Origin of the sequence: Pseudomonas sp. NPDC087697, from assembly GCF_044743155.1 — a bacterium.
Lineage (GTDB): Bacteria > Pseudomonadota > Gammaproteobacteria > Pseudomonadales > Pseudomonadaceae > Aquipseudomonas.
On the sequence record NZ_JBIUVW010000009.1, the window covers coordinates 1 to 44,144 of the forward strand.

Genomic DNA, 44,144 nt, shown 5'->3' on the forward strand with positions numbered 1-44,144 from the left:
AGACGTAACAACCCGATATCCCATGATGCTTCCTTAAATCGACGCTCCTACATCATGGTCCAAAAATATTCGACCACAACACGGCAGCTCCTACGGTAAAAGCAAATACCGCGTAGGAGCTGCCGGAGGCTGCGATCTTTTCAATCGGGCATCAATAGCCCCGCGCGAAATCCACTTCTCCGCGCAACGTTTCGCCCGCCTGATACGCCCGCAGATTCTCGAGAAACAACTGCACCATCATCGACGGTGAGGTGGGTGCCGAGCTGTGGCCGGTCAGCAGCAAGCCCCAGGCGGTCCAGAACGGATGACGCTGCGGCAACGGTTCCTGACGGCAGACGTCAATCACCGCACCCGCCAGATGCCCTTCCTTCAAGGCCTCCACCAGGTCCGCATCGACCACGGCCACGCCGCGTCCGACGTTGATGAACAAGCCAGTCGACTTGAACTGCTTGAACAGCGCGGCGTTGTACAGATCGTGAGTGTTTGGCGTATTCGGCAGCAGGTTGACCACGTAATCGACCTCACCAACCAAGCGGCCCAAGTCTTCCAGCCCCGCGACTTCAATAAACGGCGCCTGCTCACGCGGCTCGCTGGCGATGCCGTACAACTTGACGCCGAAAGGCACCAGGAACTGCGCCACGCTCTGGCCGATGTCGCCGGCACCGACGATCAGCACCTTGCGCCCCGCCAGGCTCTGGCCCAGGCGGTTGTCCCACTTGCGCTCGACCTGGCTGACCAGCCGCGCCAGCACTTCGCGTTCATGGCCCAGCATGTAGGTCAGCACGTATTCAGCCATGACCTGACCGAAAATCCCCACCGCACGGGTCAGCCGGTAGTGGCGTGGCAAGCCGTCGGCGAGCAACGGCGTAATACCGGCCCAGGTCGATTGCAACCATTGAGGCTCGTGACCTTGACGCAGCAGCGTCGCCAACAGGTCCGGTTGACCGAGCCAGATCGGGCAGTCGGCGGCCAGGCTGGCCAGTTCAGCAGAGTCGCCGCTGGTCAGCACTTGCAGCTCAGGCGCGGCCTGACGCAACAGTTGGGCATACACAGCGTGGTCGTGTTCAGCAATCAGAACGCGCATGGTTCAAACCTTCAAAAACAGTGCACAAGACCGCAGAAGGAGTGTTTCTCCCTCGCTCGCGGCCCTCGCCAAAATAATCAATTCCATTATTTCAAGGGACTCTGGACAGAGCCCCTACAGATATCCGTCAAATCGGATCATTACGTCGTAGCAGCTCTTCCGGCAAGTGCTCGATGTACTCGTCTTCAGCTGGCGGCATTTGCAGGTGATAGCCTTGCTTGTCGAGGTTTTCCAGGACCAGCGTAATGTCTTCGCGCGAGAGCTTGCGCTCAGGGGTCAACACCAGGTCGAAGGCGTGATGCGGTTTGCCGAAGGCCAGTAGCAGGTTTTCCGGAACGCGCTCCAGTGCATCGCTTTTGAGCACGTAGAGGTACATCTCGTTTTTCTTCAGGCTTCGGTAGATAGAGCAAATACGTTTCAAGGCTGTTCTCCGGCAGTGGCCAGGCTGTCGAGCAGCGCCTGGCCCATCAACTCGCGGCGCCAGCCACGCAGCGAATCAGGCAATTGGTAAGGGCCCTCGGGGAAACCGCTCTTGAGCAAGGCTTCCAGGGTTTTCTTGCGCAGCATCAGTTCCGGGGCCATGTTCAAACGTTCAGCTTCGGCCTGACCCAGCGCCCGCAGACGCTTGACCAATGCCGCAGCTTCTATCGGCAACGGCTCCGGCACTGCTGGCGGCCATTGGTCCGGCGAGACACTGCCCGCCTGTTTGATCAAACCCAGCAAAAACTCACCGTCCTGACGCACGGTGCGCGGGTGCATGTCTTCAATTTTCGCCAATGCGCCGAGATTGTCCGGCTGGGTTCGTGCCAGCGGCCACAACGAATGCTCACGCACGATGCGGTTGCGCGGCAGATCGCGGGCGCGGGCTTCGCGCTCGCGCCAGGCGCAGAGTTCACGCAGTACGGCGAGTTGCGCGCGGGACAGTTTCCAGGCCAGCTTGGCCTCGCGATAAACCTCGTAAGGGTCGACTTCGCGGCGCAGGTTGGCCACCAGTTCGGCGCCATCTTCCAGGACCCAGGCGTACTTGTCGTCTGACAGCTTCGGCCGCAGACGGACGAAAACCTCCGCCAGATGCAACGCATCTTCGGCGGCGTAGCTGATCTGGGTGTCCGAAAGCGGACGCTGCAGCCAGTCGGAACGGGTCTCGCCCTTGGGCAGCTCGATGCCGAGCACCTCCGACACCAGACGCGAGTAGCCCATGGAGAAACCCAGGTTCAGGTAGGCCGCAGCCAGTTGCGTATCGAACAACGGCGTTGGCAGGCTGCCGGTCAAACGCAACAGGACTTCGAGGTCTTCGCTGCAGGCGTGCACCACTTTGACCACTGCCGGGTTTTCCAGCAATTGGGCCAGGGGCTGCCAGTTGTCGATCGTCAAAGGATCAATCAGGTAAGCACGCACGCCATCGCCAATCTGCAACAGGCCGGCGATCGGGTAAAAGGTGTCGACACGCATGAATTCGGTGTCGAGGGCGACGAACGGCAACTGCTGCCATTGGGCGCAAAACTGACCCAGGCTATCGTTGTCGCGAATCCAGTGAATATCGATGGCCACACGGCTCTCCCTTGAAGAATGGCGCGCAGTATATATCGCCCCCGGCGATTTCCGCGCACTGACTGAGCAAGAGCTTGAGCGAAAACACCCGCAGCACACCAATAATAGTGGCTAGTCGGCTTTATGCAGCACGTAGACTCGCGGCAGGTCACTGCCGGGCAGCGTGTCCAGATATTTGAGAATCTTGAAACCCGCTTGCCGGAACTCTGCCTCAAGCTCGGCCCGGGTGGCCAGCTGACGCGGCTCTGGATCCTCGCCAAACCGCGCACGCAGCGTGAAATAACCGTCGAGCTGTACTGACACAATCAGCGTGTCACGACTGACGCGATGGAACTCACGCAGTATCGCCAAGCGGTGCTCACTGTGTTCGATGTGCTGAAACAACCGCATGCAAAAAATGCAGTCCACAGCGTTTTCCGGCAAACCAATGGTGAATGCCGAGCTCTGAAAGGTTTTGACGCGCTTGAGCAGCTCAGCCGGATGGTGAGTCTGGGCGTGGTTGAGCATTTCCTGGGACGGATCGCTGGCGAGTATCACCCGGTTGGCGTGCTCGGCCAGTACCGGCCAGTTGCCGCCTGCCCCGCAGGCCACATCGAGAATCAGACCCGGCTCGCCGGCCACCTTGAGTGCGCGCCGCACCAGTCGCTTGCCACGCCACTGCAAAAACCGCTGCACCAGCCCACGGGGATGCGGCTGGAGGCAGACTCGAGCGTGCTCCTGATCGTAGCGTCGAGCAAATTCGTGCTCGACTGAGGAGGGTGGTTGCGCAGACATAACTGGCGACTCTTGATAAAGGGAACGACTTACTGGCGACAGGTTATCAAGCGCCGCGTGAAAAAAAGGTTTAATGACGATGCAGGCTCTAGCCTGCTGCTTTCGCTATCACGCCTGGTGAAAATACCAGCGCCAGTCCTGCTCCCCGACCTCCCCCATGAACTGCCGGTACTCGGCGCGTTTCACGCTCAGATAAACCCCAAGGAATTCCCCGCCGAACGCATCACGTGCCCAGGCTGAACCTTCCAGCGCGCGCAAGGTGGTCAGCCAGTCGGTCGGCAGCAACTCGGTGGCCTGGGCGTAACCATTGCCTTCGACCGGTGCGCCGGGGTCGCGCTGTTCGCGAATGCCGCGATGGATACCGGCCAGAATCGCTGCGGCCGCCAGATAAGGGTTGGCGTCAGCGCCACAGATGCGGTGTTCGATGTGCCGGGAAAACGCCGGTCCACCCGGCACTCGCAGGCTAACGGTGCGGTTGTCCACGCCCCAGGTCGCGGCCAGCGGCGCGTAGCTGTTGGTCTGGAAACGCCGATAGGAGTTGGCATTGGGGCAGAACATCAGCAATGAATCGAGCAAGGTGCTGAGCATGCCGCCAACCGCGTGTTTGAGCAGTGGCGTGCCGTCCGGCGCTTCGCTGGCAAACAGGTTGTTGCCGTCCCTGTCCGCCAGGCTGACGTGCATGTGCATGCCGGTGCCCGCCAGGTCATCAAAGGGTTTGGCCATAAAACACGCGACCATCCCGTGCTTGTGCGCCACGCCTTTGACCAACCGTTTGTAGCGCACCGCTTCGTCCATCGCTTGCAACGCATCGCTGCGGTGTTCGAGGGTGATTTCTACCTGACCCGGGGCATACTCGGAAATCGCCGTGCGTGCCGGAATGCCCTGGAGTTTGCAGGCCGCGTAGAGGTCGGCGAGGAACGGTTCGATCTGTTCCAGTTCACGCAAACCGTAGACCTGGGTCGTCCGTGGTCGTCCACCGTCGACATCTCGTGCCGGTTGTGGACGACCGTTACTGTCGCGCTGCTGGTCGAGCAGGTAAAACTCCAGCTCCGCCGCCATCACCGGGTAATAACCGTCAGCCTTGAGCCCGTCGATGACCTTGGCCAGCAAATGCCGCGGATCGGCCACGGTCGCCGGCATGCCCTCCTCCGGGTGCATGCTGACTTGCACCGCCGCCATCGGAATCTGCCGCCACGGCATGCGCTGCAAACTGCCACTGACCGGATAGGCGCGGCAATCAATGTCACCGACCTCCCAGACCAGCCCGGAGTTTTCCACGTCCTCGCCATTGATGGTCAGCCCGAGAATGGTGCTCGGCAGTGGCCGACCGCTTTCATAGACCGCCAGCAACTCATCGCGATGGAGCAACTTGCCTCGTGGCACACCGTTATTGTCGAGGATGAACAACTCGAACATCTCGATATCCGGGTTGAGCTCAAGAAAGGTCAGGGCTTCTTGCTTCGAGGCAAAAGGGGTTGTACTCATGGGAACTCTCGTATTTCCGCGTCAGGCAAACGCGCAGGCGCTGCCGATTGAATCCATCGCCGACGGCGTGGATTTGTATGAAACTCAACGGGAAATGCGGGCATCCGGTGGGCGTGCGTGGCGACAATGCCACAGCGCCCAAAAGGCTAACTCAGATGGAAGTGCAGACAGGTTCAGAGCGGTGGCGGGCATAAATCGACGCCGATGCTGACGGCATGACGCATGAGCGCCAGGCGAAGCCTCGGGGTGAGTGTCGACTGAGTAACCGTCCATAGAAAAAACCGCAGAACACAGAGGCTGAGCAGCGTCACATGCGGCGATAAGTCGTTAAATCCAGACTTGAAGAACCTTGGGTGCAGATTGGCTAAACATACATCGCGCAACGGTTTCACTCTTGCACCATCGCACCTGACTACAAATACTGACGCCGACCGCCTTTCATCCACTGATAACACTCAAGGACGACCCCATGAAAGCACGTTTACTGCTCTGCTCCTTGCTCACGCTCAGTGCCCAAGCCTATGCCCAGAATACGCCGTCGCACCTGGACCAGGTGATTGAGCGGGGTCACCTGAAAGTCTGTACCACCGGCGATTACAAGCCTTACACCTACCTGCGCGCAGAGGGAGGGTACGAAGGGATCGATATCGCCATGGCCCAATCCCTGGCGAAAAGTTTGAATGTTGACGTGCAATGGGTCCCCACCAGTTGGAAGAATCTGATGACGGACTTTCTGGCCAACCGCTGCGACATCGGCATGGGCGGTATTTCGGTTTCACTGGAGCGGCAGAAGAAGGCCTTTTTCAGCGACACGCTGGGCGTCGACGGAAAAATCCCACTGGTGCGTTGCGAAGATAAACAACGCTATCAAACCGTCGAACAGATCAACCAGTCCTCGGTGCGGCTGATCGAGCCGGCCGGAGGTACCAACGAAATATTTGCCCGCACTCACCTGCCCAACGCCAAGCTGACCCTGTTCCCGGACAACGTAACGATTTTCGAGCAACTGCTGGAAAACAAGGCCGACGTGATGATCACCGACGCCTCTGAAGCGCGGTATCAGCAAAAGCTCAAACCCGGTTTGTGTGCGGTCAATCCTGAGCAGTACTTGCAGTACAGCGAGAAAGCCTACTTGCTCCCTCGCGATGATATGGCCTGGAAAGGTTATGTAGATCAGTGGCTGCACCTGAGCAAAGTCACGGGTGCCTATGATGCGGTGCTCGCGCAGTGGTTGGCCGTCCCCGGTCACTGAGCACTGGCCAGCGCCCTGAATGCTTCACTTGCCGCACTTCGATAAGCGCCCTTGCGACTGAGCAGCGCCACCGTACGTTGTGGCAACGCCGGATGCAGCGCCAACGGTCGCAACCCTGGCAGCTCACGGGCGATGGCCTCGGGGAGAATCGTCGCCAACGATCCACGACGAACAATTTCGACAATCGCACTGATGGAGTTGGCTTCGATGGCGATGCGCGGCGCTATGCCCTGCTGTCGGCAGTACAGGTCGATATGTTGACGGGTCGCAAAATCGCCACTGAGCAGCACCAGCGACTGCTCGCCCAACGCCTGGGCATCGACTGATTGCTGCCGGACAAACCCTGGATGCGCCTCGCTGACCACCAGGCTCAAGGTTTCGGCAAACAATGGCTGGCTGTCGATGTCCGCCAGATGACTGCCGGTGAACGCGATGCCAATGTCCAGTCGGTCTTCGGCGAGTGCGGCCTCGATATGGTCCTGGGTCATTTCCTCGACACTCAGGTTAATGCCCGGATAAAGACTGTTGAAACGCGCCAGCAACGAGCCGATCAGATAAGCGGTGAAGGTTGGCGTCATAGCCAACCGTAACGAACCGCGTGTCAGATCCTGCACATCGTGCATCGCCCGTTTGGCCGCCTCCAGGTCCTGCAAGGCCAGCCGCGCATAACGCACATACGCCTCACCGGCATCGGTCAATCGCACCGTGCGCCCGGAGCGATCGAACAGCGGCGCACCGAGCGAATCCTCCAGTTGCTTGATCTGCTGCGACAGCGTTGGTTGCGAGACATGCAGTGCCTCGGCTGCCCGAGTGAAGTTGCAGTGTTCGGCGACCGCGAGCAGGTAGCGAATATGGCGTAACAGCATGGCACTCCAACTATAGGCATGACTTATTGAAACGATAATAAGCCGGTCTTGGACGCTATAGCTGAAAACTTTCATCCTTGCCCCATCAACGACGCAAGGAGAACACGCCATGCAAGACATCATCGACGGCTTCCTGAAGTTTCAACGCGATGCATTCCCGGAACGCAGCGAACTGTTCAAGCAACTCGCCACCACCCAAAGCCCTGGCACATTGTTTGTCACCTGTTCCGACAGCCGCGTAGTCCCAGAACTGCTGACCCAGCAAGAACCCGGCGACATGTTCGTCATCCGCAACGCCGGCAATATCGTGCCGTCCTACGGCCCGGAGCCGGGCGGTGTGTCGGCCACAGTTGAATATGCCGTCGCCGTGCTGGGGGTCAGCGACATTGTGATCTGCGGACACTCCGATTGCGGCGCAATGACCGCCATCTCGACCTGCAAATGCCTTGATCACCTGCCCGCCGTCGCCAACTGGTTGCGTCATGCAGAGTCGGCCAAGGTGGTCAACGCGGCCCGCATTCATGCGTCGGCTGAAGCTCGCCTGGACTCGCTGGTTCGGGAAAACGTAGTCGCCCAACTGGCTAACCTCAAAACCCACCCTTCAGTTGCACTGGCCCTGGAACAGGGTCGCCTGAACCTGCACGGCTGGGTCTACGACATCGAAAGCGGTTCGATCGCCGCGCTGGACGAGACTACCCAGCGCTTCGTCTCGCTCGCCGAACACCCGACGACCTGTGCGCTGACCCGCAAACAGCCACACGCCGCCTGACCCACATTTCTTACGTAACGAAAGAGGAAATCACCATGCTGCAATCTCAATTCGCTCAAGCCCCACGCCTGGCCCTCGCCGACACCATCATCGATGCCAAGGCACGTAAAAACCTCTCGTGGCAGGACCTCACCGATGGCACCGGCCTGAGCCTGGCGTTTGTCACCGCCGCCCTGCTTGGCCAGCACCCGCTGCCGGCTAACGCGGCCGAGGTGGTCTGCGCCAAACTCGGTCTGGACCAGGACGCCAGTCGTCTACTGCAAAGCGTGCCCCTGCGCGGCAGCATCCAGGGCGGCATTCCGACCGACCCGACCGTCTACCGCTTCTATGAAATGCTGCAAGTGTACGGTTCGACCTTGAAGGCGTTGGTCCATGAGCAGTTCGGCGACGGCATCATCAGCGCCATCAACTTCAAACTGGACATCAAGAAAGTCGAAGATCCGGACGGCGGCTCCCGTGCGGTGATCACCCTGGATGGTAAATACCTGCCAACCAAACCGTTCTGATAGCCACAGAGATCGCGGCTCCCACGGGGGGCTGCGATTTTTCATGCAACCCTGGGGACCGGCGGGACAGACGTCGTATCCATTACAGTTTCTGTCCCACACTTGTCCGTGAATAATCCTACGGGCCATTCTCCTAGGACGATCGTTCCGTTAGCATCACTCGCACACGTTTGCGCACAACTTGCGCAACGAGCGGAGTGAGACAGTACGGATGCTGAACAGTAACTTGCTTAGAAAGCTCGACATGCAGGACCTCATGGTGTTCATCGCCGTGTATGAGCAAAGCAGCGTCACCGGTGTGTCTGAAGCGCTGTTCGTCAGCCAGTCCACGGTGAGTTACTGCCTGAAGAAGCTGCGCACCAGTTTCGAGGACGAGTTGTTTATCAATACTCGCACCGGTATGCGCCCAACCTACAAAGCCAGCACCATGTACGCACACGTGCTGAAGATTCTCGAAAGCATCAACCTGTGCCATGCCGGCGTTCAGGCGTTCGACCCAACGCGGCAAGCCGTGACCTTCAACATCTGTGCACCGGAATACTTCGAACAACTGATCCTGCCGCGGCTATTGAAGAACTTCGATTTCGCCGACCTGCCGGTGATCGTCAATGTGCACAAACTCGAAACCGACATCCCCGCCGAAGAGCTGCGCGATGGCAGCCTCGACCTGGTGATTTGCTTCGGTCCGAACTTTCATCGCAGCCACAGTGACTTCAGATCCCAGGTGTTGCTTGAGGACGATCTGGTGTGCGTTTTCGATAAACGGGCGACGCCGCTGGAACCGCGCATCAGCCTGAAAGCCTACGTCGAACGCCGACACGTGTTCCCCACGCCATGGACCTCCACCACCAACATGGTCGACGGCTGGCTCACCCAACAGGCACAGAAACGCCAGATCGTCGCGCGCGCCAACAGCTATAGCGCTGCGCTCAAGTTGATCACCGGTACTGACTTCATCCTGACCGTGCCCCGACGTATCCAGCACCTGCTGGCCAAAGACTCGGTCTTCAGCCATTGCGAAGCACCCAACGGCGTACCGGGATTCACCCTCGACATGCAGTGGAGTCAAACCAGCGAGCTGGACAGCGCCAACACCTGGCTACGCGAGCAAGTGGTCAAGGCCTGTGCGGAACAGGGTTTTCTCTGAGGGTCAGCGCACAGTGTGTCAGTGGCTGATGGCAGTCTTGGCGTAGGAATCGCGATCAATATCCAGAATCTCGACGCACAGTTGCACATCGACACTGGCGGGCCATTCACATAGATCCTGCAACACCGCCAGCAGGCTTTCGGACAATTGTTTCTTGATCGCTGGCGAGCGCCCGCTCAGCAAGGCCAGCTTTACATGCACAAAACCACGCTCGCCCAACCCGGTACCGACCCGGAATGCGCCGACCTGCACTGCACGGCTCTTGATATCAAACTCCGCAGAAAACTGCCCGGACGCCACCAATGTGTTGTTGAAGCGCAACAACGCCACGTCGGCATTGAGGTCCGGCAGGTTGGCGGTGTATTCCATGTGCAGGTGAGGCATTGAGTGCTCCTGAAGGATTGAACGAAGGGTCGTAGATATACCATAGAGCAGCCCTGCCCTTCCCCGCGAGAACATCGGGTGTGTCAATGTTCCTGCGCCAGGAGCGACTCGCGCAGTGCCAGCGTTTCCCAAGCCGCCACCAGAATCATCACTGCGGTCGTCAGCCCGCCCAGCAGCAACGCTGAAAACTGCTGATTCAGTGCGGCCGGCAACAGCGTGAGCAGCAACGCCAGACCCACGAGATGAGACAACGGCGGCAAAATCCGATCAGCCATTACCCACTTGAACAGCGCGCACCCCAGCAAGAACAGCCAGGGCCCGGCGACGATCACGATGATCCCGGCATCGCTCGCATGCTCCGGGTGCACCAGCACCAGCTCATCGGCCACCGCACTGACGATGATCCCGGCAACGATCAAGACATGCAGGTAGGTGTAGGCAATCCGCGCCTGCCGCCCGGGGTCGCTGGAGTGTGCGATCCGATGATGAGCACGCTCGGCACCGCTGTCGAAATACACCCACCACATGGCCACGCTGCCCAGCACGGCAATCAGAAACCCCGTCAGCGCCGGCCAATTCAAAACCAGATCGGCGAAGGTCGCCCCGGTCACCAGCAGCGATTCGCCCAGGGCAATGATCACGAACAAACCACAGCGTTCGGCCATGTGATTGCCCTCGACGTTCCAGTCGGCCAGCGTTGAACGGCCGAGCCCCGGCACCCAGAAGTACAACGACGGCGAGATCAGCTCGATCAGTAACGCCAGCGCCCAGCAGGCCAGGCGTTGATCGCCTTCAAGCAACGCACCGCTGACCCAGAACACCCCGGACAGCACCATCCACGCCAGAATCCGCTGGAAGTTGCGGGTCATGTTCAGGGGCTCGCCGCGCACCGCCCAGATCGCGAACAGCGTGCGGCCGACCTGCATGAAGACAAAGGCTGCGGCGAACATCAATCCACGGTCGGTAAAGGCCTTGGGAATCGACGACGACAGCAACAGGCCGGCAACCATCAAACCGAACAGACCGAGGCGGATCGGCAACTTTTCAGGGTCGAGCCAGTTGGTCACCCAGGAGGTGAAGATCCACACCCACCACACCGCCACCATCATCAACGCGACCTGCACCGCGCCGGCGATTGTCAGGTGCGCAAGCAAGGAGTGGGAAAGCTGGGTGACGGCGAACACGAACACCAGATCAAAAAACAGCTCGATCATGCCGACCTTGCCACTGTCGTGGCTACCACGCCCACGCAACAGAGAACGGGAACTGCTCATGGGGTGAGTCTCCGGTGAGTCATCGGGAAAACACTTACAACAAAACAGCACAATGCAGAGCAAGCAAGCCGTCACCGGTGACCGTCAGAGCAAACTGTCGCTCTGTATTCCGGACACACCGTGCTCACTCATAAAGGCTTCGAGCCGTGCGCGCAGCCAGCGTTCGGCGGGGTCGGTATCAACGTGACTCAGCCAGACCATGGACAGGTCCAGGGTCGGCGTCTTGAACGGGAACGGCTCCTTGAACAACAGACCCAAGGCGGCCATCGCCGCTGCCGTGTAGTCCGGCAGGCTGGCAATCAGATCGGTCCCCGCGAGCAGGGCCGGCAAGGCACTGTATTGCGGCACCGAGAGCACCACCTGGCGCTTGCGACCGATCTCGGCGAGCCACTCATCGGCAAAACCGCTGACATTCGCCGTATGCGAGACCAGCACATGGGGCCGCGAACAGTATTCGTCGAGGGTCAGTGGTGTATCGGAGGCATCGGCGCGCAGTATGCAGGGCTGAATGTGCCGCAGCAGTTTGCGCTTGGCATTGGCCGGCAGGCCGCGGGTCTGACTGATCCCGACCGTGATGTCACCGGATGCCAGCAAGTCCGGAATTCGCCAGTAATCGACATGCTGAACCACGAACACCACTTGCGGTGCTTCCTGACGCAAGGCACGCAACAGGGGCGGCAGCAATCCGAATTCGACGTCATCGGACAAACCGATGCGAAAGGTCATGGTGCTACTGGCGGGATCGAAGTCGCGGGTCAGGCTCAATGCAGAGGACAACGCATCCAGCGCCGGCGAGAGGTGCTGAATGAGCTCTTCGGCCCGCGCCGTCGGCTCCATGCGGTGGCCGACCCGGATAAACAGCGGGTCATTGAACATCGCGCGCAAACGGTTGAGTGCCGAGCTGATGGTCGGTTGCCCGAGAAACAGCTTCTCCGCCACCCGCGTCACGTTGCGCTCAAGCATCAGCGTCTCGAACACCACCATCAAATTGATGTCGGCCTTGCGCAGTTCATTGCGATTCATCTGCTGCCCCCGGTCCCAAAGACTGGGAGCAGTGTAGAAAGGCCTGGGGGCTGGCGTCTATCGGCATGAGCGCCGCACGTGAACGACGGCCGCGGCGGCTTACTGTACGGTCAGCGACTTCATCCCCAGGCCCATTACGCGCCGATCTTCCCCAAGCCCCAATTGTTGAGGGCTGATCGCGTCGGGTAACTGCACATGAACACGCATCAGCGTGTCCCGGGCGATAGCTTCGTGGATGGTCGCAGTGAGTGGAATTTCGATGCGATTGCCCTGAAGCTGGGTCAGATGTGTCGAAAGGGCTTGTACGCCGTTGATCGTAAAAACCGCGTCCTGACTGAGATGCATCGGCAGCACGAAGGCCAGTGCCTCGATCACGATGGATTGAGCCTGAGGCGGAACCCGGAGCAGGATGTCGGCCTCCCGTCCTTCAGACCAGGTGCCCCAGGTTTCCGGAGTCGACCAGCCTTGGACCAGATGATGGGTTTTGTAGTTGAACAGTTGTCGCTGCCCAAGCTTGATCAAGGGCACCAACTGCATCGAACGCCCTTCGTCCGCGACCGGAAGGCATTGAGCGCATTGCTTCCAGCCCGGCGCAAGCACCACCAGACCGTCGATGCGCACCAGCAGATCGGTCTCGCTGTGGACATTTTTCACCGCCTCGAGCATGGCGTTTTCATCAAGGATATACAGCGAGTCAGGGTCGTACTGCCCTGTCTCGAGCATCCGTTTGGCATTTTGCTGAGCGTGCTCAAGCGCCGTCGAACTCATCCGCCCGAGATAAACGGTGTCCGTTTTCAGACCATGGGTCGCGGCGTAGTTGGCTACAGGGAGCCAGGTATCCGACTGATTCTGCGGTTGCAAAGAGCGAATGTTCGCGTAGTGGGAAGCTGCGCTGGCCCAGAACGGGTCACGCAAGGTTGTCGACCACTCGGTGGCCGGTGTCATCATCCTGCTTTGCCGCAGTCCCGCCCAACCGTTTCGGGTATCCACCACCTGAACAAACAAGGCCAACGCCAGCAGACACACCGCCGTGCGCGGCCGGTTACCACGCACCACGAGGAAAATGACCGCAAACACAATGACGTAGAAAACCGGCCAGAACATCCGTCCCGACGCCCGGAAGATATTCGCCAACTTGACGATTATCCCCGGCAGCGGGTAATGAACATTGAGCAGACCGATACCAATCTCGTTCGAGAGCGCAAACAGCGTCAGACCCATCAGCGCCAACAATAGAATCGGCAGACGGCGTACCGCACTGCCGAAGTCCGTTGTACGTCGCAGCAGCACGACGACGGCGCAGATCGCCAGTAACAGCGTCCCCAACCCGAGGTAGTTGAAACCTTCGTAATCCCCACTGGCCTCCGGCAGGTCCGGCAGTATCGAAGACCAGCCGCTGGAATCAATCACTGACAACAGGTTCATGCGGTAAAGGCCAAAGCCACCGGAAGCCATACCGTCAGCGATACTGAAATAACCTGCCTGCCAGCAGCACAGACTCACCAGCAAAAACAGCACGAGCAACTCGATAAATGCTGTGCGCCGCGTCATCTGGCCTTTACGGGTTCTGCCCGCAAGATCGGCTACCCAGATCAAGGCAACCATCGCCAGCAAGTAAGCGTGCACCAGGGCCGTGGCGGCCAGCAGCGAGCCCCAGGCCAATCGACGTTTCTGCACGCCGGGATGCAGTGCCAGGTAGAGCGCGGCAAGGATCAGAAAATGGCCAGCGAGGGACAGATGCCCGCCCATGCGCAAGAACATCGGCGGCGAAAACAGAAACAGGCCTGCACCCAGCAGCCTGAGTATGACACTTGGCGTCACCAGCCCGAGTAACTTCCAGGCAAACCAGGCTTGCAGAACAAAACACGTCAACAGCCAGATACCGAAATACTGAAACGTCTCGGGAAGTAATGAACTGAAGGGTTTGAACAACAATGCCAGCAGCGGATTGGAGTCAGAGAAGATGATCGCGCTGCCCAGTTCCAAGCCATAGGACGGGTTAAGTCCGAGCGGAAATGTCCATGGGGAGTGTCGGAAGAACACCCACCCCAAGTAATGCGTCGCCGGATCGCCACTCTCCAGCCAGGCAATGTTTTGCGGGTCCAGCGCCCGAGGCCCGATCACCATGAAAAACGCCACCACGCCCATTAACAGGGGCAGTAATGCGACCGCCCAATGCTTGCCCGAAGCCTTCATCGATACGTCCAGAAGTTATGCAGCACAAAGGTGAAGGCCGGAATGGTCAGCGCCACCGCGCCGATCCCCAGCAAATAATGAAGCCCAGCCATTTGCGCGGCCCAGGCCACTACCATTGCCAGCAATAAACCGGCGCCCGAGACCGCCATGAAGCGCATCAGTGTTCGGCCGTGCAGTCGGCTGGAAAAGCTCCAGGTCGTGTTGATCACATAAGAAACGACAGTCGCCACAGCGAATGCCACGCCATTAGCCAAGGGCGGCATCGCCAGCACATAGTTAATGAACAGCACGGCAATGACCGCGTGAAGCGCCGTGACAAACAGGCCAGTCACGGCAAAACGCAGGCCACGCTTGATCAGGGCTGACTTTTCGGCTGACGTCACGGCTTCTGAGCCAGGACAAACACCGTCAGACCCGCCAGGCGGTTAACCCCCATGAAGGGAAGCTCGATGCTGCACAACGTCTTGAGCAACCTATTGACCAGCGGATGATGCTGCTTGAGTTGCGAACGCGACGGCGAAGGTTGTGCGCCTTTGGGCGATAGCCGCAGCATCGCCGCAATCGGGAACACCGCACCGAAAAAGTAGGTCCCCTGCTTCACCGTCAACCCGGCGTCCCTGACCACCGTCTCCAGTTGCGGCAAGGTGTAGCGACGCTTGTGTTCGAGAAAGTCATCGTGCCCGCTCCAGAGAAACTGGAACGCCGGCACTGTCATCAGGAAACGGCTACCGGACGGGACTTTATCGACGTAGGCCTTGAGCAACCCGACGTCGTCATCGACATGCTCCAGCACGTCCATCAACAGCACCAGATCGGCGTCCACCGAATCGATCGAACGACGGTAGTGCACCGGTTTACCGGCGGTTGTAGCGTCCGAGTCCGCATCGTAACTGATGTCCACGCACCAGGCTTCGGTGGCAGCTGTCTGGGTCAGCAGATGGTGGGAAAAAAATCCGGACCCGGCGCCTACGTCGAGAATCCTTTCGACTGGGGTGTTGCCCAGCAGGCGAGTCGTCGCCGCCGCTTTTGAACAGTAATACCAGTGCTGGTCGATGCTCGAACCGAGGATGTCGGTTTCCTTGAGATCCATGGTTCAGTCCTTGGCGTTATAGACACGACGCACCAGATAAACCGGGCGGCGTTTTGATTCGATGTAGGTTCGGCCCAGGTACTCACCCAGTACCCCGATACCAATCAGTTGCAGGCCACCCAGAAAGGTGACGGCGACCATCAGCGAGGCGTAGCCCGGTACATCGATCCCGGTAAACAACGTGCGCAACACAATGAACGTGGCGAACGAGAAAGAAACCACAGAAACGAATAGCCCTAGATAGGTCCAGATCTTGAGTGGGTCGGTACTGAAACTGGTAATGCCTTCCAGAGCGAAATTCCACAAGCGCCAGCCGTTGAACTTGGACTCCCCCGCCACCCGCTCCGGCCGCTCGTAATCGACATGGGTGGTCCGAAACCCGACCCAGGCGAACAAACCTTTCATGAAACGCCGGGATTCCGGCAAGGTCTGCAAGGCATCGATCACGCAGCGGTCCATGAGCCGAAAATCACCGACATCTTTGGGCAGCGGCTGGTCAGAGATTTTGTTGTGCAGGCGATAAAACCAGTTGGCCGACGTTTGCTTGGCCCAGGAGTCGCTGTTACGACTCACACGATGGCCCAGGACGACTTCATAACCTTCACGCCAACGGGCAATCATTTCGAGGATGACTTGCGGCGGATCCTGCAGATCGACATCGATGGGTACCACCACCTGGCCGGTGACGGCCTGCAAGCCGGCGGTCAACGCGGCTTCCTTTCCGAAATTGCGGCTCAGATCGATGATACGAACACGCGGATCAGACTTCTGACGCTCCAGAAGCAGGTCCAATGTCGTGTCGGTACTGCCGTCATTGACGAACACCATCTCCAGACCAACCAGTGCCTCATCCTTGAAGACGTCTGTAATCCGCTCAATGAACAAATCGATGGTGGCCGCCTCATTGAAGACCGGAATGACGAGCGATAGCGCCACATGCCCGACCAAATGCGTTCCATGCTGATGGGTCAATTGATTGCTCTTTTTTATAGTGATTTTTCTACAATCCGAGGTCACCGGTTGATATCCAGCGCCATGAGCCAAGTCGCATTAAGCAGGAGCGCGGAAGGTGATGCAAGGGCGAAACTGCGGCGGTTTTGGCCATTTACTTGCTCCCTATCGCCACCAGGTGGATGACCTGACTCACCAGAAGCTGGGGCATAAACAACCTTAAGACCTGTGACGCGAAGCTGCTCTATCCAACTGAGCAGCTTCGCTTCAACGCACAAGCAGGGACTGCCTAGATTTCCTTCACCGACGTTTCGTTGTGGACGCTTTTGATCAACCCAATCACGTGCAAACAATCCGCCTTGTTGACGTACGACTCGCCACTGACAACCGTCTCATGATTGGCCGCCCTTAATCGCCAGCGCCATTGGCCCTTCCCGGTAAGCGGGGTGCCTCGTGATTGCCTGTAAATCTCAAAGTACATTGTTCGCTCCTTGCGACTGCTGATAACTACAGACTCCTGGTCTGTGCAGGCAGAGTAGACAAGTGATTCAAGATTTAACGGCGCTCAAAAGTTAGCAAATATTGCCAAAAAAACGCTCCGTCTCGACGAAGGCCAACAGACACTGAGGCCAGTAAAAAGGGTGACTGAGCCCAGTCACTTTTCAGGAAACAGTACTTATTTTTCATACGGCGCCTATGCCGCATTCATCCCGCTCAGTTCACCAAAAACCCCGCACAAACAAGATCAATCCGTAATCGCGCCCGGCCAATGCCTGCCGAGCGCCGAGGACAATTAGAAAAAATGACTGATTGGTACAGCGGCGATACCACGCTGCTGACCAGCGACAAGGCGGACAAGCTCGCCGTGTCAGTGGGCACGCCTGTTCAGCGCTGTTTACGATTTCAAAGCACCAAGGCCAGGGGCTCGGACTGGTTGCTCTTGATGCCTTGGCACAGCTCGCGAATGATGTCGGTCATCAGCCGGACTTCAGGGTTGAGCTTGCACTCTTCCAGGAAACCCATATACATCGGCACTTTGCATTCGCGTTGATGACACAGTGGCACCGGGCACAACTGACCGCTCGCCAGCTTTTCGCTGACCATGTGCTCAGGCAACCAGGCAAAGCCCAGACCGCGTTCGACAAATGTCAGCGCGGTGCTCAGGTTACTCACGGTCCAGCACTGGGACGTGCCAGGCCAACTGCTGTTCTGCGAGTTGCGCATACCCGAATCGCAAACCACTATTTGCCGGTAGTCTTTCATGTCAGTCAGGTTCAGCTCGCCATTGAAATGGGCCAGTGAGTGATCGGACGCCACGACGCACAGCAACGAAACGTTGAGCAGGAATTCCTGCATATAACCCGCCGGCAGACTACTGGCGATAGCCAACTCGACCTTGCCGTCTTCCAGCAATTCGCATGCACCGGACAAGGCCGTTTCATAAAGCCGGATACGGTACCCTTGCAAGACCGAAGAAAAGCGCAACAGCGCCTGCTCCAGTACGTCGGCGGGAAACAACATGTCGACCGCCAGCGAGTGTTCGGTAAACAACCCCGGCTGGTATTGAATGGCCAGTCGCTCAAGTTTTTTCGCCGAACCCAGCAGGTGCTTGGCCTGAGGCAACAGGGCCTGGCCCAGAGGTGTCAATACGGCCTTGCGCCCCTCGATCAGGAACAGTTCCTGACCCAGCAGGGTTTCCATGCGGTTGACCGAATGGCTGACGGCCGACTGCGACTTGAACATATACTCGCCGGCCTGCTGGAAACCGCCACACTCAACCGTAGAAACAAAAGCCTGCCACTGGTCGAGACTGATCTTGGAAAACATTCGAACCTCCCTGTTCGTATCGGGTAAAAATCACAGCTACTGCGGCTCGGCGTTTTACCACAAAAAGTCCTCTCGCCCTACGCTATCGATACCTCGATCGGCCTCATGCCTCACATGAAGATTCTGAATGAATACCGACTAATTAATTCATTTAAAACAATCAAGCCGCTTATGATAAAAACCCACGCCAAGCAGGACGCTATCTAATTAATCCATCGGAAGGATTCGCTACTCACTGACACGCCAAACTACGCCCGTATCTTCCGCTCAGAAAAGCCCGCACATACTATGCGGCTTTTCTGCGGACGCGTGTGGCAGCCTGGAAAATCGTCAGTACTGAATAAAAACACTATAAAAATCAAGCCAATCAGCTGATTAAGCCACGCCATTACATAGGGCATGGATAAGCCCCCTGTTGCCGTAATAACAAGAGACTTTAGTACTTCTGTACCAAAACAATCCGTCTATCGATCCACGCAGAAAAGAAAGGAAAACTTGCATGCGTACTCAAGTAGCCAAACGCGACACCCTGCTCTGGAAGTCCGCAGTTGACTTTGTAAAAAGTCGGTACATGAAATCCTTTAACGCCATCATCGAGCCATCCCCCGAGTACTTTTTAATCGTATTCGATAACAATGACTCCATTCAGTCATGTGCCGGTTTTAGTTTCGCCAAGTCAGGCCCTCTATTGTCCGAATGTTATCTGGACTCACCGTCCGAGGAGACGCTGTCGAGAATCACCAACACCCGGATCGAACGCGACTGCATCGTCGAAATCGGCAATACCGCGTCGATCAATTCGGTTGCCGGCCAGACCCTGTTCAACATGCTCTCAATGGTGACCTGGTGCATGGGCGCACGCTACGTGCTGTGCACCTGCACACCCCAATTGATCAAATCGATGGGCTACTGCAACGTCAAGGTCAACAAGATCTGCGATGCCGACCCGCAACGCATGACCTCCCAAGCGGAAGTCGAATGGGGCTCCTACTACGAGCAAACGCCCATCACCGGCTACATCAAGCTGGGCGAGATGAAGCATCACTATCACGAGACCGTCCTCAAGACCGTTTTCCGACTCGACGTGCAGAGCGAGCAAGCAGCATGACTCATTTCGTCGAACACTTGCTGGCCCAGGCACAACGCACACCGGATGCCGTCTGCGTCGTCGATATTCCTTCGGCAGACGGCACGGGCGGGCGCCGTCTGACCTACGCCCAAGTGCTGGAGCATGCCCGGCAGCTTGGGCAACACATGAACCGTCAGTTCACCGACGAAAAGCGCACCATCGGCATCGTCATGCGCAACAGCAGTGACTGGGTCATTGCCGACTTCGCCTGCCTGCTCTTCGGCTTCACCTCCTTGCCGCTGCCTTTGGGCTTCAGTAAGTACCAGGCCGAACACCTGGCCTTCGAATGCTCGGGCTTCCTGGTCGATGACAAAGGCCTGGAGACTCTGGAAAAGCGCTGGGAAATCGACCTGAACGCCAGCCGTCTGGTGCATGTACCCAGCGCACTTCAGACCGAGCTTTTGCTGCCGGCGGGCCCAAGCTTCATCGACAGCGCCGATGCTGAATGGATCTGCAAAGTCATCCACACCTCCGGCACCACCAGCAAGCCCAAAGGCGTGAAGCAAAGCCTCGGCGGACTGAGCGCCGTGCTGCAATCGCTACTCGGCGTGGTCCCGGCTGACTTGCAGAAACGCTACCTGTCGGTGGTGCCGTTGAGCCTGTTGATCGAACAGATCACGGCGGTCTACCTGCCGCTGCTGTCCGGCGGCACGGTGTACTTCCTGGACGAGCACACGCCTCTGATCGGCGAGACTGGCTACAGCACCTCGGCGATTCTTGCGCAACTGCTCAGAACCCGGGCGAGCGCGGTCACCGTACCGCCGATGATGCTCGACGTGTTCCTTGAAATTGCCGAGCAAAACACCGACCCACAGCTGCTGTCGTTGCTGCGCAACGAGTTGTACATCACCGCCGGTGGCGCTCCGATCAGCAGCGAAAAACTGCAACGCCTGAGCGCGCAGGGTATTCAGGTTCATCAGGGTTACGGGCTGAGCGAGAACGGTTCGGTGGTCAGTGTCAACACCCCCACCGACGGCAAGCTGGGCAGCGTCGGCAAACCCTTGCCTCACGTCCAGGTCCGGGTGACGGATCAGCAACGGGTAGAAATCAAAAGCACCTCAATGTTCCAGGGTTACTCCTGGGTCGATCCCAGTGCCTGCTCCTTCACTGAAGATGGCTGGCTGCGCACGGGCGATATCGGCGAATTCGATGACGAGGGTTTCCTCTACATCACTGGCCGCGAGAAAAACATCATCTACCTGCCCAACGGTCGCAATGTTTCTCCGGAGCAAATCGAGCTGGAGTTCAAAGAACAAACCGGTGTGAACGATGCGCTGATGTTCATGACCGCAGACGGTCAACTGGCGATCGTGCTCAGCGTCGGGCCTTCGTTCAACCACCCGCACACCCAGGACTGGGCGCAACAGCGCTTCTCGGAAGTCGAGTTGCCTCAGGTCATCTGGCCATTGGCGCCAGACGCTCCGCAGCTGAAAAGCCTCTATACCCTCAACGGCCCGGCCCGTAGAGTTCAAGCCAGCGACCTGCATCGTCAGACATGTATTCACTAAAGGACTAGCGACATGACTCAATCCATTTATCAGGCCCGGGTCATCACCGACCGCGAGCATGCCTTGAACGCCAACACTGCGGCGGTATTCGAAGAGCTCTCGAGCGCCGGCGTGATTATCTTCCGCAACTGCATCCGGTCCCTGGACGAGTTCGGTGCCTTCGTGAAAAAACACAGCTCGCGCCTGAGCCTGGACCCGGGCCGCGTGATCGCCAAAGGCGTCGCACAATTGGTGGACGCCGGCACCGATGCTGTAGGCCTGCACTGCGAAAACGGCAACGCGCCGATCTGGCCGGATCTGACATGGTTCTTCTGCGAAATTGCCCCCACCAAGGGTTCGCAAACCACTTTATGCGATGGGGTGAAGGTCTACCAGGAGCTCAGCGAAGAGGCCCGTCAGCGCTTCGAGAGCACCCCTATCCGCTACCGCCGCACGGTGCCGGGCGAAAAGTGGCGCAAGATCGTCTGCTACTACAAGCCGCAAATCCAGCAACTGGAAGACGCCAGTTTCGAGCACCTGAGCGAGATCATCGGCCAGGACCCCAACACCCGGATGGAATACAACCCAGGTACCGATTGCGTGGCCTATGCCTACAGCGTCCCGGCGTGCCAGACCTCCAGTTTCTGCGAGCACCCGGCCTTCGCCAACAGCATTCTCGGGCCGTCCTTCAACTACGAGAAACCGGTGATCGACTTCGAGAACGGAGAGGAGATTCCCGCCGACCTGCTGACGGAAATCACCCAGGTCACCGAACGCAACACTCACACCGTGGGCTGGCAGGACCTGGACCTGGTGATGATCGACAACCGTAGGGTCATGCACGGCCGACAAGCGATCATCGATGAACAGCGTCGCATCTTCAATGCGCTGAGCTACCGGTAATGGCCACCCTGACAAATCACTCATCGGACCTGGGCCGTCGAAGGCCTGTACGAGAGTTTCGTCGACAGCCAAGACCATCAACTGATTGACCGCAGCGGCGGGTTCGGCCTGTAGATCAAGTCTGCGGCCAAGGCGGATTGAATGTCTCGGGGGCTCTTCAGGCCGGGGTAATGCGATAAGCACAACGGCGTGCATTCATCAGAATGTGCTCCACGCGCTCGACCCGGGCTTGCAGAACCTGCTCGAACACATTCAGTTCGGCACGACAGAAACCCTGACACGCTGCGGCTGCCGCGCAGATCGGGCAATGGTTCTCGACTAACACAAAGGCTCCGTCCGGTTGCTCGCTCCACTCGGCCATATAGCCTTCGCGGACACGCAGGGCGGTGAGGCGTTTGACCCGCTCTTGGAGGGTCTCGGCGCCGGCCAGTTCTTGCAGGTACAAGGTGCGACTCTGCTGCTCGCGAACATCGATCAGACGATCGATGGCCTCGGGCCCGAAAGTCTCGCGCACGGTCTGCAAGAGCTGCACGGTCAGTTCCGAGTGAGTATCCGGAAACCGCGCATGACCGGCCGCCGTCAGGTGCCAGACCTGCGACGGACGCCCCACGCCTCGAGCCTCGGACCGGGCTTGCACCAGACCGCTGGCGGCCAGCTTGACGAACTGCTGGCGCGCCGCTTCCCCCGTGGTACCCAGCGCGCGTCCGGCATCGGCCGCCAACTGCGGGCCACGAGTCTTGAGCAGGTGAAGCAGTCGGTCGGCAGCCGACATCGACACTTCATCCTGGTTTTCCAAGTGTTTACTTGACAAACAGCGACCCCCGCAGCTTCAATATTTAAAGAATTTACTTGGTAAATCTAACCCAGGCCTTGAAAACAGGCAATTGACGCTCGCAATCCATCGGGTCGCGAGTCACAGCAGGAGGTTGTATGTCTACGCAAGGAAGCAGCTGGAGCGATTTACTCTCCGGAAAAAACGCCGCGCGATCCATCGCACTGTCGGGAGGCGTTGCGCTGCACGCGATCAATATTTACATCGCCACGACCATCCTGCCCTCAGTGGTCAAGGAAATCGGCGGGCTCGACCTGTATGCCTGGAACACCACACTCTTCGTCGTCGCGTCGATTCTTGGCTCAGCCCTGACGGCCAAAGTCCTGCAACACGCGGGGCCACGCGTCGCCTATGCCGTGGCCTCATTGTTATTCCTGGCGGGTAGTCTCATCTGTGCACTGGCACCGAGTATGCCGGTGATGTTGGTCGGACGCTCCGTTCAAGGCCTGGGCGGCGGCTTGGTGTTTGCGCTGTGCTACTCGATGATTCAGTTGGTGTTCGAAGAGCGTCTCTGGCCTCGGGCCATGGCCCTGGTCTCGGGTATGTGGGGGATCGCCACGCTGATCGGCCCGGCCATTGGCGGCATCTTCGCTGAAATGGATGCCTGGCGTTTAGCCTTTGGTGCGCTGGCACCTGTGACGCTCGCCTACATCGTGCTGACCAGCCGAGTGTTGCCCAAGCGCGACAAGAATCAACCACCCGCAGGCCGTTTGCCCGTACCGCAGCTGTTCCTGCTGGCTGCGGCAGTGCTGTCGGTTTGCGCCGGCAGCGCCTCATCACTTCCGACCTGGAACCTGCTTGGCATAGGCCTCTGCCTGCTGCTGGTGTTTTTCCTGGTGCGTCATGAATCAAGTACCCAAACCCGTCTGCTGCCCAAGGACGCCTTGCGCCTCAATACCCCGCTCTGCGCGCTGTACGCGACCATGGGGCTGTTGGTGATCGGCATGACCAGCGAGATCTTTGTGCCGTACTTCCTGCAAACCCTGCACGGGCAGACACCGCTGATCTCCGGCTACCTCGCAGCGCTCATGGCGGCGGGCTGGACGCTGTCTGAAGTGATGAGCTCCGGCTGGCGCGAGCGCGGCGTACGCCGTGCAATTATCAGCGGCCCGGTGTTCGTGCTGGTCGGGCTAATCATCCTGGCCATCGCCACACCGTTCAACAGCGGCGGAGACTGGGCGCTGCTCACGCCGATCTGCATCGCCCTGACGCTCGTCGGGTTTGGCATTGGCCTCGGCTGGCCACACCTGCTGACTCGGGTCTTGCAGGTGGCTTCGGCCGAAGATCAGGACTCGGCGGCTTCATCCATCACCACTGTGCAACTGTTCGCCACCGCACTCGGCGCGGCACTGGCCGGCATGATCGCCAACATGGCCGGACTCAACGACCCGACCAACGTTGAAGGCACCGCAAACGCCGCGCGCTGGCTGTTTGCGCTGTTTACCATTGCGCCGATCCTGGCGCTGGTGACCGCGGTGCGTTCGGCGCGTATTCGGCCGAACCTTTCTACGGCCTGAGGCGGCTCGCGCTTCATTCTAAAACCGGTATTGGCCGCCATTCTGTTCACTGTATGTTTCTTCTGCACGGACGCCTGGAATGAACCGGTACGTGAATGCGACATGGTTCTACTCCATGGTTTCATCAAGAAGAGCCAAAAAACACCCGAGTCTGACATGGCCACTGCCAAGCAGCGCAAAGCAAGACTATGAGGTACAGCGCATGAACAAACACATCGGATCTGACTTTGACGATTTCCTGGCCGAGCAAGGCCTTGCCGAGGAAGTCTCCGCAGCAGCGCTCAAGCGCGTCATCTCCAGGCAGATTGCCGAAGCGATGAAGCTGCAACGCGTCAGCAAAAAAGCGCTCGCTGAGCGGATGCATACCAGTCGTACGGCTGTGGATCGCGCGCTTGATCAAAATGACGCTGGCATGACGCTGGCCACTCTGGCCAGCGCTGCCCGCGCACTGGGTCAACGCGTAGAGGTTCGCCTCGTGCCTGAGCACGAAGAACATCGCGCATAATCCCGGTCCTTTGCCTGCAAGCCCAAGGACGGGAGGGAAAAGCTGATCCTCAGCGACTTCGCGCTGCTTTGCTGTATTCCGCTACGCGATAGCTGCGATTTGCTCGATGTGAATTTACAACGTATGGATGCGGAGCCTTCGCCCGCAAGCGAACGCGCTAAGCCATAGACACCGGGTCAGGGCCGCGACCTGCTCGGCGGTGAGGCTCACGTCGACAGACAGGTTCAGCTCGTTCTTGCTGGCGATGGCATTGTTCATCAGGTACTTGAACAGTGCTTCGTCCGAGGTCCGGCCATCGATGAAGCGCTGACCGGTACGGGACACCACCGCTTGCTGGATCAGCCGCTGTTCGTAGAAACCATCGCCCAGACGTTTGGCGCTTTTGTCCGGGTCGTAGCCGAGACCCGCCAGCAGGTAGTCCGAGCTCATGAACTGCTTGAGGTCGGTGAGCACCGGGTTGGTTTCGATCAGGTATTTCTGCGGATTGGAAGGGCTCGCGCTACTAGAGAAAAGGGGACCTCGCCTTCATCCTGTCCGGCAAACATGTCGACTATCTGCCTGACCATTTCACCCGCTCGTGGGAAGACAACGGTTTGCTCAAAACCGTCGGCCAACCGGAGTTGAGTTTTGAGGTGACCTTCCACCTGGCCCGACACCGCACGCAGGTGCCGGGCGATGCGCAGCTGGCGTTTGAAGAGGATTTGCTGACAGCGTTTGCACAGGTCGCCCCGTAGCAGCTGTCGAGCCCGCGAGGCTGCGTTCGAGGACGCAGTCCTCGCAAACCCTGCATACGCGGTTTACCCGAAAGAACATGTTGCTTGATTTTACGACCGCTGCGCAGCCGAACGCAGCCTCGCGGGCTCGGCAGCTGCTACGGGCGTTTAAGCTTGCCTACGCAGCCCCCGTCAGAGGCTACAACGCCTTGCGTCACGGCCTACACCTGCGCCAGAATCCGCCGGCTTGTGCGCTTTGGTCCTCGCCTCTATCGTTTCCGTGTCGCTGATTATCAGCGATCGGGTTTAGCAGCCCGGGTATTCTCTAGACGTACAGCGTCCACCGTTCATGAGCAGGTGTTTTTATGCCTGGCAGTTCATGTTATGGCGGCTTTGCGTGGGGCACTTCGGTGCGCCGGGTTCTAGAGTCCTGGTCTGCTAACCCGCGTACAGCCGCCACCCCTAATTCGTCTAGCAGCGATGTGTGGCAGCTCCACAACTCTAGGAGCATCACCATGTTCAAACCAACTCCAAATCCCCCCGAAACCGACCCCGTTTCCCCCTACGCCTCCCTCGACTCAAAAGAACTCCACGCCGCCGCGCACCGCGCGCTCGATCACTACCTGGTACTGCCTGAAACCAAGGCATTGTTAGCCGATCGACGCCCCGGCTGCATTTTCGTCATTGCCCCCGACGTCGACAGCGAAACCCTGCTGGCCCACGCCTGCGAAACCCTCGCCTCGGCCAACGTCATGGCCAGCGATCTGGCATTCGACCTCGACGGCCCCAAACGCAATACCGCACTGGCGATTCAACAGATGATCTCTTTAGCCGAACTGGCGGTGAATCGCGCACTGGATCACCTCGATCCACCTGAACCGGCGTAGTCGCCGGAGGTTGGGCAATGATCGCAGCCTTCGGCAACTCCTACGCGGGACACTTCATTCGGCGTAGCTGGCGCAGCCTGCGATCTTTTTGGCCTTCTCGGAAACATCCCGACAATGCTTTGCGTGACCCGGAACGTCTGAACGAACTAGCGTGACCAGACAAGCATTTTTATGGAGGGCAAAGGATTGCCTCTCGCTGCCAAAGGATGTCGCCTGCGCAAGGCGCGGTTTTCTGAATCAAGAAACGCGACACAGATTTATTTATTAGCTTCCAATGATGGGGCTCGCCCCTGTGTCTAGTCCTGAAATAGGTTTACACCTGTTTCAGGACTAGACACTTCAATGACGAGGCTCGCCTGTCTAGCCCTGAAACAGGTGTAAACCTTATTCAGGACGGGACAGACAGAGAGGCCGTAGTCATTCTTCAAGACATCCACGACAGCTTCGAAAAACTGCGCTTTCTGATTGGACAGCGCGAGCTGCTCTTCAAGTTCTTTGATGCGTTGCTCTGGCGTCAATGGTCGGTTTTTGTCGGGCATAGACCCCATCCTCGGCGAGCCAATGTATGTGCCTGGGCTCCAGTCTTGCCGACCATGCTTGCGTAACCACGTCAGAACGGTCGTCTTGCCTTGAATCCCGTAGCGCTCCTGAGCCTCTTTATAACTCAACTCGCCTTTTTCGACCTGGTCGACGACCGACAATTTAAAGGTCAGCGTGTAGTCTCGCTGACTGCGCCTTTTTCCTGCTTCCATTACGTCCTCCTGAAAATAGATCAGAAGGTGTAAACCTTATTCAGGACGGGACACCGCTAACAAATAAATCTTTCCCCTTTTCTTGACCCAACAGCAAATGGCTGACACCGTGAAATCTATATCACCCAGCTAAAACGCTATGAATCCGGTGAAGCCCAACCATCGCTTGAGGTACTCAAGAAGGTGGCCGTGGCCTTTAACGTCTCCACCGATTGGCTGGTGTTTGAAGAAAACGAGCGCGAGCCGCAGAACGAGCTAAAACTCAAATTTGAAGCTGTGGTGCAAATGGACGAGGACGAACGCCGCTCTGTGCTCGCCCTACTCGATGCGATGATTTTGAAACACCAGACAAAACGATTTTTTGTACCCACTCCAGAGTCAAAACAGCAACCATGAACAGCAAACAGCTCAACGAAGTCAGTAAGTTTCTCAGCTATGTATTGCGACATGAACCGCAGTCCATTGGACTTCAGCTAGACATGGAAGGCTGGGCAGAAATTGATTTCTTAATTGCAGGCGCCGCTAAGGAAGGGCGTATTTTAAATCGAGAACTGATCCTGACTGTGGTCAGCAGCAGCGATAAAAAGCGTTTTGCTATTTCTAACGACGCGCAATACATTCGCGCCGTGCAGGGCCATTCAACTGAAAGCGTAAACCTTCAGTATATTGAGAAAGAGCCGCCCGAGTTTTTGTACCACGGAACAGCAACTCGCTTTCTAGAGTCAATTCAGAAAAAAGGATTAATTGCGGGTTCTCGCCATCACGTGCATTTATCACAAGACATGGCCACTGCCGCATCGGTGGGACAGCGATATGGAAAACCTGTAGTGCTAAAAATTGAAGCCCTGCAAATGTACCAGCAGGGCTTCAAGTTTTTTCAGGCTGAGAATGGCGTATGGTTAACGAGTCACGTCCCCATTTTTTTTATACATCAGGAATAGCCTTCGTCTCCGACCCGATCAGCCTTATAACGAGCAGATTCTTCTTTGGCAGCACTAAACCATTCAGAAAAACCAGAGTAAGAAAAGTTATCCCAAGGACTTGATTTCGGCCTTGAGTAATCATAAATCCGAACACTTGAATCCCCCCCCTTGCCTCCATCAAAGCAAGCGAGAACTACCCAGCCATCATTATACAATCCAGACTCATCTTGAATAATTGCAAATGGAACCAGAGCAGTCCCTGGAAATTTCAAAAGCATAGAACCATAATAAAAGAGAGAGAGCGCCATATCTTTCGTTAGAAAACGCCAAGGCGCTATATCTATCTCACCAGCCAAAACCACATTTAGATAGTCCGTAGGAAGTTGAAAGCCATCTGGCAAAATTGGAAGTTCATACAAAAAAGGCTTCATCATTTCCCGCCTCCAGAAATACGTGGTGGCTCTGTTGAACCGTAAGGATTGGAAGCAGAAAAACCTCCTGACTGTTTATTTATACGGCCAGTTATTGCCTCTCCCCAAGTATCAAAATTCTGCCACCCTCTCGCCTCTTGAATAGCGGGCGTCAATGGATCGTCAAATCCACGAACGCTAGCATTCACGTCAATCCCCGCTTCTCTGGCAGCAGCAATTCGAGTGTTGTCCATACTAGTCAGCTTACCATCCGGCATTTTCACGACATCAACCGGATCACCTTTCCAGCCATTGGTTTTCATGCTCTGGACTAAATCGTCGTAGGTGTAGTTCGTGCCAGAAATCCGATCTGTCTTGTTAAACGAAACAGTATTCTGCGAGAAGCGAATATCATCAGCAGCATAAGTTGCTGCATTGCCTACACCTTTTGCAACATTTCTATCTACTAAAGCACCGGCTTCGGCGTCTGTGAAGGCACTGCTCGGATTCAGATTTCTCGATACAGGTCCTTTTGCACCCGCCCCAACCTCAGCCAGCTTTCCAACCCGACCCGCTGGCAACAGATTGATTGCCATCTGCGCATCATATTTGGCTCGAACCGCCGCGCTAGCAGCCGTGTCGCCCTGCAGCTGATACAGATAGGTCAGTATTTCTACGTCATTCTTATTCTCGCGATAGCTGCTCCACAGCCTATCGGGGCTCGCCATCGAGAACAAGAGACCGTTTGCGATCTGGCTCGTTGTATCCGCGGGGTGGTTGAAAAGACTATTGCCCAGCGCCCAGAAATTGGCCGCTGCACCGGTAGTAGCATCCCAATAGCCCTGTGCCGAACCCGTGAGAACACCTGCGGTATAGGCACCAAAACCGTCACGGAAATTCAGATTTTTGTCATAAAAATCCTGGTTACGATAGCTCTCAGCTGTTGGTAAAAAATTGAAGTTAGGGTTCAGATATTCGCCGTTAAGGCGGTTATCCGCATACGCTTCCGGGTGAGTGACGCTGTAATTTTGAAGCAGCCGAACGGTTTCTTCAGGGGTGTAGCTCTTTTTGTCACTGAGCAGTGGAAAACCGTTGACCGTCGCAGTGACATCGTAGGTATCCGCCAACGGCGCTAATGCAAAACGAAAAAGGGGACAGATTTATTTATTAGCTTCCAATGACGAGGCTCGCCCCTAACAAATAAACCTGTCCCCTTTTCTTCTTGTAGCGTCCCATGCAGTCTTTTGTATGCCACGTTGAGCCATCAATGCTTCGAGGGTGCTCCTCCTTGTTGCACAGCAATCTGCTGGGCTATATCTGCACCACCAACTCCATCAGTTCGGCCAGACCAAAAAAATGCCTCACTTGAATTAGTCGATATGTCTTTTGCACCAACATGCAACTAACGCCAATAGAGTTAACGCTTATCCTTCTCCGGCAGCCAGCCCTCTTCAATTCTCTGGACTAATAACGTGTCATTCCATGTTCCACGGATAGGGTACTCCCTCTGCTCTTGTGTTATTTCGCCAACTTTCCACTCTCTCTCTCCGTTCCAAAACCACCAAGCATCTACACGCCCAGTCGAAGGATTTACTACTCCTGCACGGAAGGTCGGTGTCTCCTGAGAGTGCTCTGGAATAGCACACCCCTTAGCCTTGTGGATAATCCCCTGCTTCAGAGCTGCCGAGACAGGAAAAAAAACCCAGAAATTTGTTTTTTCCCCCACCAGGACATCCAAATCTGGCACCTCATTATACGTACCTGGCAAGACACGGATTAATGAGCCCATCGGAGGTATTTTTTTCACAAACTGGAAATATGCTTTTCCACTCGTAGTAGCGATGGCAAATACATCTCCAATTTTTATCATTATTCGAACCCTGGATATCCAACTGTTTTCAAAAGAGCCGCGCCCCTAGTGAGAGACTCCGCATAAATCGGATTCGCTGTAGAGATGCTGTTGATTTTGTTGATCAATGAGCCACCATCTTTACCTAAGCCGTTGTACTCGATTAGCACCTGCTCAACTGCTCTCGCATCACTGCGAGATATATTCTGAAGACCTGGTATTGCATCAATCTCAATGCCTTTCTGGGATAAGTGTGCCGCTGACCGTGCTTCAAGATTATCGGTAATACCAACATATTGCACGGTACCGTCTTCTGCCGTTGAAGAGTAAACAGCGGTCTTGCCTGGATTCGGCACCACATCTTTTGCACCGCTTGCAGCTCCTGTTACCGCTGCGCCCTCTGCACCATCTACTGCAGCAACCCCTTTAGAAGCACCTATCGCGCCTCCAAAGCCGCCACTCAAAACTGCTCCCGTGACCTGCTGATTGTTTCCTAGCACTGCCTTATGCTGCGCCAAATCATAATCGCTTTGATTGGAATCCTGAAACCCCTGCAAGATTCCGAGACTTTCTTTACTCAGCCCCTGCGGATTATCTTGAAAGGCTTGATCCAGCGCATTGCTGCCCCCTTTCACAGCATCGTATTGAGGACCGCACTCTTCGAATGAACAACCTAATACGGCAATCCCCGCGCTCATGTCGCTAAGGGTTTGGTATTTAACCTGAACGTCAGTCCGGCATCCTGCGGCATCAGCCTTACCGTCACAACCGGCCAGAGCCTTTACAAGGTCATCCACTTGCTGATGATTGAGAAAATTGAAAGTGGTTGCGTTTCCTGCAATATCAGAGCCTTGCTGAAGGTTACCACCCACGGCTCCAGCGGCTACCACCCCGACTATCTGCGAGTACGCCACCAACAGTTGCGGGTTCTGACCCGCCGCCTTGACCAAATAAGGCAGTAATGCCTCGTTTGCGCCCGCCGCCAAAGCTCCCGTTTCAAATTTTCCACCTTCAGCTTCGCTCAGTAGCCCACCCACTAAAGCATGAAGCGCAATTTTTTCCGGACTACCATCCGCAGCCCCTACCGTAAGGTCACCCACGGCATTGAAGGCGAGAGCTTGCAACGTGCTTTCTGCGGCACTGGACAATGCATTGCCCAAATTGTCTTTTAGACTTCCCCCTTGGACGGCTGTCTGCGCAGTCGCTTCAAATGCCTGCTGCGCTGCCGTATAACTCAAGAACTGACCGACGCCTACCGGGTTGCTCAGATCAAAGCCATGGGTCGCTTTGCCAATATCGTCACCGGTAACGCCAAATGCATCGTTAAGCATACCTGCCGTAAATCCAGCGGTTAGGCCTGAGATGGCATAACCTTTTATGGCATTACTACTAAACGTATCTTTAAACGTTGCACCAAGATCCCCTTTATTACTGATCGCGCTATTTATAGCGACATTTTCCATACCGACAAAAACAGCATCGGCAACAGCAGTGGTAACGGCACCGGTCGCTCCGACTAAAGCGGCCCCAGCGCCTCCGGTTACAACTGCCAGTAGAATCGCAAGAATGAGTTGGGACCCAGCCCCCAAGCCAGAATTTTCATACTTGAAGCTATTGTGAATCTCCTGCACCTTTCGCCAGTCCACGTCGCCCCGCGCTTCGGCATCTTTCAACCAAACCAGGCTTGGGTCGGCCTTCACCATCGCGTCGATGGTTTGCGAAACGGTGTTTTGGTCGATCTGCTTGATATCGATGTTCAGGCCATTGACGGCGTTGATGACCGTCTGCCCTTTCGCCGTCAACTCGCTCTGACGCAACGTTTCATCGGTACTGCCCTCGCCCGACATCGACATCCAGGCCATGTCGCTGTCGCTCTTGCTATGGTTCTCCTGATGCAGGTCCTTCACTGCCTCAAAGGTGATGCCGCCACCGCTGTCGAAGGTCAGGTCGTTGCCGCTTTGGAGCTTGGCGCCCTGGTACAGTTGGTCGCCGCCGCTCTTCAGCGTCAGGTTCCCACCCGAGGTGATTGCGCTGCCGATGTTGGTGACCTGGGTCACTTCGTCGTGCTGGGTCTGCTTGCTGCCCCAACTGCCATCTTTCTCCATGTCGTACAGCGAGTAGTCGCTGTTTTGCGCCGCCAGCACGTTCAGTTTCCCACCCGCCACCAGGTAGGCTTCGCCCCCGGCGTTGACCTTGCTGGAGACCAAGGTCAGGTCCTGGCCGGCACTCAACGCCACGTTGCCACCGGCCGTCAGTGAGGTGGACACCTGATGGACGTGGTCTTCCTGGCTTGTCACCGTTTTATTCTGGAAGTACGAGTGCGATTCGTCCGCCGCCGAGGCCAGGGTCAGGTTGCCGCCGGCTGCCAAGGCGACGTCGCGCTTGGCGTCGATCTGGCTGGCGATGGCCGTGAGGTCACGGCCGGCGCTGATGCTCAGGTCCTGCCCTGTCGTCACGCTGGAACCGTACTGGGTGATCGTCTGATCGCGGCGGTCGGCGCCGTAGTTGTTACTGACGATTTGCTGGACCGAGGTGAGGTTGACGTCACGCCCGGCCTGGATGGTGGTGTCGGCAGTGCTGCTCAGGACGCCACCGGTGTTGTTGACGTCGCGCCCGGCGCGGATGGTCAGGTTGTTCGCCGCTTCGATGCGCGCCGCACTGTCGACAAAATCGCGCTGCTGGGTGTAGCCATTGCCGCTGCTTTGGTGGCTGGTGACGGTACGCTCGTTGATCACATCACCATTGACCGCCGTCAAACTCACATCGCGCCCGGCAATGATGCCCCCGGCCTTGTTGGTGAGGGTGTTACCCGCCAGCAGGTCCAGGCGATTACCGGCTTCGACCAGGCCGCTGTTGACCAGGTTGTTGCTGGCGACAGCGGACAGGTTGTTGCTGGCGCGCAGGGTGCCGGCGTTGTTCAGGTCCTTGCCGGCGATCAGGGTCACGTCGCTGCCCTGGATCAGGGCGCCGTTAGGGGCCAGGCGGTTGTTGGCGTTGGCCAGGTACAGCACCGGTACCAGGACGGTCTGGCCGTCGACGACTTCACTTTCCATCCAGACGATGTCGTGGGTCAGCGCGGCGACCTGTTCGGCGGTGAGGCTCACGCCGACGGACAGGTTCAGCTCGTTCTTGCTGGCGATGGCGTTGTTCATCAGGTATTTGAACAGCGCTTCGTCCGAGGTCTGGCCATCGATGAAGCGCTGACCGGTACGGGACACCACCGCTTGTTGAATCAGCTTCTGCTCGTAGAAACCATCGCCCAGACGTTTGGCACTTTTGTCCGGGTCGTAGCCGAGACCTGCCAGCAGGTAATCCGAGCTCATGAACTGCTTGAGGTCGGTCAGCACCGGGTTGGTTTCGATCAGGTATTTCTGCGGGTTGGAAGGACTCGCGCTGCTCGGCAGGCCTTGAACCCGGGCGATATTGAGCGGGCCAGAGACCGGGCCCAGCGTAATCGGGCTCGGTTGCCCACCCGGCAGTGACTGCTGGCGCTGCGCGGCGCTGATGCTGGCGCCACCCATGGTCCAGCTTTGCGGACCCGTGCTGGCTGGCGCGCTGGTGCTCGCGGCGCTCAGGCGAAACAGACCGTTCTGGCCGCTCGGCAGGCTGAAGCCTGGCAACGCCGTGGGGTTGACTTGTTGCTGAGCCAGGTTGGGCGGCAGCTGCGCGTTGATCTGAACCCGCGTGGCATAGGTACTGCCGGCACTGGTGTCGGTGTTGGTGTGGCCGGCGGTGACATAGGCGTAATAAGCCCGGACGACGCTGTTATTGATGTTCTGGGCAGCATTGAGATTGACACTGCCGCCCGCCTGGATCACCGCGTCGTAGGACTGACCGCCCGTATTAGTGGTCGTGCTGGTTTGAGAGAGCAGGCCGCCGCCCATCCAGCCGAGAAAGGTACTCAGGTCCGCGTCAACCGTGGCCGAAGGCGTCGGGCTGTTCTTGGCGTTGAAATCTGCAGCCGCCGCCGTTGCCTGGCCGATCTGCGTCACGAAGTTCCAGTACTTGCGCGCGGTCGTAATGTCCTGGGCTTGCAACCCGTTGTTGTTGATGGTTGTGGCATTCGCGGTCAGGTTGCCGCTGGCGGCGATGGTGCTGCTGGTGTTATTCAGCGTCTGCGCATTGATCAGGAGATTCGCGCCACTGGTGAGACCGGACGCCGCCGAGCTGTTTGTCACCTTCAGGCTGTCGGTTTCGTCGACTTCCCACAATCCATTGATGCCGCCCCAGTCGCGCTCATCGCAACCGGCGATCGGTATCTGCGCACACGGCAACTGGGTGATGGTCGCCGCAGTTTTTGTGTGATCGGTGTATTGCAGAACATCCATGACGTTGTTGACGGTCATGGCGTTGATGGTCAGGTTCTGCGCGCTCTCGATGCTGCCTGAGCGGTTGTCCACCAGGTCCGCCATGCCCCCCTGCGAATCCCGGCCGATCAGGACGTTGCCAAAGCCGTACACCTGCGCATAGGAGTTAGTGAAACTGCTGGCCAGCAGTTTCATATTCCCACCGCTGGAGATCAAACCGCCGCTGTTGAGCAATGCGCCGGTTGTGAGCGTCAGGTCTCCACCGGCCCCCAATGTCCCGAAGTTCCTCACACCTCCCGCCGTTACCGTCATTGCGGCCCTGGAGGTCAGCCGACCGCCATTGTCCAACTGGCCGCTGACATTGATCGTGGCGTTTCCCCCGCTCGCGATGGTCGACGTCACGCTGCTGAGGCTCACTTGCGCGGCACTCAGGCCAAGGGTCCCCTGGCTACTGAGACGGCCAGCGCCCCAGTAAGCACCACCCAGGCTCAGGTTCAGGTTGCCATCACTGGCAAGCAACCCGTCGTTGAGCCAGTTGACCCCGCTACCCGTGAAACTGTCGGAGGCCAACAGTTGGCCGCCAGCAGTTTGTGTGAAGCTGTTGACGTTGACATTCAGGCGCCCGGCCTGGACCACGCTGCTGTTGGTCCAGCTGTCGGCGTTGAGGGTCAGGCCGCCTCGGGTGACGAGGGTGCCGCCGGCGCTGATGACGTTCGCAGTAGAGATGTCGAAGGTGCCAGTGCCGACATGCAGCAGGCTGCCGCCGGTGTTGAGGAAGCTGCCGGCGCCGAGGGTCAGGTCGGTGTTGGCGGTTTCGATAGTACCGTTGCGGTTGTCGAACAGGCCGCCGATCTGGAAGTTGGTCAGGCCACTGGTGCCCAGGGCGCGCAGTTGGCCGGTCTGGTTGTCGATACTGGCGGCCTTGATCGCCAGGGTGCTGTCGCTTTCGATGATGCCCAAGCGGTTGTTGAGGGCGCCGCTGAGGGTCAGGTCGATCTGGCTGCCGGCGATCTGGCCGTCGTTGCTGCCGCTGTTGTCGAAGTTGTTGCCGGTGACGCTGACTCGACCTGTGGCATAGAGGCCGCCGTTGCGGTTGTCGAAGTCTGCGGTGCGAATGAGTGCATCACCGGTTTGCGCGGAGATGCGCCCGCCGTAGTTGTCGATACCGGCCAGCGCGGTGATGTTCAGGCTTTTCGCCTGGGTGATGCCACCCTGGCGGTTGTTGTTCAGGTCGTAGCCGTTTTTCAGCACGCCGGTGATGTGCGCAGTAAAGGCGCCTTGCAGGCTGGCCAAGGTACCGCCACGGCTGTCGACATTACCGGCATTGAGGGTCAGGTCACCGCCTTGGGCAATGATGCGGCCGCTCTGGTTGTCGATGTCACCGGAGGCCGTCAATCCCAGCGCGCCCTGGCTTTGCAGCGTGCCTTTGCCGTTGGCCAGACTGGCGGCTTGCAGTTGCAGGTCGGCGTTCTTGCTGTAAATCAGGCCATCGGCGTTGTTCTGCACCGCGCCCGTGGCGGTGAGCAGGAGTTGACCGCTGGCAGCGACGGTCCCGCGCTGGCTGTTGTCGAGGCCGCCGGTGAGCAAGGTCATCAGGTCCTGGCTGACGAGTTGGCCGCCCTGGTTGTTGATCTGGCTTGCGCGCTGGATCACCAGCGGACCGGCGCTGGCGAGTTTGCCGTTGGTGTTGGTCAGCGCCCCGAGCAGGTCGAGGGTGACCGCGCCGTTACCGGCCAGGCTGCCGGCGCTGTTGTCCAGCGCGCTGCCGGTGACGCTCAGGCCCTGTTGCGCATTGATCGCGCCCGCGGCGTTGCCGAGGGTCATGGCTTGCACGACGAGCGCCGCGCCACTGTCGATCAGGCCGCTCTGACTATTGTCCAGCAGGCCGCTGACAGTCAGTGTCTGACTCGCACCGCTGGACAGATTGCCCCCACGGTTGTCGAGGCTGGCGGCGTTGACGGTGAGCGCGTTCTGGCTGACCAGTGCGCCTGCGCCACTGTTGAACAGCGCGCCGCTGACGTTGACGCCCACCGCACCGTTGCGGCTGGAGAGCGTACCGTTGTTGCGGTTATCGAGGCTCGCGGCGCTGACGTCGAGCCCCTGCCAACCGGAGATCAGGCCATTCTGGTTGAGCAGGCTGCCGGTGGCGTTCAGGCTGAGCAGGTTTTTGCTGATCAGTTTGCCACCGCCGTTGTCGAGGGTACGACCGGCCAGGGTGAAGCTCTGGCTGCTGGACACCTCACCACCCTGGTTGTTCAGGTCACGCAGGTGGTTGATGGTCAGTTGGCCAGCGGTGGTGATCAGGCCCGCCGCGTTGTTCAAATCGCCGCTCACGCCGGTAAAGTCGAGAGCGATCGCGCTGCCGAGCAATGAACCACTCTGGTTGTTCAGGCCCGCACTGCTGATGTTGAGCAACGTGGCGGCATTGATCAGCCCCTGGTTCTGGTTAGTGAGCTGGCCATCGACGTTCAGATTGAGGTCGGCGAGGCTGGTCAGGGTGCCGCCGCTGTTGTCCAGGCTGGCGACGTGACTGTCGACACTCGCCGCCGCGATCAGTCCTTTGACGTTGGTCAGGGCCTGATTGATGCGCAGGGTCAGCGCCTGGCTGCTGAGCAGTTTACCGTTGCTGTTGTCGAGGTTATTGGCGGTGACCGTGAAGGCCTGGGGGCTGGAGATTTCGCCGTTCTGGTTGGCAACTCCGTTGAGATTTTTCAGCAGCAGAATCGGTGCATTGATCAGACCGTTCTGGTTGTTCAACTGGCCGTTGTTCAGGTCCAGACTCAGGCTCGTGTTGCTGAACAATTGACCGCCCTGCTGATCCAGCCCGGTGACACTGGCGGTCAGTGCGTTGACGCTGGCGATGCGGCCATTGTCCTGGTTGGTGACTTGCCCGGCGTTGAGATTCAGGGTGCTGCCGCTGTTGAGATTCCCGGCGTGGCTATTGTCGAACGCGCCGGTAGTAATGCTGACGGCGCCCTTGCCGCTGATGCTGCCCGCCAGGCTGTTGTCGAGGCTGGCGCTGTGCAGATCGATGCCACCGTCGGTGACCAGTTGACCGCCCTGGTTGTCGATCAGCCCTGCGCTGGTGAGGCTCAGTTGCCCGGCACTGGACAGGCTGCCCAGGCGGTTGGCCAGGCTGGCGGCACTGACCGTGAGCAGCCCTTCGCTGCTGAGCAGGCCGGCGTTGTTGGTCAGGTCGCCCGTGAGCGTGACGTTGAGGTCTTGCTGGCTACGCAGGCTGCCCGCGCTGTTGTCCAGGCTGATACCCGACAGGCTCACAGCGGTTTTGCCCGAGAGCAGGCCTTTGGTGCCGTTGACAATATGGTCGACGGTGAGGCTCAGCCCTTGCCCGGCGATCACCCGACCGCTGTCGCTGTTGTCCAGTTGGCGACCGGCCAGTGCCACGCCGACCGTACTCGACAGCTCGCCGCCGCGGTTATCGATAGCGTCAACCTTGACTTGCAGCGCCTGGGTCGCGCCGACCAGGCCATTCTGGCGGTTGTCCAGGGTCGATCCGCTAAGACCGAGCGTGCCTTGGGCAATCAGTTGGCCGTTCTGGTTGTTCAGGGTAGTGACTTGGGCGTTGAGGTTGCCCTTGGTGGCGATCTGGCCGGTGCTGTTGTCGAGGTTGCCGACGCTCAGTTGTAAATCACCGTCAGCGATCAATACGCCACTCTGGTTGCTGAAGTCGCCGAGCACACTCAAGCCCAGGCCGCCGGCGCTGCTGATCAGGCCTTGGCTGTTGAGTAGTTGGTTGGCGTTCAGGTGCAGGCTGTTGCTGGTGAGCACCCGGCCCTTGTTCTGGTTATCCAGGGTCCCGGCCGTGATGTTGGCGCTTTGCTGCGCGCTCAAGGTGCCACCCTGGTTGCTCAGGGTTTGCGTGGTGGTGACGCTCAGGTTGCGGCTGGCGACCACGCTGTGGCCGCTGTTGTTGAGGTTTTGCGTGCTCAGGCTGACGTCGCCGTTGGTGTTGCGGCTGGTGTCGGCGTTGACCCCGGCTTCAATGATGCCGCTGTTGGTCAACTGGCCGCCGCTGCTGAGGCTGATGCTGTCCCGGGCCGCGAGGCTTTGCTGGTTGTTCAGCGCGCCCTGGGTCTGGACGTTGAGCGCCGTGCCAGCATAGACCGGGCCCTGGGCATCGAGGCTGACGGCTTTGACCGCGACGGCGCCGGCAGCTGAGGTCTGGGCCATGCTCAGATGGCCGTTGGCATCGATCTGGATATCACCGCCACTGGCGGCCAGGTTGCCCGCCAGCCGAACCCCGACTCCGGCTTCGGTGCCCACCAGTTTGATCACCCCGGCGTACATCCCGCCCAAAGCCTGGGAGTCGATGGCCAGTGCCGGTGCATCAGCGGAGCTGGCGGCGCGCGGCGTGGCGTTGAGGCTTTGCGCGTCGACGTCATTGCGCCCGGCGACGATGGTGAGGTTGTTGGCCTGGATCTGGGCGTTGATCTTCGCGCTGCGGGTGATGATTTCGAAGCGGTCGATGTTGTTGGCGTTGAGGCCCGCGCCGTCAATCGAGACGCTGCCCTGATCGACCTGAAAGTGATCGAGGCCACCCGCGTTGCCCAGCACTGGCTTGCCGGTGGTCAGGGTGACACGCGGGGTGTTGATGAAACCGCAACCGTTGCAGCCGATGCCATACGGGTTGGCAACGATCACTCGCGCCGACTGCCCCGCCACTTCGGTGTAACCGTTGAGTTGGCTGGGGCTGCCGCCGTTGACTTCGTTGAGGATGGTTTGCGCGGCGACCCGGTTGGTCATGTTCGGGTTGCCGACGATGATCCCGCCCAACTGCGTCGCCCCGGTCTGCGCCGCGATGTTGTTGAGAATCACACCCTGGGTGCCGACGTTGTAATCGTGAAACTGGTTATGCGACAGACCCGTAGCGTTGGGAGTCGCGATGTTGATGATCGGCACACCATTACCCGCCTGCCCGAGGCTGGTCCCCGGCGCGCTGACCACGATCCCATCCGCCTGGGCCAGCAACGGCTGCCAGAACATCGCGTTGGCCAGGATGAACGCCAACCCGCGTTTCGGCATGCCCCAGAAGTGCTCACGGTTTTTCAGGGCAGCAGAAGGCTGGCGAGCCAGGAAGGCAAGGTGGCGAACGTCCATGTCAGAGGTCTCAGGAAAACGCGAAAATTAGAGGAAGAAATCCAGGCGGAAATAGATCGGCGCTTCGCGCTCGGTCAGGGCATCCGGCCATTCAAGGGAGTGGGCGAAGGTCACGCTGGCGGCCACGTGCTGACCACGGACGGGTCTCCAGCGCAGGTCATTGCGCCAGTAGGAGCGGCGGCCTTACCCGGCAGCAATACCTTGAGTTCTTCAAGGCGCTGGCGCTGCTCTTTGAGCAGGCGACTATGGCGGTCGCAGATCAGGTCCTGTTCGCCTGGAGTGGGAGCGGCGTGGGCCGGAGTCAGTGGACTCAGACAGGCCAGCGCAAGCAGCAGGTAGCGGCCCCTCATCCCGAGCGTCAAGCAGAGCATCTTCAATTCCCTGAGAAATGGCCTGATGCCATCATTAGGGCGGCGATACTATGCTGGCATTATGATGGCGTCAATTTTTCTACTCAATAATTATGTGTAAATATGTCGGCACACCATTTTGGTGCAAAAAGCACTCAGGGAACGGTGATCGATTCCACCCGACCTTAGCTCAGCGCGTAGCTGAACCAGCCACCTCACCGGCCCCATGTTTTCATTGCCCGCGAATCACTGGCAGTTGAGTGGACACGACGATGGTGAGAAAGCACTACGGAAGATGAATACCGAGAGACACCAAGAGCATGGCGGGTGCGGGCCTGATCCAGATGGCTGCGGGCATTGTTCAGGGCTTCTTCGCCCTTGTTGCCCAAAACGTGGCCGACGATGGCCAGCAGTATGGTGCCGTTGTAGGCACCGAAGCCCCCCCTGCGCTAGCCGCCTGAGCCTGATGCGAGAAGTGCCGCCTGCCCGGCCAGCAGTTGCCCAAGCTTGCGGCCACTGAACCGGATCTGCGACAGGCTCAGGGCGGTGAACCCGATCATCACCGCCGCCGGCCGTCGCACCTCCTGACAGAATTCGCTGACCGGTTGCAAGGCCAGCCCGATGGCGCTGGCACGGCAACAGAAGTCGGATTCGTCGCTGCCCGCAGGCAACTCCAGGACGAAGTGCAGACCGGCATGTTGCCCGGAAACCGAATAACCTCCCGGCGCCTCTTCCGCCAAGCAGGCCAGCAGCGCGTCACGGCGCTCCTGATAGGCCTGGCGTGCCGAGCGCAGGTAACGCACGAACGCCCCGCTCCTCATGTATTCCGCCAGCGCCGCCTGCTCGGTGACCCCAACGGAGCGGCCGGTGGTCTGCAGGGTAGCCAGCAGGCGATTGCGCAATGCCCAGGGAACCAACATGAAACCGAGGCGCAGCCCGGCGAACAGGGTCTTGTTGAAGCTACCGCAGTAGATCACCCGGTCATTGCGGTCCAGGGCCTTGAGAGCCGCCAATGGCGCGCTGTTGTAGTTGAATTCGCTGTCGTAGTCGTCCTCCACCACCCAGGCATCGGTCCGGCTGGCCCAGTCCAGCAGGGTCAGGCGCCGCGACACCGAGAGGGTCACCCCCAGCGGCGACTGGTGCGCGGGCGTGACATAGATCAGCCGGGCGTCGCTGTGCCGGCGCAGCGCCCCATCGTCGATGCCGTCTTCGAGGACCGGGATATACACCAGCCGCGCTCCGGCCATGGAGAAGATCCTTTTCGCCGACAGGTAACCCGGATCTTCGACACACACCTTGTCGCCCTGCGTCACCAGGCTGCGGGCCACCAGATCCAGGGAGTGGCGAATGCCCGTGGTCACGATCAGGTCGTCCGGCGTGCAGCGGATGCCACGGTACTTGGCCAGGTAATCGGCAATCTGTTCGCGCAGGGCCAGCACGCCGCCCGGGTCCGGCGAACAGAGCAACTGCGCCGAGGCTTCGGCCATGGCCTTGGCCACCGCCCGCGACCACACGCGAATGGGGAACAGCGCCGGGTCCGCCAGGCGCGCCACGAAGGGCAGCCCCACCCTGACCGCGGTCTCCAGCGGCGGTGCTGCTGGCGTCTGCTGCTCCCGCGCCAGGAGGGCCGTCCGGGCCTGCGGCGCGCGGATAAAGAGATCGGGCACCACCGCACCGACCCGGGTTCCCGAACCCGACACCCGAGTCACATAACCTTCGCTGCGCAAGCGGTCGAAGACCGTTTCCACCGTCCCCCGGGACAGCGACCAGCGCTGCGCCAGGGTCCGCGTAGAGGGCAACTGGCTACCGGCGGGCAGGAGTTTTTCCAGGATCGCGCCGCGCAATGCCTCATAGGCGCTTTCTTGTTTGGTCAACACCCGACTGCCATCGCTCAGGCTGCAGGGCTGGGGCAGATCAAGGGGAACGGAAACCTTTCCTCGGCTCATAGTGGTCCAGTCGAAATACTGATTAATGGCTCTAAGAATTAGACCACAAAGCGCCTAACGTCGCGGCCCTGTAATGGATACCCGAGAGCGACATGGCTTCTACAACAAAACACCACCGAATTCACCCTCGCGGTCATTGCTGGCGGTGGCACCTGCCGCTCCCCTCGCCTCGCCATTGCTCGCCCCTACGGAGTAACCCATGCCTGTAAAATCTCATCTGGCGCCCTGGATCTGGTCGGCGTTGTTGCTGGCGATCGTCTGCCTGCCACGCGTCACTATCGACATCTACCTGCCCTCGTTGCCGGCGATGGCCGATGCCCTGCATGCCAGCGATGCCCAACTGCAACTGACCCTCACCCTGTACATGGTCGGGTACGCCTTTTCGATGCTGATCGGCGGCCCGCTCTGCGATCGTTTTGGCCGGCGGCCGGTGCTGATCGGCGGCACGGCGCTGTACCTGGTGGCGACCCTGGCGTGCGTGCTCGCCCGCGATGTCGAGGTGCTGATCGTCGCCCGCATGCTCCAGGCCCTCGGTGGCTGCTGCGGCACGGCGATCGGCAGGGTCATGGTCCGCGACCGTTTCGACCGCCATGAACAGACCCGCCTGCTCAGCCGGATCTCCATGGGCATGGCCATTTCGCCGATGGTGGCCCCGATTATCGGCAGCCTTATCGAAACCGCCTTCGGCTGGCGTGGGGTGTTTGTGATCCTGACCGTGATTGCCGCGCTGACGCTGATCCTGATCAGCCTGCTGCTGCCGGAAACCCGTCCGCCCGCCCAGCCCGATACGCGCCAGCAAGGCACCCTGCGCATTTACGCGCGGCTGCTGCGCGACCGCTATTTCCTGCGCTACTCCTTGGCCATAGGCTGCGTGTATTGCACCTACTTTCCGTTTATCGCCGAGTCCTCGTCCCTGCTGCAACGCACCCTGCACCTGTCCTCGATGGAATATGCCCAAGTGTTCGCCGTCACCGTGGCCGGTTATGTGCTGGGTTCCAATCTGTTCCGCCGCCTGTCCGTCAGACACGACGCCGATACCCTGATCGGCTACGCCATCGCCCTGAACCTGGTGGGCTCGTCGCTACTGATCATGGCCACCCGGCTCTGGCCCGAGGCGGTGCTGTCGATCGTCTGCCCGATGATGCTGATCATGCTCTCGGTGGGTATCGCCATCCCGGCCTGTCAGCTGGCGGTACTGCAACCCTTCTCGGCCATTGCCGGCACCGCTTCCGGGCTGTTTTTCTTTATCCAGATGACCATGACCGCGGTGTGCGGCTTCGTCACCGGCAAACTCTCGGATGGCAGCGTCTACCCGATGATGATCATGACCTCGATCTACAGCATCAGCTTCTGCCTGGTCTGGCTGCTGTTCAAATCAGAGACTGCCCCGCTGGAGGAGGCGCTGGGCGAACGCTGAAGTGGCGTTGGGTATGTGACAAACAAAACGCCAGAAACGAAAAAGCCCCCGTAACTTTTCAGCTACGGGGGCTTTTTCTATGTATGGCGGAGAGATAGGGATTCGAACCCTAGGTACCGGTGAAGGTACAACGGATTTCGAATCCGTCCCATTCGGCCACTCTGGCATCTCTCCAACGGCGCGGATCATAACAGCACATTCACCGGAAGCGAACCCCCTGAGTGAAATTTTTCCGTGCTATCAGATGCTTGCGTCGATTACAGCGGTACGCCGAGGCGCTTGGCGACTTCTTCGTAGGCTTCGATGACGTCACCGAGGCCCTGACGGAAGCGGTCCTTGTCCATTTTCTTGCCGGTGGCCTTGTCCCACAGACGGCAGCCGTCCGGGCTGAATTCGTCACCGAGGACGATTTCACCGTGGAACACGCCGAATTCGAGTTTGAAGTCGACCAGCAGCAGGCCGGCGTCGTCGAACAGCTTGCTCAGGACTTCGTTGACCTTGAGCGACAGTTCTTTCATGCGAACCAGTTGCTCGGCCTTGCCCCAACCGAAAGCCACGACGTGGGATTCGTTGATGAACGGGTCGCCCTTGGCGTCGTCCTTCAGGAACAGTTCGAAGGTGTAAGGGTTGAGCTTCATGCCCTCTTCAACACCCAGACGCTTGACCAGGCTGCCGGCGGCATAGTTACGAACGACGCATTCGACCGGGATCATGTCGAGCTTCTTCACCAGGCATTCGTTGTCGCCCAGCAGTTTGTCGAATTGGGTCGGCACGCCGGCTTCTTCGAGTTTCTGCATGATGAAGGCGTTGAACTTGTTGTTCACCATGCCTTTGCGGTCGAGTTGCTCGATACGCTTGCCGTCGAACGCAGAGGTGTCGTTGCGAAACAGCAGGATCAAGCGGTCAGCGTCGTCGGTCTT

36 protein-coding genes, 1 tRNA gene and 5 pseudogenes are annotated in these 44,144 nt (G+C 58.6%); 15 read left to right on the forward strand and 27 right to left on the reverse strand.

Annotated features, from left to right (window positions below):
* Positions 1–151: 151 nt before the first annotated feature.
* The 5 genes from ACIPIN_RS09120 to ACIPIN_RS09140 form a co-directional block, all read right to left on the reverse strand.
* The gene (locus ACIPIN_RS09120; RefSeq protein WP_401117669.1) at positions 152–1,084 is read right to left on the reverse strand and encodes a D-2-hydroxyacid dehydrogenase; all 933 of its coding nucleotides are present in this window, start codon (positions 1,082–1,084) and stop codon (positions 152–154) included.
* A 127-nt stretch (positions 1,085–1,211) separates the two neighbouring features.
* Positions 1,212–1,505, reverse strand: coding sequence for a YcgL domain-containing protein (locus tag ACIPIN_RS09125; protein ID WP_123427995.1), 294 nt, complete (start codon positions 1,503–1,505; stop codon positions 1,212–1,214).
* Positions 1,502–2,635 carry a ribonuclease D gene (rnd, locus tag ACIPIN_RS09130; RefSeq protein ID WP_401117671.1) on the reverse strand — a complete coding sequence of 378 codons (1,134 nt, stop codon included), beginning with the start codon at positions 2,633–2,635 and terminating at the stop codon, positions 1,502–1,504. Before rnd ends, ACIPIN_RS09125 begins: the two co-directional genes overlap by 4 nt.
* A gap of 111 nt (positions 2,636–2,746) precedes the next feature.
* Complete coding sequence (locus ACIPIN_RS09135) at positions 2,747–3,409, reverse strand: class I SAM-dependent methyltransferase (RefSeq protein WP_401117673.1); 663 nt, start codon at positions 3,407–3,409, stop codon at positions 2,747–2,749.
* A 108-nt stretch (positions 3,410–3,517) separates the two neighbouring features.
* Positions 3,518–4,894: a glutamine synthetase family protein gene (locus tag ACIPIN_RS09140; RefSeq protein WP_401117675.1), complete on the reverse strand. Its 1,377-nt coding sequence runs from the start codon at positions 4,892–4,894 to the stop codon at positions 3,518–3,520.
* 469 nt (positions 4,895–5,363) lie between these two features.
* Here ACIPIN_RS09140 and ACIPIN_RS09145 point away from each other — a divergent pair, with 469 nt between their 5' ends.
* Positions 5,364–6,146 (forward strand): transporter substrate-binding domain-containing protein, encoded by a 783-nt coding sequence (locus ACIPIN_RS09145; RefSeq protein ID WP_401117677.1) that lies wholly within the window; start codon positions 5,364–5,366, stop codon positions 6,144–6,146.
* Here the strand turns inward: ACIPIN_RS09145 and cynR are convergent.
* Positions 6,140–7,012, reverse strand: coding sequence for a transcriptional regulator CynR (gene cynR / locus ACIPIN_RS09150; protein WP_401117679.1), 873 nt, complete (start codon positions 7,010–7,012; stop codon positions 6,140–6,142). The genes ACIPIN_RS09145 and cynR overlap by 7 nt on opposite strands.
* Positions 7,013–7,121: 109 nt before the next feature.
* On the opposite strand from cynR, the gene ACIPIN_RS09155 reads away from it, so the two are divergent.
* From ACIPIN_RS09155 to ACIPIN_RS09165, 3 genes are all read left to right on the forward strand, one after another.
* Positions 7,122–7,781: a carbonic anhydrase gene (locus ACIPIN_RS09155; RefSeq protein WP_401117681.1), complete on the forward strand. Its 660-nt coding sequence runs from the start codon at positions 7,122–7,124 to the stop codon at positions 7,779–7,781.
* 35 nt (positions 7,782–7,816) lie between these two features.
* On the forward strand, positions 7,817–8,287 hold the full coding sequence (cynS, locus tag ACIPIN_RS09160) for a cyanase (protein WP_401117683.1): 471 nt from the start codon (positions 7,817–7,819) through the stop codon (positions 8,285–8,287).
* 211 nt (positions 8,288–8,498) lie between these two features.
* On the forward strand, positions 8,499–9,434 hold the full coding sequence (locus tag ACIPIN_RS09165; protein ID WP_401117685.1) for a LysR substrate-binding domain-containing protein: 936 nt from the start codon (positions 8,499–8,501) through the stop codon (positions 9,432–9,434).
* An 18-nt stretch (positions 9,435–9,452) separates the two neighbouring features.
* On the opposite strand, the gene ACIPIN_RS09170 is transcribed toward ACIPIN_RS09165, so the two are convergent.
* The 9 genes from ACIPIN_RS09170 to ACIPIN_RS09210 form a co-directional block, all read right to left on the reverse strand.
* Complete coding sequence (locus tag ACIPIN_RS09170) at positions 9,453–9,818, reverse strand: 5-carboxymethyl-2-hydroxymuconate Delta-isomerase (protein WP_401117687.1); 366 nt, start codon at positions 9,816–9,818, stop codon at positions 9,453–9,455.
* A gap of 83 nt (positions 9,819–9,901) precedes the next feature.
* On the reverse strand, positions 9,902–11,092 hold the full coding sequence (locus ACIPIN_RS09175; RefSeq protein ID WP_401117689.1) for a low temperature requirement protein A: 1,191 nt from the start codon (positions 11,090–11,092) through the stop codon (positions 9,902–9,904).
* Positions 11,093–11,176: 84 nt separating this feature from the next.
* Positions 11,177–12,115: a LysR substrate-binding domain-containing protein gene (locus ACIPIN_RS09180; RefSeq protein ID WP_401117691.1), complete on the reverse strand. Its 939-nt coding sequence runs from the start codon at positions 12,113–12,115 to the stop codon at positions 11,177–11,179.
* 99 nt (positions 12,116–12,214) lie between these two features.
* Positions 12,215–14,311 carry a DUF6311 domain-containing protein gene (locus tag ACIPIN_RS09185; RefSeq protein WP_401117692.1) on the reverse strand — a complete coding sequence of 699 codons (2,097 nt, stop codon included), beginning with the start codon at positions 14,309–14,311 and terminating at the stop codon, positions 12,215–12,217.
* Positions 14,308–14,694 (reverse strand): GtrA family protein, encoded by a 387-nt coding sequence (locus ACIPIN_RS09190; RefSeq protein WP_401117694.1) that lies wholly within the window; start codon positions 14,692–14,694, stop codon positions 14,308–14,310. The genes ACIPIN_RS09185 and ACIPIN_RS09190 overlap by 4 nt, the downstream gene beginning before the upstream one ends.
* Complete coding sequence (locus tag ACIPIN_RS09195; protein ID WP_401117696.1) at positions 14,691–15,401, reverse strand: class I SAM-dependent methyltransferase; 711 nt, start codon at positions 15,399–15,401, stop codon at positions 14,691–14,693. Before ACIPIN_RS09195 ends, ACIPIN_RS09190 begins: the two co-directional genes overlap by 4 nt.
* A 3-nt stretch (positions 15,402–15,404) precedes the next feature.
* Positions 15,405–16,373 (reverse strand): glycosyltransferase family 2 protein, encoded by a 969-nt coding sequence (locus ACIPIN_RS09200; protein WP_401117698.1) that lies wholly within the window; start codon positions 16,371–16,373, stop codon positions 15,405–15,407.
* 268 nt (positions 16,374–16,641) lie between these two features.
* Complete coding sequence (locus ACIPIN_RS09205) at positions 16,642–16,833, reverse strand: YegP family protein (protein WP_401117700.1); 192 nt, start codon at positions 16,831–16,833, stop codon at positions 16,642–16,644.
* 422 nt (positions 16,834–17,255) lie between these two features.
* Positions 17,256–18,179: a LysR family transcriptional regulator gene (locus tag ACIPIN_RS09210; RefSeq protein WP_401117702.1), complete on the reverse strand. Its 924-nt coding sequence runs from the start codon at positions 18,177–18,179 to the stop codon at positions 17,256–17,258.
* A gap of 499 nt (positions 18,180–18,678) precedes the next feature.
* Here ACIPIN_RS09210 and ACIPIN_RS09215 point away from each other — a divergent pair, with 499 nt between their 5' ends.
* Genes ACIPIN_RS09215 through ACIPIN_RS09225 form a run of 3 tightly spaced genes read left to right on the forward strand, consistent with a single transcriptional unit; the run spans position 18,679 to position 21,698 of the window.
* Positions 18,679–19,287 carry a thermostable hemolysin gene (locus ACIPIN_RS09215; protein WP_123428033.1) on the forward strand — a complete coding sequence of 203 codons (609 nt, stop codon included), beginning with the start codon at positions 18,679–18,681 and terminating at the stop codon, positions 19,285–19,287.
* Positions 19,284–20,816 (forward strand): AMP-binding protein, encoded by a 1,533-nt coding sequence (locus ACIPIN_RS09220; protein WP_401117704.1) that lies wholly within the window; start codon positions 19,284–19,286, stop codon positions 20,814–20,816. The genes ACIPIN_RS09215 and ACIPIN_RS09220 overlap by 4 nt, the downstream gene beginning before the upstream one ends.
* 12 nt (positions 20,817–20,828) lie before the next feature.
* A complete protein-coding gene (locus ACIPIN_RS09225; RefSeq protein WP_401117706.1) occupies positions 20,829–21,698 on the forward strand; it encodes a TauD/TfdA family dioxygenase in 870 nt (289 codons plus the stop codon).
* A 157-nt stretch (positions 21,699–21,855) separates the two neighbouring features.
* Here ACIPIN_RS09225 and ACIPIN_RS09230 read toward each other — a convergent pair whose 3' ends face one another.
* Positions 21,856–22,470, reverse strand: coding sequence for a helix-turn-helix transcriptional regulator (locus ACIPIN_RS09230; protein WP_401117708.1), 615 nt, complete (start codon positions 22,468–22,470; stop codon positions 21,856–21,858).
* Between the two features lie 158 nt (positions 22,471–22,628).
* Between ACIPIN_RS09230 and ACIPIN_RS09235 the strand changes: the two genes are divergently transcribed.
* The 3 genes and pseudogenes from ACIPIN_RS09235 to ACIPIN_RS09245 all read left to right on the forward strand — a co-directional run bounded on the left by ACIPIN_RS09235 (position 22,629) and on the right by ACIPIN_RS09245 (position 24,552).
* Positions 22,629–24,047: an MFS transporter gene (locus ACIPIN_RS09235; RefSeq protein WP_401117709.1), complete on the forward strand. Its 1,419-nt coding sequence runs from the start codon at positions 22,629–22,631 to the stop codon at positions 24,045–24,047.
* 102 nt (positions 24,048–24,149) lie between these two features.
* Positions 24,150–24,239, forward strand: a pseudogene (locus ACIPIN_RS09240) (type II toxin-antitoxin system RelE/ParE family toxin); the annotation flags it as partial.
* A gap of 10 nt (positions 24,240–24,249) precedes the next feature.
* Entirely contained in the window at positions 24,250–24,552 is a 303-nt protein-coding gene (locus ACIPIN_RS09245) for a Fis family transcriptional regulator (RefSeq protein ID WP_401117711.1), read from the forward strand.
* A gap of 159 nt (positions 24,553–24,711) precedes the next feature.
* Here the strand turns inward: ACIPIN_RS09245 and ACIPIN_RS09250 are convergent.
* Positions 24,712–25,053 (reverse strand): annotated as a pseudogene (locus ACIPIN_RS09250) (hypothetical protein); the annotation flags it as partial.
* An 8-nt stretch (positions 25,054–25,061) separates the two neighbouring features.
* On the opposite strand from ACIPIN_RS09250, the pseudogene ACIPIN_RS09255 reads away from it, so the two are divergent.
* Both ACIPIN_RS09255 and ACIPIN_RS09260 read left to right on the forward strand, forming a co-directional pair.
* A pseudogene (locus ACIPIN_RS09255) lies at positions 25,062–25,286 on the forward strand (LysR family transcriptional regulator); the annotation flags it as partial.
* A gap of 494 nt (positions 25,287–25,780) precedes the next feature.
* Positions 25,781–26,152, forward strand: coding sequence for a DUF6124 family protein (locus tag ACIPIN_RS09260; RefSeq protein ID WP_401117713.1), 372 nt, complete (start codon positions 25,781–25,783; stop codon positions 26,150–26,152).
* Positions 26,153–26,553: 401 nt separating this feature from the next.
* On the opposite strand, the pseudogene ACIPIN_RS09265 reads toward ACIPIN_RS09260, so the two are convergent.
* Positions 26,554–26,904 (reverse strand): annotated as a pseudogene (locus ACIPIN_RS09265) (IS3 family transposase); the annotation flags it as partial.
* A 120-nt stretch (positions 26,905–27,024) separates the two neighbouring features.
* Here ACIPIN_RS09265 and ACIPIN_RS09270 point away from each other — a divergent pair.
* Together ACIPIN_RS09270 and ACIPIN_RS09275 are read left to right on the forward strand one after the other, a co-directional pair.
* Positions 27,025–27,300 carry a helix-turn-helix domain-containing protein gene (locus ACIPIN_RS09270; RefSeq protein ID WP_401117908.1) on the forward strand — a complete coding sequence of 92 codons (276 nt, stop codon included), beginning with the start codon at positions 27,025–27,027 and terminating at the stop codon, positions 27,298–27,300.
* Positions 27,297–27,845 carry an RNA 2'-phosphotransferase gene (locus tag ACIPIN_RS09275; protein ID WP_401117715.1) on the forward strand — a complete coding sequence of 183 codons (549 nt, stop codon included), beginning with the start codon at positions 27,297–27,299 and terminating at the stop codon, positions 27,843–27,845. Before ACIPIN_RS09270 ends, ACIPIN_RS09275 begins: the two co-directional genes overlap by 4 nt.
* On the opposite strand, the gene ACIPIN_RS09280 is transcribed toward ACIPIN_RS09275, so the two are convergent.
* The 7 genes and pseudogenes from ACIPIN_RS09280 to ACIPIN_RS09310 all read right to left on the reverse strand — a co-directional run.
* Positions 27,836–28,261, reverse strand: a complete 426-nt coding sequence (locus ACIPIN_RS09280) for a hypothetical protein (RefSeq protein WP_401117717.1) — start codon at positions 28,259–28,261, stop codon at positions 27,836–27,838. The two genes, ACIPIN_RS09275 and ACIPIN_RS09280, sit on opposite strands and share 10 nt — an antisense overlap.
* The gene (locus ACIPIN_RS09285; protein WP_401117719.1) at positions 28,258–29,364 is read right to left on the reverse strand and encodes a hypothetical protein; all 1,107 of its coding nucleotides are present in this window, start codon (positions 29,362–29,364) and stop codon (positions 28,258–28,260) included. Before ACIPIN_RS09285 ends, ACIPIN_RS09280 begins: the two co-directional genes overlap by 4 nt.
* A gap of 290 nt (positions 29,365–29,654) precedes the next feature.
* Positions 29,655–30,107 carry a hypothetical protein gene (locus ACIPIN_RS09290; protein WP_401117720.1) on the reverse strand — a complete coding sequence of 151 codons (453 nt, stop codon included), beginning with the start codon at positions 30,105–30,107 and terminating at the stop codon, positions 29,655–29,657.
* The gene (locus ACIPIN_RS09295; protein WP_401117722.1) at positions 30,107–39,511 is read right to left on the reverse strand and encodes a filamentous hemagglutinin N-terminal domain-containing protein; all 9,405 of its coding nucleotides are present in this window, start codon (positions 39,509–39,511) and stop codon (positions 30,107–30,109) included. The genes ACIPIN_RS09290 and ACIPIN_RS09295 overlap by 1 nt, the downstream gene beginning before the upstream one ends.
* A 110-nt stretch (positions 39,512–39,621) precedes the next feature.
* Positions 39,622–39,882: a hypothetical protein gene (locus ACIPIN_RS09300; RefSeq protein WP_401117724.1), complete on the reverse strand. Its 261-nt coding sequence runs from the start codon at positions 39,880–39,882 to the stop codon at positions 39,622–39,624.
* A 428-nt stretch (positions 39,883–40,310) separates the two neighbouring features.
* Positions 40,311–41,429, reverse strand: a complete 1,119-nt coding sequence (locus ACIPIN_RS09305) for a PLP-dependent aminotransferase family protein (protein WP_401117910.1) — start codon at positions 41,427–41,429, stop codon at positions 40,311–40,313.
* A 120-nt stretch (positions 41,430–41,549) separates the two neighbouring features.
* A pseudogene (locus ACIPIN_RS09310) lies at positions 41,550–41,807 on the reverse strand (GntR family transcriptional regulator); the annotation flags it as partial.
* A gap of 199 nt (positions 41,808–42,006) precedes the next feature.
* Here ACIPIN_RS09310 and ACIPIN_RS09315 point away from each other — a divergent pair.
* A complete protein-coding gene (locus ACIPIN_RS09315; protein WP_401117726.1) occupies positions 42,007–43,224 on the forward strand; it encodes a multidrug effflux MFS transporter in 1,218 nt (405 codons plus the stop codon).
* An 84-nt stretch (positions 43,225–43,308) separates the two neighbouring features.
* On the opposite strand, the gene ACIPIN_RS09320 is transcribed toward ACIPIN_RS09315, so the two are convergent.
* Together ACIPIN_RS09320 and purC are read right to left on the reverse strand one after the other, a co-directional pair.
* Positions 43,309–43,398 (reverse strand) — tRNA-Ser (locus ACIPIN_RS09320).
* Between the two features lie 83 nt (positions 43,399–43,481).
* On the reverse strand, positions 43,482–44,144 hold a 663-nt coding region (purC, locus tag ACIPIN_RS09325), incomplete at its 5' end, for a phosphoribosylaminoimidazolesuccinocarboxamide synthase (RefSeq protein WP_401117728.1).

Coding starts and splice junctions, on each gene's coding strand:
- ACIPIN_RS09120 (WP_401117669.1), bottom strand. CDS start 1,084: ATGCGCGTTCTGATTGCTGAACACGACCACGCTGTGTATGCCCAACTG.
- ACIPIN_RS09135 (WP_401117673.1), bottom strand. CDS start 3,409: ATGTCTGCGCAACCACCCTCCTCAGTCGAGCACGAATTTGCTCGACGC.
- ACIPIN_RS09140 (WP_401117675.1), bottom strand. CDS start 4,894: ATGAGTACAACCCCTTTTGCCTCGAAGCAAGAAGCCCTGACCTTTCTT.
- ACIPIN_RS09145 (WP_401117677.1), top strand. CDS start 5,364: ATGAAAGCACGTTTACTGCTCTGCTCCTTGCTCACGCTCAGTGCCCAA.
- cynR (WP_401117679.1), bottom strand. CDS start 7,012: ATGCTGTTACGCCATATTCGCTACCTGCTCGCGGTCGCCGAACACTGC.
- ACIPIN_RS09155 (WP_401117681.1), top strand. CDS start 7,122: ATGCAAGACATCATCGACGGCTTCCTGAAGTTTCAACGCGATGCATTC.
- cynS (WP_401117683.1), top strand. CDS start 7,817: ATGCTGCAATCTCAATTCGCTCAAGCCCCACGCCTGGCCCTCGCCGAC.
- ACIPIN_RS09165 (WP_401117685.1), top strand. CDS start 8,499: ATGCTGAACAGTAACTTGCTTAGAAAGCTCGACATGCAGGACCTCATG.
- ACIPIN_RS09170 (WP_401117687.1), bottom strand. CDS start 9,818: ATGCCTCACCTGCACATGGAATACACCGCCAACCTGCCGGACCTCAAT.
- ACIPIN_RS09175 (WP_401117689.1), bottom strand. CDS start 11,092: ATGAGCAGTTCCCGTTCTCTGTTGCGTGGGCGTGGTAGCCACGACAGT.
- ACIPIN_RS09180 (WP_401117691.1), bottom strand. CDS start 12,115: ATGAATCGCAATGAACTGCGCAAGGCCGACATCAATTTGATGGTGGTG.
- ACIPIN_RS09185 (WP_401117692.1), bottom strand. CDS start 14,311: ATGAAGGCTTCGGGCAAGCATTGGGCGGTCGCATTACTGCCCCTGTTA.
- ACIPIN_RS09195 (WP_401117696.1), bottom strand. CDS start 15,401: ATGGATCTCAAGGAAACCGACATCCTCGGTTCGAGCATCGACCAGCAC.
- ACIPIN_RS09205 (WP_401117700.1), bottom strand. CDS start 16,833: ATGTACTTTGAGATTTACAGGCAATCACGAGGCACCCCGCTTACCGGG.
- ACIPIN_RS09210 (WP_401117702.1), bottom strand. CDS start 18,179: ATGTTTTCCAAGATCAGTCTCGACCAGTGGCAGGCTTTTGTTTCTACG.
- ACIPIN_RS09215 (WP_123428033.1), top strand. CDS start 18,679: ATGCGTACTCAAGTAGCCAAACGCGACACCCTGCTCTGGAAGTCCGCA.
- ACIPIN_RS09220 (WP_401117704.1), top strand. CDS start 19,284: ATGACTCATTTCGTCGAACACTTGCTGGCCCAGGCACAACGCACACCG.
- ACIPIN_RS09225 (WP_401117706.1), top strand. CDS start 20,829: ATGACTCAATCCATTTATCAGGCCCGGGTCATCACCGACCGCGAGCAT.
- ACIPIN_RS09230 (WP_401117708.1), bottom strand. CDS start 22,470: ATGTCGGCTGCCGACCGACTGCTTCACCTGCTCAAGACTCGTGGCCCG.
- ACIPIN_RS09235 (WP_401117709.1), top strand. CDS start 22,629: ATGTCTACGCAAGGAAGCAGCTGGAGCGATTTACTCTCCGGAAAAAAC.
- ACIPIN_RS09245 (WP_401117711.1), top strand. CDS start 24,250: ATGAACAAACACATCGGATCTGACTTTGACGATTTCCTGGCCGAGCAA.
- ACIPIN_RS09260 (WP_401117713.1), top strand. CDS start 25,781: ATGTTCAAACCAACTCCAAATCCCCCCGAAACCGACCCCGTTTCCCCC.
- ACIPIN_RS09275 (WP_401117715.1), top strand. CDS start 27,297: ATGAACAGCAAACAGCTCAACGAAGTCAGTAAGTTTCTCAGCTATGTA.
- ACIPIN_RS09280 (WP_401117717.1), bottom strand. CDS start 28,261: ATGATGAAGCCTTTTTTGTATGAACTTCCAATTTTGCCAGATGGCTTT.
- ACIPIN_RS09290 (WP_401117720.1), bottom strand. CDS start 30,107: ATGATAAAAATTGGAGATGTATTTGCCATCGCTACTACGAGTGGAAAA.
- ACIPIN_RS09295 (WP_401117722.1), bottom strand. CDS start 39,511: ATGGACGTTCGCCACCTTGCCTTCCTGGCTCGCCAGCCTTCTGCTGCC.
- ACIPIN_RS09300 (WP_401117724.1), bottom strand. CDS start 39,882: ATGCTCTGCTTGACGCTCGGGATGAGGGGCCGCTACCTGCTGCTTGCG.
- ACIPIN_RS09315 (WP_401117726.1), top strand. CDS start 42,007: ATGCCTGTAAAATCTCATCTGGCGCCCTGGATCTGGTCGGCGTTGTTG.